Below are 54,957 nucleotides of genomic sequence, written 5' to 3' on the forward strand. Positions count from 1 at the left end.
GCGCGAACTGCTGGGCGATCCGGCGCGCCGGGCGTCGCTCGCGGCCGCGGCGGGCGAGCGCGTGACGGCGTACGACTGGGCGGTCGTGGTCACCCAGGTGCTGCGGGTGTACGAGACCGCCATCGCGGCGGATCCCCGGCTGGTCGCGGCGGGGGAGCGGGAGCTCGCGTGACGGTCCTGGTGTGGCTGCTCGTGGCGGCGGCCGCGGTCGTGGTGCTCGGCGGGCTGTTCCTGGTCGCGACCGCGAACCGGCTCGACCGCCTGCACGTCCGGACCGACGCCGGCTGGGCCGCTTTGGAAGCTGCTCTCGCGCGCCGGGCCGTGGTGGCGCGGGCGGTCGCCGCCGTACTGCACGACGGTGCCGATCTGCACGCCGCGGCCGCGCGGGCGGAAGATGCCCCGCGGCCCGACCGTGAGGCAGCGGAGAACGAACTGACGCTGGTCCTGGCGCGAATCGACCGGTCCCGGCTGCCGTTGGTGCTCGCCGAGGAACTGACCGACGCCGAACACCGGGTCGTCATCGCGCGCCGCGTGCACAACGACGCGGTGCGGGACACGCTGGCGCTGCGGCGTCGCCGGAAGGTGCGGTATTTCAAGCTGGCCGGGACCGCGCCGTTGCCGGAGTACTTCGAATTCGCCGAACCGGACCTCTGAGGCAGACTGAGGCGCATGACGACCGAACCCGATGCCTGCGCCGTCGCACACGGCGAGGTCGAAGAGCCGCCCGCCGAACGGACCCTGGTGGCCGTGTTCTCCTCGCCGGTGGCCCAGTACCTGCTGCGCTACGCGGCCGATCTGGGTTACCGCGCCGTGCTGTTCGAGCCGGACGAGGCGCGGGCCAGCGACGCACCCGAGGGCGTCGAGGTCCGCACGACCGCACCCTCGCCGGGGCCGGACGCGGACGTCGTGGTGACCGACCACCACCGGCCGGAACTCGGGACGGTCCTGCAGGCCGCGCTGGCGGTGCCGACGCGGTGGGTGGGCGTGCTGGGCAACCCGCGGCATCCGGGCCCGCACGTGGAAGCGCTGCGGGCGCTGGGGGTGGCGGAACCGGACATCGCGCGGGTGCACCGGCCGGTCGGGCTGAACATCGGCTCGCGGACTCCGGCGGAGATCGCGGTGGCGACACTGGCCGGTCTGGTGGCGGACCGGAACGGGCGACCGGGCGGCTTCGAGTTCTGACCCGGTGGGGTCAGGGCTGCGCGTTCAGGACTCCGAAGGGGAAGTGCACGCTCGGTACTCGGGTGGTCGTGTCGAGGTGGCGTATCTGATCGTCGAAGAAGATGTGCGGCTTCAGCACGTCGATGACGGTGCCTTTCTCGATCCCGCCGAGGAAGAACGCTTCGTTCACGGTGGCGCCCCAGTCTTTGAGACTGGTGACCGCGCGCTCATGAGACGGCGCGCTTCGTGCTGTGACAAGGGAAATACGAAGACGCCTTTGGTATTCGGGGTCGTCCTGGAGGCGTTTCCGCTCGAGTTCCTGCAGCCGGTTGAGACCGGCGAGGAAATCGTTCAACGGTCCGGGCGAATGCGGTGTCACGGCATTGGCGGTTTCATAACTGTGGAACTCCTGGAGCGAGCCGTTCTGCATGACCTTCTCCGCCTTGTCGTCGGCCAGCACGCCGTCGAAGTCGCGACCCGCAGTTCGTCGTCCTCGTCGTCCACGAACGACGATTCCATCACCCGCCCTGCCGGGAGACCCTGGCCAAGAGCCTGTCGGACATCGTTCTCGTTGGCGGAGAGGAAAAGCGACATGTTGAGTGCCCGCATGTAGGCATGCGGAGACCGGCCCTGCGTGAAAATCGCCCGGGTGATCGGCAATCCGCGGTGCTGGATCGACCGCATCACCCGGAGCCCGGTGTCCGGGCTGTTGCGGGAGAGAACCATGACCTCGACCGGGGGATCATTCTCTTCCGCAAGGTTGTTCAGCGACAGCAGGCGCCTGATGAAGGGGAAGGCGAAACCCGGTCTCAACGGATTTTCGAGGTTGTCTTCCTGGTAGGCCCGGTACGCGTCTTCCCCTTGCGATTTGAAGACCGTATCGGATTCCTGAAGGTCGAACAGCGCGCTGGACGCAACACCCAGGACAAGTCGCTCGGTCAATTCATACGACATTTCCGTCCGCCCTTCTCCGCGGCTCGACATCGCCGTCGAGCATTCATCGAGAAGGTCGCGGACCATCCGGCAAGTGTTGCTCTCTGTAACCGATGAAGAGCCGATCCGCCGCCGAGCCGTGACCCGGAACCGGGGGAGGCGAACCACCGCCCGCCTCCCGTCCGGGTCAGGTCGGCACCACCGCTCCCTCCGGCATCGGTTCGAACCGGGCGTGCCGACGCGTGAACGTAGCCGTCCCCGACGTCAGCGACCGGAGGTCCACCGCGTACCGCAGCAGTTCCGCCGCGGGCACCTCCGCGTGCACCACGGTGTGCCCGCCCTCCCCGGATTCCGTGCCCAGCACCCGGCCGCGGCGGGACGACAGGTCGCCCAGGACAGTGCCGAGGTGTTCGTCCGGCAGGCTCACTTCGACGGCGTCCAGCGGTTCCAGCAGCGAGATCCGGCTGGCCGCCGCGGCTTCCCGCAGGGCCAGCGCGCCCGCGGTCTGGAACGCCGCGTCCGACGAGTCCACGCTGTGCGCCTTCCCGTCCGTCAGCGTCACGCGCACGTCCACCACCGGGTAGCCGTCCTGGACGCCACGCTGCAGTTGTGCCCGCACGCCCTTCTCGACGCTCGGGATGAACTGGTGCGGCACCGCACCGCCGACCACCTTGTCCACGAACTCGAATCCGCCACCGCGCGGCAGCGGTTCGACCTCGATGTCGCACACCGCGAACTGCCCGTGCCCGCCGGACTGCTTCACATGCCTTCCGTGTCCGCGGGCGGGTTTCGCGAATGTGGAACGCAGGCTGATCCGCACCGGTTCGGTGCCGACGTCCGCGCCGCCCGCGCGCAAGCGCGACAGAACGACGTCCGCGTGTGCCTCGCCCATGCACCACAGCACGAGCTGCCCGGTCTCCGCGTTGCGTTCCAAGCGCAGGGTCGGATCGCCCGCGACGAGGCGGGAAAGGTTGCGGGACAACGTGTCCTCGTCGCTGCGGGACTTCGCGACGACGGCGACCGGCAGCAGCGGTTCGGGCATCCGCCACGGTTTCATCAGCAGCGGATCCTCCGGCGACGACACGGTGTCGCCGGTTTCGGCGGACCCGACCTTGGTCAGCGCGCACAGATCGCCCGCGACGCAGTACGGCACCTCGCGCAGGTTCGCGCCGAGCGGTGAATACAGGTGGGCGACGCGTTCGTCGGCGTCGTGGTCTTCGTGGCCGCGTTCGGTGAGGCCGTGGCCCGAGACGTGCACAGCGTTCTCCGGCCGCAGCGTCCCGGAAAACACCCGGACGAGCGAAACTCGTCCCACGTACGAGTCAACCGCGGTGCGCACGACCTCGGCGGCGAGGGGGCCGGCCGGGTCGGCGGACAGCGCGTCGTGCGCGGCGCCGTCGGGGCTGGTCACGCCGGGCGGCTGGTGTTCCAGCGGCGAGGGGAAGGCCCGCACGATGCCGTCGAGCACCTCGGCGAGGCCGACCCCGCTGGTCGCGCAGACCGGGATGACCGGGTGGAACGAACCGCGCGCGACGGCCGTCTCGAGGTCGGCGATCAGCACGTCCTCGGCGATCTCCTCGCCGCCGAGGTAGCGGTCCATGAGGGTCTCGTCCTCGCTCTCGGCGATGATGCCCTCGATCAGTTCGTTGCGGGCGTCGGCGAGCCCGTCCAGCGCGGCCGGGTCCGGGTCGCTCACGCGCGGCGGGTAGCCGGCGGAATAGTCGTACCGGCGCCGCGTGACGAGGCCGACCAGACCGTCCGGCGCGGGGAGGTACAGCGGCAGCACGCCCGCGCCGAAAGCGGCTTGGCAGGCGGCGATCTCGGCGAGCGCGTCGGCGCGGTGGTGGTCGAGCCGCGACACCACGACGGCGCGCGGCATGCCCACCGACGCGCATTCCTCCCACACGGCGATCGTGGCGGCGTCCACTCCCTCGGCGGCGCACACCACGAACAGCGCGGCGTCCGCGGCTCGCAGCCCGGCGCGCAGCTCGCCGACGAAATCGGCGTATCCCGGGGTGTCGATGAGATTGATTTTGTGCCCGGCGTGCAGCACCGGGGCGACGGAGAGCCCGACTGAGCGCTGCTGGCGCACGGCCGCCGGGTCGTGGTCGCACACGGTGGTGCCCTCCACGACCGAACCGGCGCGCGGCACGGTGCCGGACGCGGCGAGCAGTGCCTCGGTGAGCGTGGTCTTCCCGGAACCGGAGGGCCCGACGAGGACGACGTTGCGCACCTTGGCGGGGTCGTCCACAGCGACGGCGGCCCCGGGGTCGGTACTCCTGTTCTGCTTGTCGGCCATGACGGCCTCCTCAGCGACGGCGGGTGGAAGAACTGTGTCCTCGATCACACACCCGCGACCCGCCGGGAAGCAAGGCGGACGGCCCGGGACCAGCCGTTCGCTGAGCGAGGGCTGCCCGCGTCCCGGGGCGCTCGATTCCCTTGTGGACGGCTCGGCTTGACGTGTCCACAAAGGACTGTCCGGGAATTGATGCCGGATTTATCCTGAACGCCGGTCTGCTGCCGAGGTGGGCGAGTGGCGATTCTTGGGCGGAAAGAGGAATTCCCGGAAAACGGGAACCGGAAATCAGGACCGATGCGGCGAAGTTGATAAATTAACGACCTTCGTCGGTTGTCCCAAGTTGGGAAAAACCCGACTCTTGGCGGGGTTCGATCCCATTCCACTTCCGAATCCGGCCCCCACCCCCGGGTCTGATCCGGCCTGTCCGGAGGAGAACACCGCCGATGAAATCGCGCCGACCGCTCGTGCTGCTCGCAGCCGGGGTCTTGGCCGGGGCCGTCACCACGGCCACCGCCGCCCACGCACAGCCTCTCGAACCGCAGAGTCCGCAGGCCGCCGAGGCGATGGCCGCCGGCGCCGCGCAGACCCTGGTCGCCTCCCGGCCCGCCGCGCTGCACGCCAGCAAGGACGACGTTTTCCAGCAGCACAAGGTGATCTCGTCGACCAACGGGCTGAAGTACGTGCCGTACGACCGCACCTACAAGGGCCTTCCGGTCGTCGGCGGCGACTTCGTCGTGGCCACGAACTCCTCCGGGCAGGTGCTCGCCACCTCGGTCGCGCAGACCGCCGCGATCGACCTGCCGAGCACGTCGCCGAAACTGACCGCGAAGCAAGCCGAAGCGATCGCCCGTACCCAAGTGCCCACTGTGGACAGTGTGCAGCCCGCGACGCTCGCCGCTTACGCGCTCGGAAGCCCGAAACTCGCCTGGACGACCAGGGTGACCGGGCGGAACGCGGAAGGGCCGAGCAAGCTGGACGTCGTCGTCGACGCGACGACCGGGAAGGTCCTGCACACGCAGGAGCACGTGGCCTACGGCGACGCGCAGGGCGTGTGGAACGGCCCGGAGCCGCTGCATCTCGACACGTCCTCGGACGGCGCCGGCGGTTTCTCGATGACCGATCCGACCATCGCGAACCTCAGCTGCCAGGACGCCTCCACCCAGCAGACCTTCACCAAGTCGACGGACAGCTGGGGCAACGGCGACGAGACCGACAAGGAAACCGGCTGCGCCGACGCCCTGTACGGCATCCAGCAAGAGAACAAGATGCTGACGCAGTGGCTGGGCCGCAACAGCTTCGACGGCAACGGCGGCGGCTGGCCGATCCGCGTCGGCCTCAACGAGCAGAACGCCTACTACGACGGCACCCAGGTCCAGGTCGGCAACAACACCGCGGGCCAGTGGATCGGCTCGCTCGACGTGATCGGGCACGAGTTCGGCCACGGCATCGACGACCACACCCCGGGCAGCATGTCCGGCAGCGGCACCCAGGAATTCGTCGCGGACGTCTACGGCGCCTCGTCCGAGTGGTTCGCCAACGAGCCCTCGCCGTACGCGGTCCCGGACTTCCTCGTCGGCAACCAGGTGAACCTCGTCGGCAGCGGGCCGATCCGCAACATGTACGACCCGTCGCAGCTGGGCCACGCGAACTGCTACGACGACTCGATCCCGGGCACCGAGGTGCACGCCGCGGCCGGCCCCGGCAACCACTGGTTCTATCTCCTCGCCGAGGGATCGAGCCCGACCAACGGCCAGCCGGCCAGCCCGACGTGCAACAACTCCAGCGTGACCGGGGTCGGCGTGCAGACCGCCGTGAAGATCTTCTACAACGCGATGCTGCTCAAGACCTCCGGCAGCTCCTACCAGAGCTACCGCACTTGGACGCTGACCGCGGCGAAGAGCCTGTTCCCCAACGGCTGCACCGAGTTCAACACGGTGAAGGCGGCTTGGGACGCGGTGAGCGTGTCCGCGCAGCCGGACGAGCCGACGTGCGGCGCTGCCGGCGTGACGGGTTCGCGGGCGATTTCCGCTCGATGAACCGAAACTGATTTCCCCACCGGCGGGAGGGGGAGACGAGCACTCGTCTCCCCCTCCCGATCGTTATTGCGTGCCGAGTGAAAAACTGGTCTTTCTTCGCTTGCCGAGAATTCTTTGCCGAAGGGTGCCGCGCAATTTCGCCGGGAGCGGTTACGGCACTCCGGCTAGCCGGAGCAACGCCGCGGTCGCCGCGGCGGCGATCACTACCAGCACAAATGGCGCTTTCCGCCACGCGAGCACCCCGCCCGCCAGCACTCCGGCAGGCCGGGCGATCCCGGCGAATTCCTGCCCCTGGGTCAACGCGCTGGTCGCGACCAGCGCGGCGAGCAGGACTACCGCCGAGAGCGTCATCAGCCGCTCGGCGCGCGGGGACAGCCGCACTTTCGTGCGCAACAGCGGTCCGGCGAGGCGGAACGCGAACGTCCCCGCCGCCAGTACGAGCGTCGCGATGATCAGTTCCGCGCCGTCCATCAGTGCGCTCCTTCCAAGGACTTCGGCTCTTTCGCCGCGGCTCCGGCCACCACCCCGACCAGCGCCAGCAGCACTGGCAGGCCCGCCGGGAGCAGGGGAGTGGCCGCGAGCGCGACCACCACGCCGATCAGCACCGGCAACCGCGCGGCCCGGTCCTTCAGCGACGGCAGCACCAGCGCGAGCAGCACCGCCGGGAAGGCGGCGTCCAGGCCGAACGCGTCGGTGTCGCTGATCGCGGACCCGGCGAACGCGCCGAGCACGACCCCGAGGTTCCAGCACACGAACAGCCCGGCGCCGCACGCCCAGTACGCCGCGCGCCGCCGGTCGGCGTCGCGCTGGGCCAGCGCGAACGCCACGGATTCGTCGATCATCAGATGGCTTCCGGCCAGCCGCCCGAGCAGGCCGCGGCCGAGCGCGTCGCCGATCGCGAACCCGAACGGCACGTGCCGCGCGTTCACCAGCAGCCCGGCGGCGACCGCGGCGAGCGGATTGCCGCCCGAGGCGACGATGCCGACGAACATGAACTGCGACGCGCCGGCGAAGACCAGCAGGGACAGGAGCATCGGCGCCCACAGCGGGAAGCCGGAGCCCACCGCGATGGTGCCGTAGGAAACGGCCACGAGGGCGTCGGCCAGGCACACGAGACCGATGTCGCGGGCGAGGCCGCGATCGAGTGTTCGCCAAATCGAACGCATAGTGTCCTATGCTGAACACGTCGGGGCCTGTTCGTCAAGGCGAACGAGAAGACTGATGGAGCGAACACACATGCCGAACGAGAGCACGGGCGCGCCGCTGGACATCATCGCGGCGTCCCTGCGCCGCGAACGGGCCCGCGCCGGCCTCTCGCTGACCGAGGTCGCGCGCCGGGCGGGCCTGGCGAAATCCACGTTGTCCCAGCTGGAATCGGGGTCCGGCAACCCGAGCGTGGAGACGCTGTGGGCCCTCGGCGTCGCGCTGGACGTGCCGTTCTCCCGGCTGGTCGAGCCGGAACGGCAGGAGGTGAAGGTGATCCGCGCGGGCAAGGGCCCGACGGTGTTCGCCGAACACGCCGACTACGCGTGCACGCTGCTGTCCGCGTGCCCGTCCGCGGCGCGCCGGGACATCTACCTGGTGAGCGCGGAGCCGGGCATCCCGCGGCGGTCGGATCCGCACATGAGCGGCGTGGTCGAGCACACCGTGCTGTGCGCGGGACGGGCCCGGATCGGGATCATGGACGATCCGGTGGAGCTGCTGCCGGGGGATTACATCTGCTATCCCGGGGACGTTCCGCATATCTTCGAGGCGCTGGAGCCGGGGACGTTCGGGGTGGAGATTTCCGAGTACAACTGAGCGGTCATTCGCCGGTGCAGCTTCAAGTCCGTGAGGGGAACCCTGAGGGAATCAGATTCCCTCAGGGTTCCCCTCACGGACCGCGTTACGCCGGTGTCACGTCGACAAGGACCTTTCCCAGGGCCCCGCGTTCGACCGCGCGGTGGGCGTCCGCGACGCGGTCGAGTCCGTACCGGTGGATCGGAAGCCCGTGCTCGGCACCGACCTCCAGTGCGCCTGCGGCCGCGGCGGCGTGCACGTCGGCCAGCGCGTTCGCTTTGCTTTCCGGATCGGTCGTGTAGGTGAAGGTGAAATCCAGCTGCACGTTTTTGACCAGCATTTCCCGCGACGGGATCGGGAGGCGGTCGGCGTCGCCGTAGCTGTAGACGTTGATGTTGCCGCCGTGGGCGAGCGCGGCCAGGTCGGCAGTCAGGTTGGCGCCGAGGTCGAGCTCGACGATGTGGTGTGCCCCGGCGGGCGCCAGCCGCGAGACGCGCGCGGCGACGTCCTCGGTGCGGTAGTCGATGACGTGATCGGCACCGGCGTTGCGGGCGAGTTCCGCCTTTTCCGGGCTGCTGACGGTCGCCAGGACGGTCGCGCCCGACCAGGCCGCAAGCTGGATCGCGGCGTGGCCGACCGACCCGGCGCCGCCCTGGACCAGTACGGTGCGGCCGGCCATCGTGCCGGGGCCGAGGCGGCGCGGTCCTCGGGCCGAAGTGGTCAGGGTGCGGTGCGCGGTCAGGGCCGGGATGCCGAGGCTGGCTCCGACGTCGAAGCTCGTGCCGTCCGGCAGCGGCATAACGTGGCGGGCGGGAACCGAGACGAACTCCTGCGCGGTGCCCGCCGGGCTTTCGAATGCGACGTCCCACAGCCAGACCCGTTGGCCTGGCGAGAAATCCCGCACGCCCTCGCCGACCGCGTCGACGATTCCGGCGCCGTCCTGATGCGGGACTTGTTCCTCGAACCGCAGTCCTGACGACTGGCCGGAACGGCTGCGCCAGTCGGTCGGATTCACGCCGGACACGACGACGCGGACCCGGACCTGTCCCGGTGCCGCGGCGGGAACGTCCCGCTCGACGAGACGGAGCACCTCGGGGCCGCCGGTGCTGCGGTAGACCACTGCCTTCACGAATAAACCCTTCCGAGCATTGTCTTTCAATCGCGCGCGGACCTCAGCGCGCGAGTGTGATTCCCGCGGCTTCGCGATCCCAGGTGTCGGCGGTCACGGCCGATTCCCTCAGGACTGTTTTCTGGATTTTGGCGGTCGGCGTCTTGGGCAATTCCGGGACGAACCGGAGATACCTGGGCACCATATAGTACGCCATCCGCGGTTCGAGAAAGCGGATCAGCTCGACCGGGTCGAGGCGTGCTCCGGGAACGGTCGCGATCACCGCCAGCACCTCGTCCTCGGAAATCTCGCTCGGCACCGGGACGACGGCCACCTCGCGCACGCTCGGATGCGCCATGATTTCCGCTTCGACCTCCATCGACGAGATGTTTTCGCCTCGCCTGCGGATCGAATCCTTGAGGCGGTCGGCGAAGTAATAGTTGCCGTCCGCGTCTTTGCGCGCGGTGTCCCCGGTGTGGAACCATCCGTTGCGCCACGCCTTCGCGGTCGCCTCCGGCATCCGGAAATACCCGTGGGACAACGCCCACGGCGCGTCGGTGCGCAGCGCGATCTCGCCGACCGAACCGACCGGGACCTCGCGATCGGACTCGTCGACCAGCCGGATCTCGACGCCGGGCCGGGCCTTTCCGCACGTGCCCTTCTCGGCCGGATTCGGCCCGGACACGATCGGCGCGGACAATTCCGTCATGTTGTAGATCGTGTAGACGTCGACGCCGAACCGTTTCGAGAACGCCGCGATGTCGTCGAGAAGCGGGACGACGAAAACCTTGGTCAGCGGATTGCCTGCGTCGCCGGGATCCGGCGGGAGGCGGTTCACGAAATTGGCCATCACGCCGAGCAGGAAAACCATGGTGGCGCCGGTCCGCCGGATCTGCCGCCAGAACTTCTCGCCGCTGAACCGCTCCACCACCGCGACCGAGCCGCCGTTCAGGAGCATCGCGTAGAGCAGGGTCGAGCCGCCGGCGTGGAAAGCGGGCATGTTGATGAGAAACCGGTCGTCCGCGGTCATGATCGGCATCGACACCGGGCCGAAGGCGGACCAGGCCTGCATGTACGACGTCAGCACGCCTTTGGACGGGCCGGTCGTGCCGGAGGTGTAGAGGATCGCCTGCGTGTGCCAGGGCTCGATCGGGGTGGCCGGTTCGGCTGTTTCGCCGTCGAGGTTCGGCAGGTCCGCGGCCCGGACTACCGAGACGCCGTCGAGATCGGGTTCGCCGTCGCCGACCTGGACTGCGAGACGGAGGCCTTCGCGCGGGCCGATCTCGGCCAGGCGGGGCAGCAGTTCCGCGTCCGCGATGATGATCTCGGCCTCGGAGTTGTCCAGCACGTGCGCGAGGAGGCCGCCGCGATACGCCGTGTTGATCGGCACGAACACCGCGCCGAGATAGTTGATCGCGAACCAGAACCGCAGCACGTCCGGTCCGTTGGGCAGCCAGCACACGACGTTGTCGAACTGCCGCACGCCGAGCGCCTCCAGCGCCGCGGCGGTTCGCCGCACCTCGCGCAGCAGGTCTGCCCGCGTCCAGGCCGGCCCTCCGTCGAAGACCGCGAAGACCTTGTCCGGGTCTTCGGCCGCGCGGCGCTCGAGGAGGTACCTGAGCACCAGCTCCTCGCGGGGCGGGACTCTCGGATCCACAGGCACGGCGGGCTCCCTTCGGATCACTTCTCGAACGGTCGGTACAGTTCCATGCCTACCGTACCGCGTCAAGTGCGCGAACGCGCCGCGAGGTCTCGACTAAATACCGGATGACCGGTACAGTTCTGGCCGCTGCCCGGTCGGGCCGGCCACAATGACGTGCGAACCCGGAGGTTGCCCCATGCCCGAAGTCCTGACGTTCGAGATGCCGCGGGTCGAGACTGTCGTCCAAGGCACCGGGGCGGTGCGCGAGATCGGTGCGGAACTCCACCGCCGGGGGCTGCGGCGGGTGTTCCTCGTGACCGGCCGGTCGGTCGGCGGGAGCGAGGCCTTCGCGAAACTGGCCGCTGGCCTCGGCGACCGGGTCGCCGGGACGTTCGACCGGGTCAAGGCGCACAACCCGGTCGAGCTGATCGTGGAGCTGATCGAGCAGGCGCGCGCCGCGCAAGCCGACGCGTTCGTCGCCGTGGGCGGCGGTTCGCCGTGCGACGCGGCGAAACTGGCCGCGATCGGTCTCTGCGAGGGTTCGGGCTCGGTCGAGGACCTCGCCCGCAACTACCTGGAGTTCGAGTATCCGAGCACGATCCGCCGTCGTCCGCTGACCGGCACGCCGATGCCCGTCTTCGCGGTTCCGACGACGCTGTCGGCGGCCGAGTGGGACGGGTTCGCCGGGTCGGTCGACGAATCGCGCGACACCAAGGACCTGACGGTCTATCTCGAGGCGACGCCCCGCGTGGTCTTCCTCGATCCGGAGTTCTGCGCGAACACCCCGCGCGACCTGTGGGCCACCACCGGCGTGCGGGCGCTGGACCACGCGGTCGAAACCGCCTACGCCAAGAACGCCCACCCCTTCACGACGGCGCTGGCCGAGGGCGCGCTGACCATCCTCGCCGAGTACCTCCCGCGTTCCGTCCGCGATCCGCACGACCACGAGGCCGCGCTCAAGTGCCTGCAGGCCGCGTGGATGTCGATCGTCGGGGTGCACAACGTCTCGCTCGGCCTTTCCCACGCGATCGGCCATCAGCTCGGCGCGGTCGGGATCCCGCACGGGGTCACCTCGTGCATCATGCTTCCGCACGTGATGCGCTTCCTGGAGCCGGTGACGTCGGCGGAGCAGGCGCGGATGGCGCGGTCGCTGCAGCGGGTGCAGGGCGACGCCGAGGAGCTTTCCGCGGCGGACCGCCTGGAGCGGATCCTCGACCAGCTCGCGGTGCCGCGCCGGGTGTCCGAGTTCGGCGTCGGGCGCGAGAAGCTGAACGGCGTCGCGCGGGCCGCGCTGGGCGACATCGTGGTCCGCGAATCGCCGCGGACGGTCGACGAGACGGTGATCCGGGAGCTGCTGGAGGCGGTCTGGTAAGCGCCGGGCGCGAAAAAGCGGGGCCGGGATCATTCCGGCCCCGCTTTTCTTCGCGGGCTAGCGCGGGTCCTGCCGGATCCCGTTGAGCAGCGTGTCGGTGAAGAGGTCGGCGATCTCCTCCGGGGTGCGCTCGCCGTCCGGCCGGATCCACGCGTACGAGTAGTTGTAGTGCCCGAGAATGCCCTTGACCACCAAGGGATCCAGCTCGCGGAACTCGCCCGCCTCGGCGCCGCCGCGGAGGATCCCGGCCACCATCGTCTCGTACCGGTCGCGCGCGTCCTGGATGACCGCGCGCCGTTGCCCGGTGAGGGCCTTGAACTCCTGGAACGCGACGGTCCACTCCAGCGCGTGCTCCGCGAGATTGCGCATGGTGGACCGCATCAGCTGCCGGAACCGCTCCCGGTAGGTCGTCTCGGTCGCGACGATCCAGCCCGACTGCTCGAGCAGGTCCGACAGCCGCGTGTGGCAGATTTCGAACAGCAGCGTCTCTTTGCTGCCGATGTGGTGGTACAGCGCGCCCCGGCCGATCCCCGTGTCGTGGGAGATCATCTCGATCCCGGTGGCGTGGTAGCCGTTCTCGGCGAACAGCCGGACAGCGGACGTCATGATGCGCTGCCTGGCTTCCGTCCCCGCCCGGTTCGAGCGTCGTGCGGTGCCGCCGGGCTTCACAGGCATAGAACGCTTCCTTCGCTGGTCGAGGAGAGGAGACGAGGCTAGCCGATCGGCGCGGCGTCGAGAACGACCTTCCCGGACGTGGCGCGGTCTTCGATGGCCTGCAGCGCCTTCGCGGCGTCGGCGAGCGGGAAGACGTGGCCGACCACCGGCCGCACGAACCCCTCGCGGGCGAGCCGGGTGAGCTCCGCGGCGGAGGCGGCCGCGACGGTGTCGTCCCGTTCCACGAAACCGCCCCAGTAGACGCCGACGACCTCGATGTTCTTGAGCAGCAACCGGTTCACCGCGATCTCCGGGATCCCGCCCGCCGCGAACCCGATCACCAGGTGCCGTCCCTCCGGGCGCAGCAGCCGGATGGAATCGGCGAAATACTCGCCCCCGACCGGGTCCACCGTGACGTCGATTCCCTGCGGGGCGACGGCGCGCACCGCGGCGGCCCAGCCTTCTTCGGCGACCACGACGTGGTCCGCGCCCGCGGTTTCGGCGACAGCGACCGTGCCCGCCGAGTCGACCACTGCGGTGACGATCGCGCCGAGGCCCTTGGCCACCTGGATCGCCGCCGTGCCGACCCCGCCCGCCGCTCCGTGCACCAGCACGTGCTCGCCCGCGCGCAGCCGGCCGCGCCGGACCAGGGCGAAGTGGACGGTCTGGAAGTTCATCGCGAAGGCCGCGCCCTGCTGGAACGAGAGTTCGTCGGGCAGTGGGAACGTCACCGCGGGCTTGGCGGCGACCACCTCGGCATACCCGCCGCGCGGGACGTAGGCGGCGCACCGGTCGCCGGCTTTGACCGCCGCGCCCGCGGGAGCCGACCGGACCGTCCCGGCCACCTCGACGCCGGGAACGAACGGGAGTTCGGGCCGCACCTGGTACTGGCCGCGGGTCATCAGGGCGTCGACGAAGCTGACGCCGGCGGCTTTCACGTCGATGACGATGTCGCCGGCGGCGGCCTCGGGCTCGGCCACCTCGACCAGCTCCACCGCGGCGGGTCCGTCGAGCGAGGAAATCTGGATCGCGCGCACTGTGCTCCCTCAAATCGGATTGCGGGCCGGCCGGTCCGGAAAAGGGCGGACCAGGCTCGGCGAGGTTCTGTTACTGTACCGACTGTTCAGTTTTTAGCAAGCGAGGGCGGACGGCCGATGGCGACCGAGCACGTGATCCGAGTACTGCCGACCGACAGCCCCGGGCTGGTCCGGACGGCCGAGAGCCGCGTCGACGACCGCTGGCTGCGCGCCTTCGCGGCCGCCGTCGGCGACACCCGCGACGAGTTCTTCGATCTCGACCGCGGCATCGTCGGCCACCCGGTGTTCCCGGTCTGCGTCGAATGGCCGCTCATCGAACAGGGGGCTCCGGGGATCGAGCTGTCCGAGGAAACGCTGAGGCTGGGCCTGCACGTCGCGCACCGGATCCGGACGCGGGCGCCGTTGCGTCCCGGCGAGCAGGTGCGGACCGAGGCACGGCTGCACCGTGCTGAGGCGCGGACCGGCGCGGCGCTCATCGTCACGGAGTTCCGCACCACCGCGCCCGACGGAACGCTCCTCGTCACTTCGCAGGTGAGCACGCTGTACCGCGCTGTTCGGCTCGAAGGCGTCGAACTTGCCGCCCCAGCGCCAAAATCCCGAGTCTCGGCTGCTGATCTCACCTGTATTGAGACGTTCGAGGCCGACGCGACCAACGCGGTCGTCTACAGCGAATGCGCGAGGATCTGGAACCCCATCCACACCGACATCCGGGTCGCGCGCGCCGCAGGACTGGCCGACACGGTCCTGCACGGTACGGAAACACTCGCGCGAGCAGTCTCCGCCGTGACCCGCGCTTGGCCGGGCCGCGCCGAGGTCGCCGGAGTCGAATGCCGTTTCGCCAACCCGGTTTTCCCCGGGATGACGTTGTCCGTCCACGCAGGCCAGCCGCTTCCCGACACCATCGCCTTCGACGTGCGCGCGTCCGACGGGAGACCGGTTCTCGCGGACGGTCTCCTCACGTTCGCGGCCCGGTGACCGGGAAACGCATCGGACTGGCGGCTGTACACCGGCGACCGGATGGCGCAGAGTCCCTGTCGGACGGAAACCATCGGCCAGGAGGTGTGATGACCGGCGAGGAAATCGTGCTCGGTCCCCTGCCCAAGGGGATCACCCCCGCCCGGGAGGGCATGCGGGGCAAGGTGTGGAACGTGCTCGGCCACACCTACTCGATGAAGGCGGCCAGCGAGTCGAGCTTCGCGTTCGAGACCCTCGACCCGCCCGGGACCGGGGTGCCGCCGCACGTCCATCCGACCCAGGACGAGCACATCTACATCCTGGAAGGCGTGTTCACGCTCTACCTCGACGGCAAGTGGGAGACCGCGGGCCCCGGCGACACCGTGCGGATGCCGAAGGGGCTCCCGCACGCGTATTACAACCGCGGCGAGGGCATGACCCGCGGGCTGTTCTGGGTGAGCCCGGCCGGGCAGCTGGCGACGCTGTTCGACAAGCTGCACAACCTGACCGACCCGGCCGAGGTGGTCCGGGTGTCGGCGCTGCACGACGTCGATTTCCTGCCGCCCGGTTCGGTGGAGGGCGCCTGACCCGGCTCAGGCGCGGTTCACCTGCTGCTGGGACGCTCCGGAAGCCTGCGCGTAGCCGGCGACGATCGCCTCGAGCGTCGCCGCGTCGATCACGTCTTCGAGACGGGTGAAGCCGTCCGGCGCGCGGCGTTCGACCTCGTCGATGACGTTCTCCGGCCCGCCCCGGCGGTTGCGCAGCACGATGTCGCTGGTGGCCGGGAGGCGGTCGGCTTCGTAGGCGCGCAGCGCCTCGACGGGATCGGAGCGCCGCGTCAGGTGCCAGGCGAGGCTGGACGCGTCGAGGATCGCCTGGCCGGCGCCGTTGGAGCCCATCGGGTACATCGGATGGGCGGCGTCGCCCAGCAGCGTCACGCGTCCGTGCGACCACACGGGCAGCGGATCCCGGTCGCACATCGGGAATTCGAAGATCTCTTCGGTGGCCCCGGCCAGCGCGACGTGGTCGACCGCCGGGCACCGGAACCGCCCGAGGTGGCGGGCCAGCTCCGCCCGGTCGCCGGGTTTGGCCCAGTCCTGCCGGTCCGGGGGAGGGGAGCCGGGCTGTCCGGTCCGGACGCAGACCGCCCAGTTCGTGAGCCGGGCGCCCGCGCTCTTGCCCGGCCCGATCGGATAGACCACCAGCTTGGCCTCGGTGCCGCCGGAGACGATCATCGAGGCGCCGCCGCCGAATTCCGGCCAGTCGGTGGCTCCGCGCCACATCAGGACGCCGCTCCAGCGAGGCGATCCCTCTTCGGGGAACAACAGGGACCGTGCGGCCGAGTGGATTCCGTCGGCCGCCACCAGGACGTCGCCGGTCGCGGTGACCGGGGCGCCGCTGTTCCGCTCGGCGAAGTGCGCCCGGACGCCCTGCGCGTGCTGGTCGAACCCGGTCAGCCGGTAGCCGGTCCGCACCGCGTCCGGGCCGAGCCGCGTCCGGACCGCTCGCAGCAGCATTTCCCGCAGCCTGCCCCGGTGCAGGCAGTACTGGGGCAGGGTGAACCCGGCGTCGAGTCCGCACGGTTTGCGCAGGATCACCTGCCCGAGGCGGTGGGTGTAGAACAGCTCGCGGGTGCGGATTCCGATCTCGTCCAACTGGTCGAGCAGTCCGAGCGCGGCCAGTTCCTTGACCGCGTGCGGAAGGGCGTTGATGCCGACGCCGAGTTCGCCGATCCGCGCGCTCTGCTCGTACACCGCGCATTCGACGCCTTCGCGGTGCAGCCGCAGGGCCGCGGTCAGCCCGCCGATCCCCGCTCCGACGATGACGACCTTCACCCGCGACCTCCCGTCCTCGACTGCCCCAGCCTGGCGGAGACCGGCTGGCCGCGCTACCGCCGAGTGGAGGGGCGGATCATCGGACGCGGGTTCGAGCGGTGGGAGCGAGTGTCTGGACCGCTGTGCGCGGCTGGGGGTCCGGTCCGATGTGGACAGCTTTTCTCCGGCTGCTCCGGGAATGGCGACTGGTCCGCCGTTCGCGGAGGTACGCCGCGCCGGATGCGTTGGGCAGCAACGAAATCGAACGCCCGCCGCGCCGGGTTCGCGGCCCCGCCCGTCGCGAGCGGGGCCGGTCTCGGAACGATCAGGCGTTGATCTGCTTGGCTTCGCTGGTGCCGCCGATGGAGATCTTGCGGGGCTTGGCCTGCTCGGCGATCGGCACCCGCAGGGTGAGCACGCCCGCGTCGTAGTCGGCTTTGACGCGGTCCGCGTCCAGGGTGTCGCCCAGGAACAGCTGCCGGGAGAACACCCCGCGCGGCCGTTCGGAGACCTGGACCTCCGCGTCCTCGCCGTACTCGGGCCTGCGTTCGGCCTTCACGGTCAGCACGTTGCGCTCGACGTCCAGGTCGATCGACTCCGGCGCGACCCCGGGCAGGTCGAACTGCACCACGTAGTCGTTGCCGGACCGGTAGGCGTCCATCGGCATCACCGCGGGGCGGGTCGTGGTGCCGTTGCCGCCGAAGAACTGCTGGGTCAGCCGATCGAGCTCCCGGAACGGGTCAGTTCGCATCAACATGACCATGCGCCTCCATTCTCCTTCCCTGATCCCGCTGTCCGGCGCGCTCGGCCGGAGGCGGGCTGTCGCGTGGGTTTCTTGACCGCCGGCTGCCGGATCGAGGGCCGCCGCGGAGATCCGGCCCCGTCGCCGGACAGGGCGGCGGGGCCGGAACCAGTTCGGGCGAAAAGCAATCGTGCTGATCTGTGCGTGTCGCGGCGCTGCCGCGCAGCGTCGCTTTATCACCTCCCGCGCGAGGTCGCCGCTGTCGTGCTTCCGCTCAGCAGCGGAGGGGATCGTTGCCGGTGTTCCGGCGGCCAGGCCCGCCAAACGCTCGTCGTGCCCTGCCGCTCGGTGCGTTCGGTGTTCCGCGGCCGGGGCTGGTCGCCGCGCAGCGGCACCTCGCCGAAGCCCGCGGCCACGATCGCCTCGAACTCAGCGCGCAGCCAGGCCGGATCGGCGCAGATCAGCTCGGCGAATTCGCCGGCGGTCGCGTCCCGGCGGCTGATGGTGTCCGACATCGTCGATCACTCCCCGGTTACGTCGTCTCAGCACCCAGGTCAGCTGTCGCGTCTAGCAATTTCTATAGCGTGGACTGCAGATTGTGTCAAGCAGCGGGTAGAGATAATCTCGAGCGATCTCGGAGAGGAGGTGCGCATGGCCGGACTCGACAGCCTCGACGATCAGGACTATCCGGCGTACACGACAGGGCAGGCCGCTGAGATGCTGGGCGTGCAGCAGGCATTCCTGCGCAGCCTGGACTCCGCGGCCGTGGCGCGGCCCGAGCGTTCCGGCGGCGGGCACCGCCGTTACTCCCGGCGTCAGCTGACCCTGGTGGGGCGGCTGCGCGAACAACTGGACGAGGGGCATTCCCTCGCCTCGGCCGCCCGGATCGTCGGCCTGCAGGACGAACTCGCCGACGCCCGCGACATCATCACCGGTCTCCGCGCCCGGCTCGGCGACCGCTGACCGCCGCTGCGATTCGCGAAAAGTTCCCTTGTGCCGCACCGGGATCGCCTGCCGGGCGGAGGCGGACGCGGTCGCCCCGGTACTGTCGCTTCCCATGACCGGCGCCGAGATCGCGATCACCGCGGACCTGGTCCGCGACCTGCTGCGGGAGCAGCATCCCGACCTCGCCGGGCTGGCGATCCGCGAGGTGCCGGGCGGCTGGGGCAACCAGATGTGGCGTCTCGGGGACGAATTGGCCGTGCGCGTGCAGCGCATGGACCCCACCCCGGAACTCCAGCTCAAGGAGCGGCGGTGGCTTCCCGTGCTGGCCCCGCGCCTGCCGCTCCCGGTGCCCACGCCGGTGCGGTTCGGCGAACCGTCCGGGCGTTTCCCCAAGCACTGGACCGTGATGACGTGGGTTCCCGGCGAACCTCTGGACCACGGCACGATCAGTCGCGGCGCCCACGCGGCCGACACGCTGGCGGACTTCCTCCGGGCGCTTCACGTGGCCGCCCCCGTTGAGGCTCCGGCCGCCACGGATCGCGGAGCCCATCCCCGGGACTGCACCGACGGTTTCGAGAAGTTCCTCCAGTCTGTTGTCCTCGGCGAGCTCGCGGCGGACGTCCGGGCCGTCTGGGACGACGCCGTCGCGGCGGGTGCGTGGGAGGGCCCGCCGGTGTGGGTGCACGGCGATCTCCATCCCGCGAATGTCGTTGTCTCGGACGGAACGCTGTCGGGCATCGTCGATTTCGGGGACCTGTTCGCGGGCGATCCGGCGTGGGACCTCGCCGCTGCCTGGGTGCTGCTGCCGGACGGCATGGCCGCACGGTTCTTCGACAGTTACGCCCAAGCGGACGAGGCGGCGATCCGACGTGCTCGCGGGTTGGCCGCGGTGAAGAGTCTTTTCCTGATGCTCATGGGGCAGAACGGGGATCGCGGCCTTCCCGGCGGCAAGCCGCACTGGGGGCCCGCGGGACGGGCGGCGCTCGACCGGGTGCTGAAGGGTTTCTGACGGATCAGTCCCACCACAGTATGACGGCCAGCTGCCTCTTCGGAGAAGTCGCGCAAGATGATGTGCTGCTCGGCCGGATCACCGATCACCTCGCGCGCGGTCGGGCCCAGTTTCGCCTCGATCCGGTCCGGGTCCGACGGTGCAGACCGCCTCGGGCGTAATGGACCGCAACGCTGTCGGCGACAGCTCTGACCTCCAGTGCGGTCAAAGAGTGGTCCCGTAGGGATTGTCCCGGTAGGCCGGATTCACTTCTTCGTCTCCGTCGAACCCTCGCCGCAGCAAGGAGAACGTCCGCTCCTCGGACCCGGCCAGCCTCCAAGCGGATTTCAGGGTCACGGCCATGCGGCCGAGTATGTCAGAGTTGTGTCCACTGTGGATCAGTCGCCGACGCCGGACGCGTCGAGAGCTTCGGCCGCGACGCGCAGCGCGGCTTTGCTGGCCTCCGGGTCGGGATGGGTGGGGGAGAGCGCGAGAGTGGTGACTCCGGCTTGGGCGAGGGCTTGCATCCGGTCCGCGATGCGGTCTTTCGGACCGAGCAGCGACGTCGCGTCGAGGAATTCGGCCGGGATAGCGGCCATGGCCCCGTCGTAGTCCATGGTGAGATACCGGTCGCGGATTTCGTCGGCGGCGGCTTCGTAGCCCATCCTGGCCATGAGGTCGCGGTAGAAGTTCTTCTCGCGGCTGCCCGCTCCGCCGACGAACCCGGCGACGTAGGGGCGGGCGTGGTCGGCGGCCTGGCGCCAGTCGTCGCCGACGGCGAGCGGGACGGTGGTCGCCACGTCGAATCCGTCGAGCGTCGCGCCGGTTTTCTCGCGTCCGGCCCGGATCCGGTCGAGGGATTCGGCGCCGTGTTCGGGGGAGAAGAACAGGCCGAGCCAGCCGTCGGCGATCTCGCCGGCGAGTTCGAGGTTGCGCGGGCCGAGGGCGGCGAGATAGAGCGGGATGTGCTCGCGGACCGGCGGCACGGCCAGCGGCAGCGCTTTGCCGGGACCGCCGGGCAACGGGAGCCGGAAATGCGCGCCGTCGTAGCGGACCCGTTCGTAGCGCAGCGCTTTGCGGACGATGTCGACGTATTCGCGGGTGCGCTCCACCGGTTGCCCGAACGGGACGCCGTACCAGCCTTCGGACACCTGCGGGCCGGAAACGCCGAGCCCGAGCCGGAATCTGCCGCCGGAGAGGTTGTCCAGGGTCGCGGCGGTCATCGCGGTCATCGTCGGGCGGCGGGCTGGGATCTGCAGGATGGCGCTGCCGAGGTCGATGCGTTCGGTGCGCGCGGCGAGCCAGCCCAGCACTGTCGCGGCGTCCGAACCGTAGGCCTCGGCCACCCACACGACGGAAAACCCGAGCCGGTCGGCCTCCCGGGCCAGTTCGAGGTTCGCCGAGTCGTTGCCCGCGCCCCAGTAACCGATGTTGAGTCCGATTTTCACCCGGCCGACGCTACCGTTGGTAATTGACTCGACACCGGTGGTTCCCGGCTTTCAGGGGGCGCGGTAGGGGGTTGCCGTCAGTCCACAGTGGACTTTCCGGAGCGCGCGCCAAGCGATGGAGTGCTATCGGGAAGTCCTCGGCGGCTCCCAGCGGCAGCCCTGACCGACGGCTCCCTCAGTCCGGGATTTCGCCCATCGAACGGCACAAACGGCGCAGCAGGTCGGCCAGTTCGCGACGGTCCTCGCCGCTCAAGCCGCTCACCAGGTTCTCCTGCTCGGCCAGCTCCACGGCGACCGCCTCGTCGACGAGGGCCAGCCCGGCGGGGGTGAGCCGGATCAGCGCGGTGCGGCGGTTCGCCGGGTTTTGCTTGCGGTCGACCAGACCCGCGGCGACCAGCCGGTCCAGCCTGCTGGTCATGGTGCTGTTGCCGGCGAGCATCCAGCGCGCGATCTCGGACAGGCTCAGCTCGTACGGCGCCCCCGCGCGCCGCAGGGTGGCGAGGATGTCCAGGTCCGCGTGGAGCACGCCGTAGTCCTTCAGCGTCTCGTCGAGGCGGCGGGTCACCCGGCGCGCGATCCGCGTCAAACGGGCCAGCACCGACAGCGGGGCCGGGTCGAGGTCCGGCCGCTGCGCGCGCCATTGGTCCAGGACGTCGTCGACGAAGTCACGCTCCATCCTCGTACTCTACAATGACGGATATTACGACCTCGTACCTTTCGGCTCCGCAGCGAAGGAGAGGGAAGATGTCCGGAGTGATCGTCGTCGGCGGCGGGCCGGTCGGCATGCTGCTGGCCACCGAACTCGGCAGGCACGGCATACCCACGACAGTCGTCGAGAAACTCACTGCCACCCACGACGAACCGCGCGCGGGGACTCTGCACGCGCGCACCGCGCAGTCGTTGCTGCGCCGCGGATATCTCCCCGTGCCGCACCCGCCGCGCGACCCGCGTGCCATCGTCGAGACCCCGTTCCATTTCGGCGGCCGTCCGGTGCTGACGCTGGAATCGCCTGCGCTCGAAGGCGCGCCCATGGTGGGCCAGGCGCAATCCGACATCGAGCGCTTTTTCGAGGCGCAGGCCCGTTCGCTCGGCGTCACGATCCTGCGCGGCCGCCGGGTCACCGGGATCCGGGACGACGGCGGGCAGGTCAGCGTCTCCACCGACCACGGCGAACTCACCGCCGACTACGTCGTGGGCTGCGACGGCGCCCGCGGCATCGTCCGTGAAGAGGCGGGGTTCACCGGGACGACCCACCCGGCCACGTTCGCCGGGCTCCTCGGCCTGGCCAGGCTGGGCGACCCCGCGCGGGTGCCCGGCGGCTGGACGCAGGGGCCGGCCGGCTGGACGCTGATCAACGTCAACCCGTCCGGCCACAGCCGGATCCTCACCCACGAGTTCACCGAGCCGTTGCCGGAACGCGGCGCCCCGGCGGGGCTTGCGGACCTGCGGGCCGCCGCCTCGCGCGTCCTCGGCCACGACGTGCCGATGTCCGACGCGACGTTCGTCGGCCGGTTCAGCGACTTCACGCGGCTGGCCGACTCCTACCGCCGCGGCCGGCTCCTGCTCGCCGGCGACGCTGCCCACGTGCACGCCCCGCTCGGCGGGCAGGGGCTCAACCTCGGCCTGCAGGACGCGTTCAACCTCGGCTGGAAGCTCGCGATGGTCGTCGCGGGCACGGCGCCGGACGCACTGCTGGACACCTACCACGCGGAACGGCATCCGGTCGCCGAAGCCGTCATCGAGAACACCCGGGCCCAGGCCGCGCTGATGCGGCCGGGGCCGGAGTTCGAACCGCTGCGCGCGCTGGTCGCCGACCTTCTGTCCACTTCGGACGGCAACCGGCTGCTCAGCGACCGGATCAGCGCGCAGGGCGTGCGCTACGGCGACGGCCGCGGCATGGCGGGGGAGTTCCTGCCGAACTTCCCGCTCGGCGAGCGGACTGTCGCCGAACTGCTGCATCCGGGCCGCCCGGTGCTGCTGCTCGGCCCGGATGCGACTGGGGCTGAAGACACGGCGGCGAGGTGGAAAGACGGCGTCGACGTCGTCGCGCACGGCGAGGACCTCGGCGAACCGGCGATCCTGCTGCGACCGGACGGATATGTCGCGTGGGCCGGGCAGGACCCGGAGCGGCTCGCCGCGGCCCTCGCCGGGTGGTTCGGCCCGCGCTAGGCGGGTCGGACCGACTGGCGGTGCCGGAACACGTCCGCCGGATCCCACTGCGCCTTCGCCCGGCGCAGCCGCGCGTAGTTGTCCTTGAAGTACAAGTCGTGCCAGGGAATTCCGGAGGTGTTCCAGTCCGGATCGGACAGGTCGGCGTCCGGGTAGTTGATGTAGCACCCGTCGGCGACCTCGCCCGGCACCGGCACTCCGCCGGTGTCCGCGTACATCGCGCGGTAGAAGTCCCGCACCCACGCGATGTTCGCCGCGTCCGCGTCCACTGTGGACCAGAAAGACTGGTACAGCAGCTTGAACGTGCTGTCGCGCTGCGCCACCGCGGTCGCGGCCGGGTCGACCGCCGAAATCGCGCCGCCGTAGGAAAACGCGACGAGCATCGTCTCCGGGTTCGTCACGTCCGGCCGGGTCAGGTACTCGTAGGCGGTGCGCAGCTGCGACTCCGGGAGGATGCTCCGGACATAGGCCGACTTGTGCTCGGCGCGCAGCGTCGGGTCGGTGAGCACCGGGGTGTTCGTGCCGAGGAGCCGCGTCGCCCGCAGCCAAGGGAGCCGTCGCGGGCGGGCGAGCCCGGGCATCGGGCCGAACTCGCCCGCTCGCGCGAACCCGGTCGTCGCGAGATCGCCGAGGACCTGCGAAAGGTACTCGTTGAGCACCCGGTCCGCGTCCGGTTTGTCGGCGTCGATCTGTGCCACCAGGCCGACCGTCCCGTTGCGGCGGTGGTTGAGCATCAGCAGGCTCGACAGCGCGGTGCCCGGCGAATCCGGCGCGCGGTGCTCGTGGTGCCAGCGGGCGTAGCCGCCGAGCAGCCGGGCGAACCGCCGCTCGTCGAGATCGGCCCACGGCACCGACAACGCCGCGACGAGCACTTCCGACGGCGGTCGCATCAGCGGCGCGCGGAACAGGAACCGCGTCACCACGCCGAACGAGCCGCCGCCACCCCCAGTGTGCGCCCAGAAAAGATCGGCCTCCGGCCCGGACGAATCGCGGGTGACCACGATGGTCCGGCCGTCGGCCAGCACGACTTCAACGCCGTGCAGGTGATCGACGGTGAGGCCGTCCCGCCGCGACAGCAGGCCGTAGCCGCCGCCGGTGACGTGCCCGCCCGCACCCACCGAATAGCAGATGCCGCCCGGGATCGTCACGCCCCAGCCGCGGTACAGCCGCTCGTAGACGTCCTGCAGCCGCGCCCCGGCCCCGACGGAGTAGAGGCCGTCCGCGTAGTCCACTTCGGACAGTCCGCTCAGGTCGAGGAGTTCGTCGACCCCCTCGTGGTGGACGAACTCCTCGAAACAGTGGCCGCCGCTGCGGATCGCGAGCCGTCCGCTCGCGCCGGAGACCGCTGAGGCGACCTCCTCGGCGTTCTGCGGCAGGTGCACCGACGAGGGTTTGGCGGTATAGCGCTGATTGACCCCGGCGGCGAAGTCCGCGTAGCGCGGGTCTTCCGGCCCGATCACGCGTCCGGTCATGGCTCCTCCCGGAAGGGGAGGCCGGGACGGCAGCCGTCCCGGCCTCCGCTCAGAGGTCTCCGGCTAGCTTCCCGCCGAGGCCCCAATGGTCCTTTTCGACGTCGGTGATGATGACCGTGACCGCGGCTTCGGGGCACTTCGCGAGCCGCGAAACGGTGCCCGTCACCTCTTCGACGAGCTCGCGGCGTTCGGCCTCACCGGCTCCCTTCCACCAGTTCACGTGCACGACCGGCATCGTCAGTCACCTCCTTTCCGGTCCGGCGGTCCAAGCCCACCGCGCCGAGCGCGACGAGCAGCGAGGCCACGGCAAGCCCGGCCCCGATCCAGCTCGGCGATAGCAGCCCCGCTCCCGCGCCGATGCCGACGCCGCCGAGCCACGGGCCGAGCGCGTTGCCGACGTTGAACGCCGAGATGTTGCTCGTGCTCGCCAGCCTCGGCGCGCCCTCGGTCTCGTTCATCACGCGGGTCTGCAGCGCCGGGTTGATCAGGAAGCTGCCGATCCCGAACAGGAACAGCGTCACGACCATGGCCGGTTTGCTGTGCGCGGCAAGGGAAAACGCGCCGAGCATCACCGCGAGCAGCAGCAGGCCCGTGCACAGCGTGCCCATCAGCGAGCGGTCGGCGAGCTTGCCGCCGAGCACGCTGCCGAGGAACGTGCCGACGCCGAACAGCGCCAGCAGCAGAGGCACCATTCCGGCGGAGAACCCGGTGAGATCGGTCAGCAACGGAGCGATGTAGGTGTAGGCGGTGTAGAGCGCGGCCTGGCTGAGCGTGGTCGTGCCCAGCGCCAGCCACACCTTGGGGTTGCGGAACGCGGCCAGTTCGTGGCGCAGGCCGAGATGGCCCGCCCGCGGCTGGTGCGGCACCAGCGCCAGGACGCCGATCAGATCGACCACGCCGAGGATCGCGACCGCGAGGAACGTCGCGCGCCAGCCGAAATGCTGGCCGACGAACGTGCCGAGCGGGACGCCGGCGATGGTGGCGATGGTCAGTCCGCCGAACATGATCGCGATGGCCCGGGCGCGCTTGCCCGGCTCGACCAGGTTCGAGGCCACCACCGCGCCGATGCCGAAGAACGAGCCGTGCGCGACGGCGGTGACCACGCGGGCGGCCATCAGCACGCCGAACGACGGCGCGGCGGCGGCGAGCACCTCGCCCGCGATGAACACCACGAGCAGCGCGACGAGCGCTGTCTTCCGCGGCACCTTGGTGGTCGCGGCGGTGATCAGCGGGGCGCCGATGACGACGCCGACGGCGAACAGCGAGATGAGCAGCCCGGCCTGCGGCAGGGTGACGCCGAACGCGCCGGACAGTTCCGGCAGCAGGCCGGCGATCATGAACTCGGTCGTGCCCAGGCTGAACACCGTCAGCCCGAGCACGAACAGGGCGATGGGCATCGTTACTCCCGGAGGGTTCGGGCGATGATCAGGACTCGAGCGCCGACAGCCCGGCCTCGGCGATCTTGACGTCGTCGGTCCAATGGGCTCCGGAGACGCCGATCGCGCCGACCAGTTCGCCGCCGACCACGATGGGCAGGCCGCCGCCCATGCCGACCAGGCGGTCGATCGCGGTGGGCGCGGCGGTCCGCAGCACCGGGTCGGCGTCGAGCACCTCGGACCACTTCTGCGTCGGCATCGCCGAGGACGCCGCGGTGTAGGCCTTGTCCTGCGCGACTTGAACGGCGTTGAGCTTCGCGCCGTCCTGGCGCAGGAACGCCTTGAGATTGCCGCTTTCGTCCACCACCGCGAGAGCGAACCGTTTGTCGGTCGCCTTCGCGGCCTCGTCGGCGGCGCGGACGATCTGCCAGGCCAGTTCGTCGCTGACGGACGACCGGCGCTGCACGTGAGGCATGAGATGTCTCCTTGTCTGGCGAGTGCGGGTTTTCTGTTCGTGCCGCCGGCCACAGGAGGGTGCGCACCGGGACCGGTCGCACACGGACCGCATCCGGCGGTCGCATCCGACCGTACCAAATCTGGAACGATCGGAAAATTATCTGCTGGCGATCCTGCTGCGCTGTGGCAATAGAACCCTGATATAGCACCAAAAATCGAAAAACTGAGATTCTTATTGTTGACCGAACAGTACAGATTAAGCGCCTATTGTTGACCTCTCGTTCCAGCATCCTTAGGCTGGGGGCATGCCCCGAGTTCGCGAGTTCGACACCGACGAGGTGATCCAGAAGGCCATGGAGGTCTTCTGGCGCAAGGGCTACGAAGCCACCTCGATCCAGGACCTCGCCGAGGCGACCGGACTCGGCCGCGGTTCGCTCTACGCCGCGTTCGACAGCAAGCACGGCCTCTACGAACGCGCGCTGCGGCGGTACGTCCGGCAGACCACCGACGCCACCCGGGAATCGCTGATGCAGCGGGTGCCGATCCGGCAGGTGATGCGCGACCTGCTGCTCGGCCGGATCGACGACGCGCTGGAGGAGCCGGGCCGGCCGGGGTGCCTGCTCGTCATGGCGATCACCGAGCGGGTGCCGCACGACGAGGCGGCCAACCGGATCGTGTGCGACGCGATCGCGGCGTTGCAGGACTCCTTCTACGGCACGCTGCACCTGGCCCGCAGCATGGGCGAGCTGCCGCCGGGGGCCGACATCCCGGCGTTGTCGAATTTCCTGGTGACGATGATTCAGGGGCTGCGCGTGATGAGTGCGGTCTGCCAGGACAAGACACTGCTGGGCCAGGTCGTCGACACCGCCCTGAACGCTATTCCCGAATAATTCCATTCGGAGCCAGGCGGCGATCATCGGAAAGATGGTCGCCGTTTTTTCGTGCCGGAAAACCCGGCTCGCCAGCACTCCGCCGGTTCCCTTGCCGATCATGCTCGGCCATGTCGGAAAGTGTTGTCTCGGGGTTCACCGGCGCGTCGGTTTCAGCGGAGACTCCGACTGTCGCATGTGGACGATAGTTGCGTTCTTCGCTTATTCTGCAACGGGTTTCGCGAATGCTCTTCGGTGAGGTCATTGTTTCGCCGCTTCAAACTGTGGCGACGCTCACAGGAAGATTCCGCAGTGGATTTCCGGCGCCTGCTGGGCACTGGTGGACGCTCCGGTTGAGACATTCGGCGTAGCGGGAAATTTACTGGATCGATACAGTCAATGACCGCCGCGTCATTTGCGCCAATTTTCCGGCCCGTCGCGGGCTTTGCGGCCCGTCGCGGTCGGCTAGTACGGTCGCCACCGGAAGCGAAACGCGGAATGGAATCGCGTTGATCGATTCGGCTTCCGGCAATGGGGAATTACCGGCAACCTGATGGGACATAGGATGCTTGTCGACCAGATTCAGGGAACGATCGTCCGCGCGGCGGACTTCGCCTTCTCGCCGTTCGACTGGGGCCGCGTCGCCGAGCCCGTAGGCCCGGCCATGGGGGCACGCCAGGTCACCTTGCTCGTCGTGGAGGTCGCGCCCGGGAAGGCGTGGCGCCTCGGCTGGGCGCTGGAGGAAGAGAACGTCGCGGTCGTCTTCGCGGGCTCCGGCCACGGCGACGTCACCGGCCACCGCACGGAGCTCGCCCGCGGCTCCGCCGTGCATTCGCCGACCGGGCGGACGCTCGAACTCGAAGCGGGCGACGACGGCTTGACCGCTTACGTGTGGCGAACCCGCTTGGCGGGCAACGAACCCGCCGGCTCCGCGTCGCGGCTGGAAAACGAACTGTGGAACACCGAAACGCAGCTGCACGGCTTCAGCGGCACCGGCGAGATCGCCGCCGACGAGAAGACCGCCGTCATGAATTTCCTTTTCTGGCCCGGAACCGGCAGCGCGCGGCTTTGCCTTCACTGCGGGATCCAGGACCCGGGCCAGACCTTCAACGTCCACCAGCACCCGGAAAGCGAAGAGGCGTTCATCGCTTTCGAGGGCGACGGCCAGATGTACCTGATCGACCGCTGGCACGACGTCTCTCCCGGCGACGTCCTGTTCGCCGCTCCCGGCGTGCCGCACGGCACGCGCAATCCGGAGTCGGCCGCGCAGCGGTTCGCCACGTGCGGCGGCCCGACGCCGTTCGACCCTGTCCTCTACGCCCGTGCGGGCGTTTCCGCGGAGGTGAAGTAGTCGTCATGTGCCGGATATACGGACACTTGGGCGGGAGCCTCGCGCACCACCATCTGCGCGCGGTTTCGGCGCTGCAGCGGCACGGCGGCCCGGATGCCCGGTTCAGCGCGGCAGGCGAGGGCTGGGCGCTGGGCAACAACCGGCTGGCCATTGTGGACCTCGACGGCGGCGAGCAGCCCTACCGGCTCGGCCGCGAGATCCAGGTCGTCTTCAACGGCGAGATCTACAACCACGACGTGCTGCGCCGCGATCTGCACGCGGCGGGCTACGTCTTCCACGACCGCTGCGACGGCAACGTGCTCCCGGCGCTGTACCACAAGTACGGCCTGGACTTCGTCGACCACCTCGACGGGATGTACGCCATCGCGGTGCTGGACTCCCGCGCCGAGCCGAAGCTCGTGCTCGTGACCGACGACTCGGGCATGAAACCGCTGTACCACCACGAAAACCCGGAACGCGGGGAGCTGTATTTCTCCTCGGAGCTGCCGGCTCTGCTGAGCGTTCCCGGTGTCGGATGGGAGCAGCGCGACGAGGGGCTCGACAGCTACCTCACCACCAAAACGCCCTTCGGGGAGCGGACGATGTTCGACCGCGTCCGGGTGCTGCCGCGGGCGGCCACCGCCGTCTACACGCGCTCGGGCGGGCTGAAGATCTCGCGGCGCACGGAAAGCGCGTTCCCGGTCGAGGAGGGCGACCTCGCCGCGGCGGGCGGCCGTGTGCGCGACACTCTGCGCGCCGAAACCCACCGGCTCGCGCTGGCCGACGTGCCGATCTCGACGATCACCAGCGGCGGGCTGGACTCCAGCCTGGTGACGGCGTTGCTGGCGGAGAAGGTCCCGCACGTGCACGCGTTCAACATCGCCTACACCGGGGACTGGCCGTTCGACGAGAAGGCCTACGCCCGCGAGGTCGCCGCCCGCAGCGGCGCGACGTATCACCAGATCGAGGCGGATCCGGCGACGTTCCCGGACCTGCTCGGCGAAGTCGTGTGGCACCTCGGCCAGCCGAACGCCGACCCGATCACGCTGAGCACCTACCTGCTGTTCCAGGGCGTGCACGACGCCGGGTTCAAGGTGACGCTCTCCGGCGACGCCGCGGACGAGATCTTCGGCGGCTACCGCCGGATCAGCGACGCGGTGGGCGGCGCCGAGGACTGGCCGAACGGATACGTCGAAGCGCTCGCGGCAGTGCCCGCCGCGCTGCGGGACCGGCTGTACACCGACGAATACCGGGACCTGTTGCGGCGCAACGGAACCGAAGCCGACCGGATCACGCGGCGGCTGCGCGGCGCCGGGCCGGACCGGCTGTCCGCGATCACCGAGTTCGAAGTGGACGAACGACTGCCCGCGTATCACTTGCGCCGCGTCGACCATCTCAGCATGGCGCACTCGGTCGAGGTGCGGCTGCCGTTCTGCCAGCGCTCGGTCACCCGGCTGGCCCGGCGGCTGCCCGCCGAGCAGCGGGTGCGCGGCCGCGAGGTGAAGCGCGCGCTCTACGCGGCCGGCCGGGGTCTCGTGCCGGATTCGGTGCTCGAGCGGCCGAAACAGCCGTTCACGCTGCCGATCACCTCGATGCTCGCGGCCGGGCAGCCGTTGCACGGCTACGCCCGCGACATGCTTTCCGGGCCGTCGCTCGCCGACCGCGGGCAGCTCGATCCGAAGGCCGTCGCCGGGCTGTTCGACGCGCAGGCCGCCCGGCCGAACGACGAATCGGCGCTGGCCATCTGGTCGCTGCTGATCCACCGGATCTGGAGCGAACAGCTGGTCGCGGGCAGCGCCGGGGAAAGGAGCGCGGCCTGATGCTCGCCCACATCGCCCATGCCCACGGCAGCCCGAGTTCCACGCTGGTGCTGCCCGCCGAGCGGCTGCCCGCGTCCGAGGAAGCGCTCTCCGGCGCGCTGTCCGACGGCGTCGCCTGGCTCGCCGGGCACGGCCTCGCCGCGGTCACGAAGATCGCGCTCGTGTCGGTCTCCGAGCATCCGCTGTTCGACCTCGACTACCGGTTCGTGCAGGTCATTCCCGGCGATCCGGCGCGGTTCGACTTCCGCGGCAGCTGCGGGCACTCGGTGCTCTCGTCGGTGGTGGTGGCCAGCAGGCTCGGCTGGATCGGCAGGCTCGCGCCGGGGCACCGCGTCCGGGTGCGCGTGCTCAACAACGACGACCACGTGGTGTGCGAGGTCGACGAATGCGTCCGCGACCGGACGACGTTCACCGCGCACTTCCTCAACCACCCGGCGGTCCCGCTCGGCCAGTTGCTGCCGTTCGGCGAGACCACCACGGACCTGCCCTTCGACGACGGCGCGATCCGGGTCTCCGCGGTCTCGGTCGGGAACCCGTACCTGTTCCTGTCCGGCCACGACCTCGGCGTGGACACCCCGGAGGAGCTTTTCGCCGCGGGGCAGCCGTTGTTCCGCACGATGAGCGCGATCCGCCGCTCGGCCGCGCGGCAGTACGGCTATCCCGTCGACGGCGCGTTCCCGAAGGTGGCCGCGGTCCTGCCGGACGGCGAGAACGGGCTGGCCGCGCGCGCGGTTTCCGTGCCGTCGTGGCATCCGACGCTCGCGCTGACCGGTGCCGTCTGCCTCGGCGCGGCCCGCCGGATCCGCGGCACCATCCCGTTCCAGCTCGCCGGCGGCGAGACCCGGCGCACCGCGTCGCTGCGCATCCGCACCGCCGGCGGTTGCACCACTTCGGACGCCGCGGTGTCCGGCCACGACCAGGACAGCGAGCTGTCCTGGGTCAGCGTCCCGGAGAAGGCGGTGTCGTTCACCGGCGCGGTGACCATCGATTCGTTCGATCCCCATGCCCTGAAGGAGGATTCGTGTCTGCTGTCGACCTGACCACCCCCGTGCGCCTCGGTGCCGACGAACTGGTCGACGTCCTCGCGGAGCACGCCGCGGCGGCCGACGAAGCCGGCCGCCCGGCGCCCGAGGTGCTGGCCGCGCTGCGCGACTCGCCGTTGCCCGGCCTCGTCGTCCCGCGCCGGTACGGCGGAGCCGGGGAGGACGCCTTGGCGGGCAACCGGATGATCGCGCGGATCGCGCGGCACGACCCGTCCACCGCGATCATCGCCTTCCAGCACATGGCCGTGTGCAGCCGGATCGCCGAATGGGGCAGCGACGCCCAGCGCGAGGAGCTGCTGCCGAAACTCGCCTCCGGCGAATGGCTGGCCGCCTCCGCGTGGAGCGAGTCCGGTGCAGGTGCGGCGAAGAAGAACCTCGCCACCGTCGCCGACGAGCTTCCCGACGGCAGCTGGACAGTCAGCGGCGGCAAGGCTTTCACCACCGGCGCCGGGATCACCGACGTCTACCTGGTGCTCGCGCAGAGCACGCCGGCGGGGGAGTCCGACGACGCCGCGTACGGATCCGGCGGGCAGAGCTTTTTCCTGGTGCCCGCCGACAATCCGGGCATCGGGCCGGACCTGAGCCTGGACCTGGTCGGCATGCGCGCGTCGGCGACCGGGTTCGTGGAGCTCAAGGACTGCCGCCTCGGACCGGAAGCGCTGCTCGGGCCGCGCGACACCGCGAGCACGATCATCGCCGGCGTCCGGCAGTCCGGGGCGACCCTCGGCGCGGTGTCGGCCGGGATCGCCGAGGCCGCGTGGGACCTCGGTTTCCAGGCCGTACAACGGAAATCGCTGCTCGGCCTGCAGGCTGTCCGGCACCGGCTGGTGGACCTGCGCGGGCAGGTGGAGTCCGCCCGCGCGCTGGTCGAACGGGCCGGCCGCCGCGACGGCGCCGACCCGGGCGAGGTGACGCTGCACAGCAAGATCCATGCCTCGCAGACGGCGGAGGAGGTCGTCGCCGCGATCGCGCGGCTGCTCGGCAGCGCCGGGTACGTGGTGACGAACCCGATCAACCGGATGGCCCGCGACGCCCGCGCCGTCGCGCTGATGGGCCCGACCAACGACCTGAGCCGAGAGCTGGTGAGCCTGCCATGGGCCGCGTGAAGAACTACGACCTCGTCGTCCGGGGAGGCCGGGTGACCGGCCCCGGCGGCGTCCGCCTCGCCGACGTCGCCGTCGAGAACGGGAAGATCGCCGACGTGCTCCCCGCCGGGAGCACCGTGTCCGGAGAGGAGGAGATCGACGCCGCCGGGCGGCACGTCCTGCCCGGGCTGATCGATTCCCACGTGCACTTCCGCACGCCGGGACTGACCGGGAAGGAGGACTGGGCGCACGCGTCGCGCGCCGCCGTGGCGGGCGGCGTCACCACGGTGTTCGACATGCCCAACACCCGCCCGGCGACGTTCGCTCCGGCCGACGCCCGCGCCAAGGACGCGGAAATCCGCGGCACCAGCCTGGTCGACTACCGCTTCCACGCCGGTGTCGACCCGGAGGCCGTCGAAACGCTGGAGGCGTTCGAACCGGCCGAAGCGCTGACCGCGAAGGCGTTCCTCACCGGGCACCACACCGCACCGCACGTGCTGCGCGACCCCGGCCGGCTCGACGAGCTGTTCGCCGTCGCGAAACGGCAGGGCCTGCGGTTGCTCTTCCACGCCGAGGACGACGACGTCTTCGCGCTGCTGGACCAGTGGCAGGGCGCCCCGGCGACCTACCGCGACTACGAGCGGTTCCGGCCGCGTTCGGGCGGGATCGTCGCCGTGGCCAAGCTGATCGAACTCGCGCGGCGGCACGGCACCGCGGCGCACGTGCTGCACGTGTCCAGCCGCGAGGAGGCCGACCTGCTCACCGCGGCGGGCGCGGCCGGGCTGCCGGTCACCTGGGAGGCCACCGGGCACCACCTGTCCTTCACCGCGGCCGACACCGCCCGCTTCGGCTCCCGCATCCGGCTCAGTCCCGCCATCCGGGAGCAGGCCGACCAGGACCGGTTGTGGGACGCGGTTTTCCGCGGCGAAGTGTCCACTGTGGGCAGTGACCACGCGCCGCACGCGTTCGCGGACAAGACGGTCGCGGCCCCGGACGCCCCGCCCGGGCTGCCCGGCGTGCAGGAGCTTTTCCCCGCCCTGTACACCGGCCTGCGCCGCCGGGCCCCGGACGCCACGCCGGACGACCTGCTGCCGATCGTCACCCGCGTGCTGGCCGCCGAACCCGCCCGGCTGTTCGGGGTCGCCGACCGCAAGGGCGCCATCGCTCCCGGCCTCGACGCCGATCTCGTGCTGTTCGACCCGGCGGAGAACTGGTCGTTCGGCCCCGGCGACGTCCAGGCGAAATGCGGCTGGACGGCCTACGCCGGCTGGATGTTCACCGGCCGCGTCGCGCGCACGATCCGCAGGGGCCGCACGGTTTTCCGCCTGGAACACGGCTTCGGCGCCCCCGACGGCGAATGGCTCAAGCCCGCCGTCGTCCCCGCTCCGGCAGGTGAGGCCCGATGACCGCCGCGCTGCTCGACGAGTTCAAGGACGCGATGTCGGCACTGGCGGGAGGAGTGTGCGTGGTGACCGCGCTCGACGACGACGGCACCCCGCGCGGATACGCCGCGACCTCGGTGACCTCGGTGTCGATGCGCCCGCCGTTGCTGCTCGTCTGCCAGGCGAAGACGTCGAGCTCCTACGAGGTTTTCTCGCGCTGCTCGCGATTCGGCGTCAACGTCCTGGCCGCCGAGCAAGCCGAACTGGCCGCGTTGTTCGCTACGCCCGGCGCCGACCGATTCGGCGGCACCGGCTTCGAGCCGGGGGAGCAGGGCACCCTCCTGCACCCGGACGCACTGGCCGCCATCGAATGCCGCCGCCGGGACACCGTCGACGCCGGAGACCACGGCCTCCTGCTCGGCGAGGTCTGCGCGGCCACCACCCGGCCCGGCGACCCCCTCGTCTACCACGGCAGGCGCTACCAGCGCACCCGACCGGTCTGAACCACCACTCCGGAGGACTCATGTTCGACATCCCCGACCGCGACGGCCCGGCCCCCCGCACCCGCGGCCCGGTCCCGCACGGCCAGCTCAACCAGATCGCGCCGACGACGCTGCAGGAGGAACTGTGGCAACGGATGCGCTCGCTGGCGGGCGTCTACCTGGCGCCGACGCACGTGCCCTACCCGGAGGCGAGGGCGATCCACCTGGCCCCGGAGTTCGGCACCGGTCCGGACGACGCGTTCATCAAGCACAGCCGCGAATTCGCCCACCTGCACCCGCAGCAGGACGGCAGCCTGCACCTGACGCTCCCGCCGATCGCGAAGAAACTGGTGACCGAAGCGGGCTGGGGCGTGCCGCACCCGATCCAGAACACGCAGCTGGTGTACGGGCCTCGGGACCGAGACGAGATCGAGGTGGTGTGGCGGGTGGTGCTGGAGTCTTACAGCTATGCCAGGGGGCGCCACCGCGAGTGATTCGCGCCGCAGACCGGTTTCGCGCAGACGGCGAGGGGGACGACGCCCTCGCCGTCTGCGCAGGTAGATTGACGTGACCGACTGGACTCCAGTGGTGCATCGCGGAGACGGGGGCATGGATTGGAATCATGCCCGGCGGCCAGATCGGCGTAGGCGTTGAACTGGAGGGCCGCGCGGCCCTCGAAGCACCTGGGTTCGTGCCCCGGTGGCCCCTCATGGAGCGCGACCTGTCGGCCTGCCTCGGCGAATTCCCGGGCCCGGCAATCCCTCGGCGGGGGAGGCGTGTCCACTCCGGAGAGGCTGGACGCGGATCCGCGGGATCGAGTTCAGCGCGCTAATTCGCCGATGAACGCCAGTCACCGCGACGGTGGCTGATTTCCCGCCGACCAGCCGACGCGAATGGCGAGGGACCATGCCCTCGCCGTTCGCGTCGGAAGCTGAATCAGAGTGACCGCCGAGCGATCACCAACCGCGCTCAGCCAGCCGGTGCGGCTCCGGCACGTCCTCGACGTTGATCCCCACCATCGCCTCGCCGAGCCCGCGCGACACCTTCGCCAGCACGTCCGGGTCGTCGTAGAACGTGGTCGCCTTCACGATCGCCTCCGCGCGCTGCGCCGGGTTCCCGGACTTGAAGATGCCGGAACCGACGAACACGCCCTCCGCGCCCAGCTGCATCATCATCGCGGCGTCGGCCGGGGTCGCGATGCCGCCCGCGGTGAACAGCACCACCGGCAGCTTGCCCGCTTCGGCCACTTCGCGGACCAGCTCGTACGGCGCCTGCAGCTCCTTGGCCGCGACGAACAGCTCGTCCTCCGGCAGGTTCTGCAGGCGGCGGATCTCGCCGCGGATCTTGCGCATGTGCGTGGTCGCGTTGGAGACGTCGCCGGTGCCGGCCTCGCCCTTCGAGCGGATCATCGCCGCGCCCTCGGTGATCCGGCGCAGCGCCTCGCCGAGATTGGTCGCGCCGCACACGAACGGCACGGTGAACGCCCACTTGTCGATGTGGTTCGCGTAGTCGGCGGGGGTGAGCACCTCGGACTCGTCGATGTAGTCGACGCCGAGCGACTGCAGCACCTGCGCCTCGACGAAGTGCCCGATCCGCGCCTTCGCCATCACCGGGATCGACACCGCTTCGATGATCCCGTCGATCAGGTCCGGGTCGCTCATCCGGGCGACGCCGCCCTGCGCGCGGATGTCCGCGGGGACGCGCTCGAGCGCCATGACGGCGACCGCGCCCGCGTCCTCGGCGATCTTGGCCTGGTCGGCGGTCACGACGTCCATGATGACGCCGCCCTTGAGCATCTCCGCCATGCCGCGCTTCACCTTGGCGGTGCCGGTGACGGTCTGGGGTTCGGCGTTCTGCTGCTGCGACACCTTCGGGCCTTTCTCGGGGGAGCGGAAGCTTCTTCTCCTCCAGCGTAAGACGGCGGTGGACCGCTGAGGCATGCCATTGCGCGGGTATCTCGGAAGGCCACTTACCGCGCGGAAAGATCCACTGAAGATCAGTCGCTTTTCCGCCGGGAGGCGTTGACCTGGGGCTTCCGGATCGGCCTACCATGGAAGACGGTGCCGGCCCGAAGCACAAGGGCCGGACCAGTTGGAGTGGAGACCCCCTTCGAGGTGTCCACTGGCGACAGATTTCAGCAGTCCACTTCACGTCGGCGCGGGACCGGCCTCCGGGGCGCTTCCCGGGTGGGCGGCGGCCCCGGTGCTGCCCGCCTGACCTGCCCGGTTGCGTTCCGGGCGGCCCCCCTAAGCTGATGTGAACGTCTCACGGGAGGTTTGGTGGCGACAGCTACGGGAGCACGGCCGGCGGTCGGCGTGCTCGCCCTGCAAGGCGCCGTGCGCGAGCACGTCGCGATGCTGGAAAGCGCGGGCGCCCGCGCGGTTCCGGTGCGCCGCCCCGCCGAGCTGGCACAAGTGGACGGCCTGGTGCTTCCCGGCGGGGAGTCCACCACGATGTCGCGCCTGCTCGAGACCTTCGAGCTGCTCGAACCGCTGCGCGAGGCGATCGCGGGCGGCCTGCCCGCGTTCGGCTCGTGCGCCGGGATGATCCTGCTGGCCCGCCAGGTGCTCGACGGGCGCCCGGACCAGCGGCAGCTCGGCGGTCTCGACGTGGTCGTGCGGCGCAACGCGTTCGGCAGGCAGGTCGACTCCTTCGAGGCCGACCTCCCGTTCGCCGGCCTGCCCGGCGGGCCGCTGCACGCGGTGTTCATCCGGGCCCCGTGGGTGGAGAAGGCGGGAGACGGCGTCGAGGTGCTGGCCACCGTGCCCGACCCGGAGGACCCGCCGGACGGGCCGAGGGCGGATAGGATCGTCGCCGTCCGGCAGGGGGCGGTGGTGGCCACGGCGTTCCACCCGGAGATCACCCGGGACGAGCGCGTGCACCGGCTGTTCGTCGAGCTCGTGCGGAAAGCCTGAGCAAGGATTGCGGCGGCCGCGCCGGGAGGCACGCGGCCGCGGGAACAGATGGAGGAAAGATGAGCGGCCACTCCAAGTGGGCCACGACGAAGCACAAGAAGGCGAACCTCGACGCCAAGCGGGGCAAGCTCTTCGCGCGGCTGATCAAGAACATCGAGGTCGCCGCCCGCACCGGGACCGGGGGAGGGGACCCGGACGGCAACCCCACGCTGTACGACGCGATCCAGAAGGCGAAGAAGAACTCCGTCCCGCAGGACAACATCGAGCGCGCGCGCAAGCGCGGGGCCGGCGAGGAAGCGGGCGGCGCCGACTGGCAGAACATCACGTACGAGGGCTACGGCCCGAACGGCGTGGCGGTGCTGATCGAGTGCCTGACCGACAACAAGAACCGCGCCGCGATGGAGGTCCGGACCGCGCTCACGCGCAACAACGGCTCGCTCGCCGACCCGGGCTCGGTCGCCTACATGTTCAACCGCAAGGGCGTCGTGATCATGCCCAAGGCGGACGCGACCGAGGACGACGTCCTCATGGCGGTCCTCGACGCGGGCGCGGAGGAGGTCAACGACCTCGACGAGAGCTTCGAGATCGTCTCCGAGGGCGGCGACCTGGTGCCGGTGCGCAAGGCGCTGCAGGAGGCCGGGTTCGAGTACGAATCGGCCGAGCTGACCTTCCTGCCGTCGGTGAGCGTGCCGCTCGACGTCGACGGCGCGAAGAAGGTCTTCAAGCTGATCGACGCGCTCGAGGACTGCGACGACGTGCAGAACGTCTACGCGAACTTCGATGTGTCCGATGAGGTCATGGCCGCGGTGGACTGATCCAATCCTCGCGACACGGCCGCGCCCCCGGCTCTCCGGGGGCGCGGCCGTTTTCGTTTCGATTCCCGTTGGCGCACAAGGGAAAACGCGAAAATCCTTGGAGCGGCGGGAAAATGACCGGCGCGGGGACTGGGCTCGGGCGCGCGGGTGGGGCAGAATGTCCGCCGTGACGACCTCCGCCCTCACCGAGCAAGAGCAGAGCCTCATCGCCTGGATCGAAACCCAGGCGAGGGAACGAGGGAACGCGGTCATCGCCGTGCCCGCCGACGACCAGGGGGCCGGCTACTGCTTCACCGCGTGCGCGTGGGCGTTGCACAACGTGCCCGAGGCGGTCGTGATCGGCCTGCCCGACCACATGGCCCCGGTGCTGCTCGACGCGTACGTCGACCGTTCCGCCAACGGCGAGATCTTCGAGGTCGGCAAACGCTACGACGATTTCTTCGACGGCGCGCCGGTGATCTTCGAACGCGTCGCGAAAGGCCACTACCCGGAGTACTTCGGGTCCGCGTTCCTGGTCTACCCGGACGGCGACTTCCCGGCGCTGCAGATGATCGTCGCGACGCCGGACGGGTACTTCCCGTGGCACGCCGACGCGCCCGAGGGCTTCGCCGAATGGCAGCCGGTGCTCACCGAGAGCGGGGACCCGGAAAGCTGGACGCCCGGGGTCGACGGCCCCTGACCGCGGCTCCCGGCTAGCGCAGCGCGGCCAACTCGTCGGCCGCGTCCGGAAACCGCGCGGCCAGCGTCGCCGGATCCGCGAACTCCACGCAGTCGTCGGCATAAGGCGGCATCACCACGGTGCCGAGCAGGCTCCACGCGCCCAGCGGCACCGTCGCCTGCCACGTCCCGGCGGGCACGACCACCTGCGGACGTTCCCCGGCGGCCACGTCGCCGCCCAGCACCGGACGGGTCACCTCGCCGTCGGGATGCAGCAGGAGCATCCGCGCGGGGGCGCCAGCGTGATGCACGAACACTTCGACGCGGTCGAGCCGGTGCGGCGCGGAGATCTCGGGCGCGGTGAGCAGGTAATAAATCGCCGAACCCTCGGTCGCGCGCCAGCTCTGCGCGAACCGGCCGCCCTCCACCGGCAGCGGCTCCAGCCCCAGGTGCGCGACGTAGTCCTCCGGTCCCGGCATGCCCCCATCGTGCTCACGGACGGGTCCGGCGTCCACGTCGGCCGTCGTTTTCGCGTGTCCGTCCGCCGGGCCGCGCGTCGCGACCGTTAGCCTGCATCTCGAACTGATGTTCGCGCGGGCGAAGGAGAAACGGTGCGGGTGCTCGGGGTCGACCCCGGTCTGACCAGGTGCGGCCTCGGCGTGGTCGACGGCGGCAAGGGCCGGTCGGTGCGCCCGGTCGCGGTCGGGGTCGTGCGCACGCCCGCCGACCAGGATCTCGCGCAGCGGCTGCTCGGCGTCGCCGACGAGGTGGAGCGCTGGCTCGACCGCTACCGGCCCGAAGCGGTCGCCGTGGAGCGGGTTTTCGCGCAGCACAACGTCCGCACCGCGATGGGCACCGCGCAGGCGGGCGGGGTCGTGGCGCTGTCGGCGGCGCGGCGCGGGCTGCCGGTCGTCTTCCACACGCCCAGCGAGGTCAAGGCCGCCGTCACCGGGTCCGGGCGCGCGGACAAAGCGCAGGTCACCACCATGGTGATGCGGCTGCTCGGGCTCGAGGTCAAACCGCATCCGGCGGACGCGGCCGACGCGCTCGCGCTCGCCATCTGCCACCTCTGGCGCGAGCCGATGCGGGTCCGGCTCGCCGAGGCCGAGGCCCGCGCGGCCGAGCTGGTCCGCGCCCACAAGGCCCGGCTGGCGGCCGCGGCCAAAGCGGCCGGAACCACCACGAAGCAGAACGAAACAGGAGCACGACGATGATCTCCTCGGTACGCGGCGAAGTGCTGTCCGTCGGGCTCGACCACGTGGTGGTCGAGGTCGGCGGCGTCGGCCTCGCCGTGCAGGCCACCCCGGCGACGCTGGCCACGCTGCGCCGCGGCGAGCAGACGCGGCTGCACACCGCGCTGGTCGTGCGCGAGGACTCGCTGACCCTCTTCGGGTTCGCCGAGGAGGACGCGCGCGAGCTGTTCGGCCTGCTCCAGACGGTGTCCGGGATCGGGCCGCGGCTCGCGCTGGCGACGCTGGCCGTGCTGGAGCCGGACAAGCTGCGCGCGGCGCTCGTCGAAGGCAACATCACCGTGCTCACCCAGGTGCCCGGCATCGGCCGCAAGGGGGCCGAGCGGCTCAGCCTCGAACTGCGGGACAAGGTCACCGCGCTCGGCGGGACCGCCGACGCCCCGGTCGTCACCGCGCCCGGCGCGCTGCGCGGCGAGGTGGTGGAAGCGCTGGCCGGGCTGGGCTTCCCGGCCAAACAAGCCGAGCAGGCGGTGGACCGGGTGCTGTCCGAAGGCGACGGGCACACCACGTCCTCGGTGCTGCGCGCGGCGCTGGCCGCGCTGGGCCGCAAGCGGTAGCCGTCGATGAATCACGAAGTGACCGAGTTCGACACCGGCGGGTACGAGGCGGACGACGAGACGCTGTCCGCGCTCGCGCAGACCGGCGAACGCGATCTGGAGACGTCGCTGCGGCCGCGGAAGCTGGACGAGTTCGTCGGCCAGGAACGTGTCCGCGAGCAGTTGGAGCTGGTGCTGGAGAGCGCGCGGCGACGCGAGGTGCCGCCGGATCACGTGCTGCTGTCCGGGCCGCCCGGGCTGGGCAAGACGAGCATGGCGATGATCGTCGCGGCCGAGCTGGGGGCGGCCATCCGGATCACCTCCGGGCCCGCTCTGGAGCGCGCGGGCGACCTGGCCGCGATGCTGTCCAACCTGGCGCCTGGCGATGTCCTGTTCATCGACGAGATCCACCGGATCGCCCGGCCCGCCGAGGAGATGCTGTATCTCGCGATGGAGGACTTCCGGGTCGACGTGGTGGTCGGCAAGGGGCCGGGGGCGACGAGCATCCCGCTGGAGATCGCGCCGTTCACGCTGGTCGGGGCGACTACCCGGTCCGGTTCGCTGACCGGTCCGCTGCGCGACCGGTTCGGTTTCACCGGTCAGATGGAGTTCTATTCCGCGGCCGAGCTGGAGCTGGTGGTGCGCCGCGCGGCGAAGATCCTCGGCATCGAGATCGACCGGGACGGCTGTGCCGAGATCGCCGGGCGTTCGCGCGGCACGCCGCGGATCGCGAACCGGCTGCTGCGCCGGGTCCGCGACTACGCCGAGGTGCGCGCGGACGGCAAGGTGACGCTGGAGGTCGCGCAGGCCGCGTTGAAGGTCTACGACGTGGACGAGCTGGGTCTGGACCGGCTGGACCGGGCTGTGCTCGGTGCGCTGACCCGTTCGTTCGGCGGGGGGCCGGTGGGCATTTCGACGCTCGCGGTCGCGGTCGGCGAGGAGTCGACCACGGTCGAGGAGGTGTGCGAGCCGTACCTGGTCCGGGCCGGTATGCTCGCCCGCACTCCGCGCGGCCGGGTCGCGACCGCGGCCGCGTGGCTGCACCTCGGCCTGGTGCCGCCGGCCGACGCCGGACGGCCCGACGCGGGCGGTCCGACGCTGTTCGACCAGGCCTGACAAGGCCCGACAGCGGCCCGGGTGGTGGCGTTTCCGCCGGTACCTGGCACACTCGAACACAGCACATCCGTCGAAACCGGACGCGGGCAGCCGAGAAAGGCGTCCGTCGAGGAGAGTCATGAACCAGTTACTGCTGCCGTTGCTGCTGCTGCTCGTAGTGGCCGTGCCGCTCGTGATGGGCACCCGCAAGCAGAAGAAGCAGCAGGCGGCTCAGCAGGAGATGCAGAACAGCATCGCCGCCGGCGACCGCGTGATGACCACGTCGGGCATGTACGGCACGGTGGCCGACACCAGCAGCGACACCACGATCGACATCGAGATCGCGCCGGGCGTCGTCACCACCTGGCTGCGGCTCGCGGTGCGCGAGAAGGTCGACCCGGTCGTCGAGTCCGAGGAGAACGAGGACTCGGCCGAGACCGCGGGCATCGAGTCGGCCCCGGCGGCGTCTTCGGAGGCCCCGGCGCAGGAGTCGATCTCCGCCGAGGAGAGCCAGACCTCCGGTGCGCAGGTGGCGCCCCCGCTGGAGCACGGGAAGAAGTAGCCTTCGCGCTTCACCGGGCAGTGATCCGCCCACAGCCTACGAAAGTCGGTACGGGCGAACGCCGGGCTCACGCAGCACCGAGTACTGTCTCGGTGCTGCGTGCGTGTCCGCCGTCATAGTTCACGCCCAGCCGCGTCCGGGGGACCCCCTTCCGGCTCGCGCACCCGAACCACTTGGGGTCCATCCAGTCCGTGCCAGTTCGAGGAGACCGAAGCACCGTGGCACCATCGGCCGGGCATCTCCGCCCGGGACGCTATCTCGCCTTCTTCGCCCTGATCGTGGTCGTGCTGTACGCCTTGGTGTTCTTCACCGGCAGCGGCAAAGCGACGCCGAAACTCGGCATCGACCTCCAGGGCGGCACCCGGGTCACGCTCACCGCGCGCACGCCCGACGGCGGCCAGCCCACCCGCGATTCGCTGAACCAGGCGCGCCAGATCATCGAGACCCGGGTCAACGGGATCGGCGTCGGCGGCACCGAGGTGGTGCTCGACGGCAACAACATCGTGATCACCGTGCCGGGCGAGCAGGGCGACGAGGCGAAGAACCTGGGCCGGACCGCCAAGCTCGGGATCCGCGAGGTGATCACCTCGGTCCCGAACACGCCGGGCGCGCCGCCGTCGGCTCCGCCCGCCTCCGGAGCCCCGAGCGCTCCGCCGACCGCGCCGAGCAAGCCGGCCAGCGGCGGCGGGGGAGCGGAAGGGGCCCCGGCGCAGCAGCCGCCGGGTTCGACCCCCTCGGCGGGCAACGGCCAGGACTCGGGCAAGAACCCGATCGAGGAAGCCCGCGCCGTGCGCCAGGCTCCCGCGCTGATGCCGAAGGACCCGAAGAACCAGCAGGAGGCCGCCGCCGCGCAGGCCGCGCAGCAGAAGGCGCTCGCCGCCCTGACCTGCGCGCCGAACGCCGCCGACCCGCTCGAGGGCAACGACCTGCCGAAGCAGCCGCTGGTCACGTGCGGCGACAAGGACGCCACCAAGTACGTGCTCGGTCCGGAGTTCATCCCCGGCACCGAGATCTCCAGCGCGAACTCCGGCTACGACCAGCAGCGCGGCCAGTGGATCGTCGACCTGAGCTTCAAGGGCGCGGGCGGCAAGACCTGGGGCGACTTCACGTCGGCCAACATCGGCAAGCAGGCGGCGTTCGTGCTCGACACGGACGTGGTGTCCGCGCCGACCGTGCAGAACGCCATCCTCGGCGGCAACACGCAGATCACCGGCAAGTTCACCCAGACCGACGCGAAGAACCTGGCGGACATCCTCAAGTACGGTTCGCTGCCGCTGTCGTTCGACTCGTCCGACGCGACCACGGTGTCCGCGACGCTGGGCTACGCCTCGCTGCAGGCCGGCCTGATCGCCGGAGCCATCGGCCTCGCGGTCGTGTTCGTCTACTGCCTGTTCTACTACCGGCTGCTCGGCATCCTCACGATCTGGTCGCTGGTGCTGTCCGGGCTGCTCGTGTACGCGGTGCTGGTGCTGCTCGGGCGGTGGATCGGGTACACGCTCGACCTCGCGGGCGTCGCCGGCCTGATCATCGCGATCGGCATCACGGCGGACTCGTTCGTCATCTACTTCGAACGGCTGAAAGACGAGATCCGGGAGGGCCGGACCTTCCGGTCCGCGGTGCCGCGCGGCTGGACCAGGGCGCGGCGCACGATTCTGGCCTCGGACGCGGTCAGCTTCCTCGCCGCCGCGATCCTGTACATCATCGCGGTCGGCGACGTGCAGGGCTTCGCGTTCACCCTCGGCATGTCGACGGTGCTCGACCTGGTGGTCGTCTACCTGGTCACGCATCCGCTCGTGGCGATGGTGTCGACCTCGAAGTCGAAGTTCCTGTCCAACCCCCGGAATCTCGGCCTCGGCGCCGTCCAGAAGCTCGGCGCGCAGCGCAAGGCCACGCGCCCCGCTCCCGGCCGCCGCGCGAACGTGAAGGAGGCCTGACGTGAGCGACGAAACCGCAGGCGTCACCTCGGAAAGCCCGGACGGCCCGGACAACGGCGCCACCGCGGCCAAGCCCGGCAAGAAGGAAAGCTTCTTCCACCGGCTCTACGTCGGCACCGGCGCGGTCGACATCGTCGGCTCGCGCAAGCGCTGGTACCTGTTCTTCGCGCTGCTGCTGCTGGTCTGCATCGGCTCGATGGTCTTCCGCGGCTTCAACGTCGGCATCGAGTTCGAGGGCGGCACGCAGATCCAGCTGCCCGCGCACGGTTCGCACGGCCAGATCACCCAGGACCAGGTGATCAAGTCGTTCAACACCGCGCTCGGCGAGGCTCCCGCGGAGACCCAGACGGTCGGCACCGGCAACGCGGCGACCATCCAGACCCGCTCCGAGACCCTCACCGCCGACCAGGTGGCGAAGGTCAAGAAGCAGATCTTCGAGGACCTGGGCCCGGTCGGCAGCAACGGCAAGTCGAGCGAGCAGGCGATCAGCGACAGCGCGGTCAGCGCTTCGTGGGGCGACGAGATCTCGCGCCAGGCCCTGATCGCGCTCGGCGTGTTCCTGGTCGCCGTCGTGATCTTCCTGGCGATCTACTTCGACACCCGGATGGCGCTCGCGGCGCTCGTCTCGCTGCTGCACGACATCGTGGTCACCGCGGGCGTGTACTCGCTCGTCGGCTTCGAGGTCACGCCCGCGACGGTGATCGGCCTGCTGACGATTCTCGGCTTCTCGCTGTACGACACCGTGGTGGTGTTCGACAAGGTCCGGGAGAACACCCGCGGCCTGCTCGGACTCTCGCGGCGGACGTACGCCGAAGCGGCGAACCTGGCGCTGAACCAGACCCTGATGCGGTCGTTCAACACGGCGTTCATCGCCCTGCTGCCGATCCTGGGCCTGCTGATCGTCGGCTACATCCTGCTCGGCTCGGGCACGCTGCAGGACCTGGCGCTGGTGCAGCTGACCGGTACCCTGGTCGGCGTCCTGTCGTCGGTCGCGCTGGCGACGCCGCTGCTGGTCGACTTCAAGATGCGCGACCCGCAGTACCGGCAGCAGGCCGACCGGGTCGCCGCCCGCCGGGCGAAGGCCGCGAAGCGCGAAGCGGCGGCGGACGAGGACTTCGACGCGGGCGACGAAGACCAGCTGGCCGCCGAACTCCGCAAGGAGAAGGCAATGGCCGCCGCGGCCGGGGTTCCCGCGCGGCACCCGAAGCAGCGTCCGTCGGGGAAGAAGAAGCGCTGAGGAAATGAAGCTCGACGAGGCACTGGACCTGATCGCCGAAGTCCCGGACTTCCCGGAACCAGGCGTCCTGTTCCGCGATCTCAGCCCGCTGTTCGCCGACGGCCCCGGCTTCGCCGCGGTCGCCGACGCCCTGGCGGAAACCCTCGACCCGGCGGCGGACGCCGTCGCCGGTGTCGAGGCCCGCGGCTTCCTTTTGGCCGCGGCAGTCGGCTACTCCCGCGGCATGGGCGTGGTGCTGGTCCGGAAACCGGGCAAGCTCCCGGCCGTAGCCGGGCGAGTGGACTACTCCCTGGAGTACGGCACCGCGAGCGTCGAACTGCCCGCAGGAGTCGTAAAACCCGGGCAACGAATCGCAGTCCTGGACGACGTCCTCGCCACCGGCGGCACCGTCGCAGCGACCGCGAAACTACTGGAAGACGCAGGCGCAACAGTCACCGGCGTCTCAGTAGTCCTGGAACTGGCAGCACTCAACGGCCGCTCCGCCCTGGACGGCCGCTCGATCCACGCACTCCGCACCGTCTGACGACGGCCACCCACGAAACCGCCACAACGCACCCACCCAGCCAGGCACCCAGACCCACCCCCGCACCCCGATACGAAGCCTCTCTGCGGTCGGTGGGTGCTTGTCAAGGCATCTTTCCCGCCTTGACAAGCACCCACCGACCGTCAGCACAATCAGCTTCGGGGTGCCCGCCCCACACACCCCGGCGCAACGTCGCCGCCAGGCGACGAGCCCCCGGCAACAGAGCGCAACGGCACGTCACCACCCCCGCCAAAAGACCAACCGGTTACCCTGATGGTTCGAGGCCGCACGAAGCAGCTGGAGGTGCGGGTGAGCCAAGAGCTCGACGCCAATGTCCCCGCCAAAGGCGGTGCGACCCCCGCCAAGAGCGGCGCCACCGCCGCGGACGCCGGGACCCGGGCCAACGGAGCCGCGCCCAATCCCTCCGCGACCCGCCGCGTCCGCGCCCGCCTGGCCCGGCGGATCACCGCCCAGCGCGCGGCCCCGGTCAAACAGGTCCTCGAACCCCTGGCGGTCATCCACCGCGAGCTGCATCCCAACTCCGACCTGGGCCAGCTGCAACGCGCCTACGACGTCGCCGAGGAACTCCACCGCGAACAACGCCGCAAATCAGGCGACCCGTACATCACCCACCCCCTCGCGGTAGCCACGATCCTCGCCGAACTCGGCATGGACACCACCACGCTCGTCGCGGCGCTGCTGCACGACACGGTGGAGGACACCGGCTATTCGCTGGAGCAGCTGAAGGCCGATTTCGGCGACAAGGTCGGCGAGCTGGTCGACGGCGTCACGAAGCTGGACAAGGTCAAGCTCGGCACGTCGGCCGAGGCGGAGACCATCCGCAAAATGGTGATCGCGATGGCGAAGGACCCGCGGGTCCTGGTCATCAAGCTCGCCGACCGGCTGCACAACATGCGCACGATGCGCTTCCTGCCGCCGGAGAAGCAGGCCCGCAAGGCGCGCGAGACGCTCGAGGTGCTCGCCCCGCTGGCGCACCGGCTCGGCATGGCCACGGTGAAGTGGGAGCTGGAAGACCTCGCGTTCGCGATCCTGCAGCCGAAGAAGTACGACGAGATCGTGCGGCTGGTCGCCGACCGCGCGCCCTCGCGCGACACCTATCTGCGCAAGGTGATCGCGGACCTGACGAACAACCTGGTGTCGTCGCGGATCACCGCGAAGGTCGAGGGCCGGCCGAAGCACTACTACTCGATCCACCAGAAGATGATCGTCCGCGGCCGGGACCTGGACGACATCCACGACCTGGTCGGAGTGCGGATCCTGGTCGAGGACGTGCGCGACTGCTACGCCGCGATGGGCGTGGTGCACGCGCTGTGGCAGCCGGTCCCGGGGCGGTTCAAGGACTACATCGCGCAGCCGCGGTTCGGCGTGTACCAGTCGCTGCACACCACGGTGATCGGGCCGGACGGCAAGCCGCTCGAGGTGCAGATCCGCACCTACGACATGCACCGCACCGCGGAATACGGCATCGCCGCGCACTGGCGGTACAAGGAAACCAAGGGCACCCACGCCAGCAACAACGGCATGGAGCTGGACGAGATCGCGTGGATGCGGCAGCTGCTCGACTGGCAGCGCGAGGCCGCGGACCCGGGCGACTTCCTCGAATCGCTGCGGTACGAACTGGCCGCGCGCGAGATCTTCGTGTTCACGCCGAAGGGCGACGTGATCACGCTGCCTGCGGATTCGACGCCGGTGGACTTCGCGTACGCGGTGCACACCGAGGTCGGCCACCGCTGCATCGGCGCGCGCGTGAACGGCCGCCTGGTCGCGCTCGAGCGGAAGCTCGAGAACGGCGAGGTCGTCGAGATCTTCACGTCCAAGGCGGAAAGCGCCGGGCCGAGCCGCGACTGGCTGCAGTTCGCCGGTTCGCCGAAGGCGCGCGCGAAGATCCGGCAGTGGTTCGCGAAGGAGCGCCGCGACGAGGCGATCGACGCGGGCAAGGAAGCGATCACCAAGGAGATCCGCAAGGTCGGGCTGCCGATCCAGCGGCTCGTCTCGGCGGAATCGATGGGCTCGGTCGCCACCGAGTTGCGGCATGGCGACATTTCGTCGCTGTACGCGGCTGTCGGCGAGGGCCACACCAGCGCGAAGCATGTGGTGCAGCGGCTGGTCGCGCTCATCGGCGGGGTCGAGGAGGCCGAGGAGGAGCTGGCCGAACGGGCCACGCCGTCCACGGTCACGCGCCGCCGCGGTTCGAACGACGTCGGCGTCATCGTCAAGGGCGCGAGCGACGTCTGGGCGAAGCTGGCGCGCTGCTGCACGCCGGTGCCGGGCGACGAGATCCTCGGCTTCGTGACGCGCGGCGGCGGCGTGAGCGTGCACCGGACGGACTGCACGAACGCCGAGGACCTGCGGACGCAGCCGGAGCGGCTGGTCGAGGTGGAGTGGGCGCCGTCGTCGTCCTCGGTGTTCCTGGTGGCGATCCAGGTCGAGGCGCTCGACCGGCACCGGCTGCTGTCGGACGTCACGAAGGTGCTGGCGGACGAGAAGGTGAACATCCTGTCGGCCTCGGTGACGACGTCGCGGGACCGGGTGGCGGTGAGCCGGTTCTCGTTCGAGATGGGCGACCCGAAGCACCTCGGGCACGTGCTCAAGGTCGTTCGCGGGGTCGAGGGCGTGTACGACGTGTACCGGGTGACCTCGGCTTCATAGCCGATCCGGCGGCGCCAGCTCCCCGAACGTGACCCGTGCCGGGCCGCGACGTCGCCGAGCAGCGGCACCGCGGCCGGCCACAGGGCGTTGGGCGGGACGGTGCGGTCGATTTCGCGGAAGAACTCGCCCATCGCGTCGTCCGGGGTGAGCACGAGGAACTTCGCGTGCGGCGTGTGCACCGCGAACGTGTTGGGCGTGCCTGCCGGGATGTGCACGAAGGAACCGGGGCCGAGGTCGTGGAGTTCGCCGTCGAGGCAGACGGTGATCCGGCCGTGCAGGACGTAGAACCCTTTCGCCCACGGGTCGGAGTGCGGCGGGACGGCGGGGCCGCGCGGGGCGTCGACCTCGAACAGTTCGTAGCCGCCGGTGTCCGCGGCGGACGCTTTCACCGTCACGATCGCATCTTTGTGTCTAGCTCGGGGCCTTCGCCCGCGGTGCTGAGGTGAATGGTCATGCCACCGAAAGGTAGAAACGCCGCGGCGGCGGGACCATCCCGGAGATCAGGGATACCGGCGAGGGGAAGGGCGCGCGCATACTTCGTCGGGTGTGGGAAGGCCGGGCGCAGAGCGTACGGCGGGAGCTGGCGGCTCTCGCCACGGCTGGTTGCGGTGTCGCCGAGCTGCACACGGCGGCCATCGAACTGGTCGACCGGATCGTGCCCGCGGAGCTGACCTGCTGGGCGTCGCTGGATCCGGACACCGCCGTGATCAGCTCGATGACCAGCGGCCGCGCTCGCGTCCCGGGGGAGTACGAGCCGCTGCTGGCGACGTACGAGTACGACGGCGCGGAGCCGCATACTTTCGCGCAGCTCGCCCGGCGTCCGGTGCCAGTAGCGCGGCTTTCCGATCTGCCGCGCCGGGAACGCGAGCGCAGCGGCCGGTGGGCGCGGGTGTGGCGGCCGTTGGGGCTGGAGAGCGAGCTGCGCGTCGGGTTTCGCGCGGACGGCGTCTGCTGGGCCGCGGCCGGGCTGGTGCGCCGGGGCGAGTTCAGCGACCGCGAGGTCGAGTTCCTGACCTCGATCGGGCCGACGCTCGCCGCTGCCACCCGGGTGGCGGCGCTGGCGCGAGGTGCGGCTTCGGCGGCGGAACCGGCGATCGTCGTGCTCGGCTCGGACGGCCGCCGTCGCGGGGCGACTGAGGGGGCCGGCGCGTGGGAGTCCGAATTGGACGCGATCGCCGACGGCCGGTTCGCGGTGCTGCTGCGAGCGGTCGCGGTCGGCGCCCAGTTCGCGGCGAGCGGGACGTTCCGCGCCCGGGTCCGCGACGCGCGCGGCGGCTGGATTGTGTTGCAGGCCAGCAAGTTGGTCTCAGCCGACGACGCGCGCGACATCGTCGTGACGATCCGCCGCGCCTCCGCCGGGGAGCTGTTGGACGTGCTGCTCGCGGCCTGCCGGCTGACCGCGCGCGAACGCGACGTGTGCCGGGAGGTCCTGTCTGGACTGTCCACTTCGGACATCGCGGCGCGGCTGGGGATCTCGGCGAACACGGTGCAGGACCACCTGAAGCCGGTGTTCGGCAAGGTCGGGGTGCGCAGCCGGGGCGAGCTGACCGCGCGGCTGTCCGGTTAGGCCGGTGACCTGTCCCACAGCGGGATCGGCGTACGGGCGCATTAGGGTGCTGGCATGACGGACGGACTCGAGTTCACCCGCGAAGGCGCCGTGGCCCGGCTGACGTTCTCCCGCCCGGAGAAGATGAACGCGATCACCCACGGCATGTGGGCGGCGATCCCGGGCGTGGCGGCCGAGGTCGAGGCCGATCCCGAGCTGAAGGCGCTCGTGCTGACCGGGGCCGGACGGCATTTCTCCGCGGGCGCGGACATCGGCGAGTTCCGCGAGCTGCGCTCGACCGCCGACGCCGCCGCGAAGTACGACGAGGCCGTGGACAGCGCGGTGGCGGCGCTGACCGCGATGCGCAAGCCGACCGTCGCGATGGTCGGCGGCAACTGCATCGGCGGCGGCTGCCAGATCTCGGTCGCCTGCGACTTCCGCTTCGCCGCGGACGACGCGCGCTTCGGCATCACCCCGGCCAAACTCGGCATCGTCTACCACTTCGCCTCGACGCGGCAGCTGGTGTCGCTGGTCGGCCCGGCGAACGCCAAGTACTTCCTGCTGTCCGGCGAACTCGTCGACGCGAGCCGGGCCCGCGAGATCGGACTGGTCAACGACGTTTTCCCGGCCGCGGACCTGGAATCCGCGACGGCGCGGTTCACCGAGACGCTGTGCGGGCGTTCGCAGGCGTCGATCCGCGGGATGAACCGGATCATCGAGAAGATCGTCGCGGGCCAGGAGAAGACCGACGACGAGGTGGAGGAGATCCGGCTCGCCGCGCTGCACGGGGAGGACTACGCGGAGGGCGTGGACGCGTTCCTGAACCGGCGCGCGCCGGAGTTCACTTATCGCTGACCGCCGGATAAGCGGTTGACTGGCCGGTGAGACTGGGGCCTGTGGCTCTGACAATTCACCATCGCGGCCAGAACCCGGAGATCTTCCGGACGGTCGACCACGCCGACTTCGACCGGTCATGGCCGGTCTTCATGCAGCATAACCCGACCGGGCACCTCTACTACGGCGAACTCGACACCGTCGCCGACTACGTGCTGCTCGCGACGGACGGAGACGAGCCGGTCGCCAAGGCCTACTCGACGCCCTTCGCACTCGGCGGCCCCGGGCGCGAGGAGCTGCCCGACGGTGGGTGGGACGAGGTGGTCAGGTGGCAGCACAGCGACCGGCTGGCCGGGCGGGAACGCAACGCGGCGACCGCGCTGGAGGTCGTCGTCCGCAAGGAACGGCAGGGCACCGGGCTCGCCTTGGTGATGGTGAAAGCCCTGCGGGACAACGCTTTCCGCCTCGGGCACGAGGTGCTCTACGCTCCGGTGCGGCCGTCGCGGAAGGCGGACGAACCCGAGACTCCGATGAGCGAATACGCCTTCCGGACGCGCGACGACGGCTTGCCCTACGACCCGTGGCTGCGGGTGCACGTGCGCGCGGGCGGGCGGATCCTGAAGGTCTGCCCGGTGTCGATGACCATCTCCGGCACGCTCGCGCAATGGCGGGAATGGACCGGACTGCCGTTCGACACCGACGGCCCGGTGGTCGTGGAAGGCGCGCTGAGCCCGGTCCTCGTGTCGGTGGCGCAGGACTCGGCCGTCTACGTCGAGCCCAATGTCTGGGTGGAGCACCGCAAGCCCTGACGCTGCGTCAGATCTCGTCCCACGGCGCGGCTTCGTAAGCCGTCGTCAGCAGTTCGGTCGCGGCAGGCGAGGTGCGAAGCGGCACGTCGTCCACGGAAGCGACGGGGCGGCCGACGGTCGAGGAGTTCGTCACGAACATCGCGTCGAATTCCGGCAGCTCCGCCGGGTACACCGGGCGTGTCTCCTGCGGAACCCCGGCCGCGCGCAGCTGTTCCTCGAGGACCAGGTAGGTGATCCCCGGCAGCACCGGGGCTTCCGGCCACACGATCGTCCCGCCGCGGAGGAAGCCGACGTTCCAGATCGTCGCCTCGCTGATCCGGCCGTCGGCGGCGAGGAACACGGCATCGTCGTAACCGGCGAGAGCGGCGGCGCGCGAATGCTGCGTGAGACCGAAGCCGCCGAGATGCTTCACGTGCGGCAGATCCCGTTGGTAGGCAACGGATCGCAGCCGCATCGGCGTGGCGACGGAGGAGGCGGGCGGCGCGGTGCGCACCAGAATCTCGGGCGTCATCGCGGCGTCGTGCGGCGACGACCGGGAGAAAATGATCACCCGCACCGACAGCGCGCCCTGACCGGCGACCAGCCGCCGCACGTAGCCGCGGACCAGGTCGGTGTCCAGTTCGCTGCCGAACACTTCCCGGGTGTTCGCCGCGAGGCGGTCGAGGTGATAGCGGAGGCCGCGCACCCGCCCGTCGCGGACCTGCATCGCGGTGAAGTGGCCGTAGCTGGTCGCCGCGGCGACGAGATCGGCGGTACCGGGAGCGGTACCGCCGATCTCGGCTCGCACAGTCAACTCAGGAAACCGTGACCGCGGTGAACTTCACCGGCTGCTTGGGCTCGCCGGTCGAACCGTCCTGGCCGATCGCGCCGATGCCGTTCTTCGCGATCTTGTCGAGCACCTTCAGGCCCTCGTCGGAGATGCTGCCGAAGATCGTGTACTGCGGCTGCAGCGGAGCGGCGCCGTAGACCATGAAGAACTGGCTGCCGCCGCTGTTCGGCTGGCCGGTGTTGGCCATCGCGAGGACGCCGCGGCCGTACTTCGAGGTGTCGACGACCTCGTCCGGCACCGTGAAGCCCGGTCCGCCGCGGCCGTCCTTCAGCACGTCGCCCTTCGCGTCCGGGTCGCCGCACTGCAGCATCTGCAGGTCGGTGACGCCGAGGCGGTGGCAGATCGTGTCGGTGAAGAAGCCCTGCTTCGCCAGGCTCTCGAACGCCTGCACGGTGCACGGCGCGAGCGCGCGGTCCAGCGTCAGCGGGATGTCGCCCTGGGTGGACTTCATCGTGATGTTCACCGTCCCGCTGGACGAGACGCTCTTGCCGTCCGGCACGGCCGGCTTCTTCGCCGACGGCGGCTTGCCGCTCGCGTCGGCCGGGTACGAGCACGTCGTCGGGTTCGGCAGCGCCTTGGGGCGCTTGGGGAGCGCGGTGCGCTCGGTGGGGATGTTCGTGACGCTCGGGACCGGCGGCGCGGAGCTCGACGGCGGGGGCGTGGCGGCCTGCTGGTCGCCGCTGCCGCCGCTGTTCACGATCCACACCACGAGACCGGCGACGATGAGGACCACACCGCCGACCACTCCAGCGCCCACGATCTTGCGTCGCTTCGCCTGTTCCGCCCGGCGCACGAGCTGCCGCTCGAGTTTGCGCTTTGCGGCTTCTCGGCGCTGCTGGTTGGTCGCCACCCGCCCTCCAGTTTCCGCTCGAAGTCACACGTCTGAGGTAGCGGCAGTGTATGGGCACAGCCTGTTAGGACTCCGTACAGGGGCGGCTAGTCTTCACCGGGTCGTGATCAAGGCCGCTTCCTGGGAGGAGGGTTCGGTGCTCGTCGCCGGGTTCGCCGCGGGTCCGCTGCGCTCGAACTGCTATCTGCTGGCCCCCGCCGCCGGGGGTCCGTGCCTCGTCGTCGACCCGGGCGAAGGCGCCGCCGAACCGCTGGCCGAGGCGCTGGCGGAGCACCGCCTGACGCCGGTCGCGCTGCTCGCCACGCACGGCCATCCGGACCACATCGGCGCCGCTGCCGAACTGTCGCGGGCGCACGACGTGCCGCTGCGGCTGCATCCGGGCGACGCCGAATGGCACGACGGGCCGTTCGAACCGCTCGCCCCGGGGGAGATCGAGGCGGCCGGGCTGGCCGTCGGGGTGCTCCCGCTGCCCGGGCACACGCCGGGTTCGGTGGCGTTCGCCCTCGAAACGGGAGAGGGTGGCAGGCTGGTGTTCACGGGAGACACGCTTTTCGCCGGATCGGTCGGGCGCACCGGCGGATCCGGCTCCGACCTGGAGAATTCGTTGCGCACACTGCTCACGCTCGCCGACGACACCGTCGTGCTGCCCGGCCACGGCCCTGCCACGACAATCGGGCGCGAGCGCGCCGGGAACCCCTTCATGCCAGGAGCCGCGCAGTGACCGAGAAGCCGGCGGAGCGGCTGCCGTTGTTCGCTGACGAGCCGAAACTGCGCCGCCGCCGGGCGTGGTCGGGGATCTTCGGGGTGCTGATCCTGGCCGCGGCGTTCGGCGGGATCGTGGGGCTGATCGCCGGGCAGCTGTCGGGGCTGATCGTGGCGGCGGTCGTGGCGGTGCCGCTGGTTTACGTGGTGCTGTACGCGTATCGGCGGCGGATTTGGCTGGAGGGGACGACGCTCGTCGTGCGCACTTGGGGCGTTCGGCGGGTGGATCTTCTGGTGGCGCCTCGGCTGGACGTGGTGATTAGTGATGTCCGGGGGAATCGGACGGTCGCGTTGCTGGTGAATGCGGGACAGCGGCGGCGGGCGGTCAAGCTTGATCTGGCGGTGTTTTCCGGGACTGGGGGGCGGGAGCTGGGGGCGCTCCAGTTGCGGCGGCTGGCGGATGCTGTTTTGAACAACACCGAGGCCAATGGGCTGGTGTTTTCGGAGTTGCTGGTGGCGGAATTGCGGGCCGAGGCCCGGGGGGACGCGGTGGCGGAGAGGCCGTTGTACCGGCTGGCTTCGGCGGCTCCGGCGGGGAAGTATTTGCAGCGGTTTCCTATGGAGGCGGTTAGCCGGTTTGTGGCGACGCTGTGATTTGGCGTCGGCTTCGCCGTCGCGGGCGGGATCGCCTTTATGTCGGCGCGAGAGGAGCAGATGACCGGCCCCCAGGCCGGTCATCTGCTCCTCTCGCGCCGACGCGATCCCGCGTTGTGTGGGGGGGTCAGGGGGCTTGGGGG

56 protein-coding genes and 2 pseudogenes (1 of these 58 running past the window's edge) are annotated in these 54,957 nt (G+C 70.4%); 35 read left to right on the forward strand and 23 right to left on the reverse strand.

Going from position 1 to position 54,957, the window contains the following annotated elements:
* The 3 genes in view from ACZ7SW_RS26240 to ACZ7SW_RS26250 are tightly spaced (at most 15 nt apart) and all read left to right on the forward strand, a layout consistent with a single transcriptional unit that may run on beyond the window.
* A protein-coding gene (locus ACZ7SW_RS26240) for a glycosyltransferase family 4 protein (RefSeq protein WP_470233136.1) crosses the window boundary here: on the forward strand, positions 1-172 show its end. The gene continues 971 nt to the left of window position 1, outside the view; the window shows 172 of its 1,143 coding nt (coding positions 972-1,143); its start codon lies beyond the left edge, outside the window; it ends in the stop codon at positions 170-172.
* Complete coding sequence (locus tag ACZ7SW_RS26245) at positions 169-654, forward strand: NUDIX hydrolase (RefSeq protein ID WP_470233003.1); 486 nt, start codon at positions 169-171, stop codon at positions 652-654. The genes ACZ7SW_RS26240 and ACZ7SW_RS26245 overlap by 4 nt, the downstream gene beginning before the upstream one ends.
* A 15-nt stretch (positions 655-669) precedes the next feature.
* Positions 670-1,182, forward strand: coding sequence for an XdhC family protein (locus ACZ7SW_RS26250; RefSeq protein ID WP_470233004.1), 513 nt, complete (start codon positions 670-672; stop codon positions 1,180-1,182).
* Between the two features lie 10 nt (positions 1,183-1,192).
* Here ACZ7SW_RS26250 and ACZ7SW_RS26255 read toward each other — a convergent pair.
* Both ACZ7SW_RS26255 and ACZ7SW_RS26260 read right to left on the reverse strand, forming a co-directional pair.
* A pseudogene (locus tag ACZ7SW_RS26255) lies at positions 1,193-2,181 on the reverse strand (5'-nucleotidase).
* 100 nt (positions 2,182-2,281) lie between these two features.
* Positions 2,282-4,393: an elongation factor G-like protein EF-G2 gene (locus tag ACZ7SW_RS26260; RefSeq protein WP_470233005.1), complete on the reverse strand. Its 2,112-nt coding sequence runs from the start codon at positions 4,391-4,393 to the stop codon at positions 2,282-2,284.
* A 443-nt stretch (positions 4,394-4,836) separates the two neighbouring features.
* On the opposite strand from ACZ7SW_RS26260, the gene ACZ7SW_RS26265 reads away from it, so the two are divergent.
* On the forward strand, positions 4,837-6,429 hold the full coding sequence (locus tag ACZ7SW_RS26265) for a M4 family metallopeptidase (RefSeq protein ID WP_470233006.1): 1,593 nt from the start codon (positions 4,837-4,839) through the stop codon (positions 6,427-6,429).
* Between the two features lie 150 nt (positions 6,430-6,579).
* Here ACZ7SW_RS26265 and ACZ7SW_RS26270 read toward each other — a convergent pair whose 3' ends face one another.
* Together ACZ7SW_RS26270 and ACZ7SW_RS26275 are read right to left on the reverse strand one after the other, a co-directional pair.
* Positions 6,580-6,900, reverse strand: coding sequence for an AzlD domain-containing protein (locus ACZ7SW_RS26270; protein ID WP_470233007.1), 321 nt, complete (start codon positions 6,898-6,900; stop codon positions 6,580-6,582).
* Positions 6,900-7,595, reverse strand: coding sequence for an AzlC family ABC transporter permease (locus ACZ7SW_RS26275; RefSeq protein ID WP_470233008.1), 696 nt, complete (start codon positions 7,593-7,595; stop codon positions 6,900-6,902). Before ACZ7SW_RS26275 ends, ACZ7SW_RS26270 begins: the two co-directional genes overlap by 1 nt.
* A gap of 70 nt (positions 7,596-7,665) precedes the next feature.
* On the opposite strand from ACZ7SW_RS26275, the gene ACZ7SW_RS26280 reads away from it, so the two are divergent.
* Positions 7,666-8,229, forward strand: coding sequence for a helix-turn-helix domain-containing protein (locus tag ACZ7SW_RS26280; protein WP_067580008.1), 564 nt, complete (start codon positions 7,666-7,668; stop codon positions 8,227-8,229).
* Between the two features lie 85 nt (positions 8,230-8,314).
* Here ACZ7SW_RS26280 and ACZ7SW_RS26285 read toward each other — a convergent pair whose 3' ends face one another.
* Both ACZ7SW_RS26285 and ACZ7SW_RS26290 read right to left on the reverse strand, forming a co-directional pair.
* Entirely contained in the window at positions 8,315-9,337 is a 1,023-nt protein-coding gene (locus tag ACZ7SW_RS26285; RefSeq protein WP_470233009.1) for an NADPH:quinone reductase, read from the reverse strand.
* Positions 9,338-9,380: 43 nt separating this feature from the next.
* Positions 9,381-10,979 (reverse strand): AMP-binding protein, encoded by a 1,599-nt coding sequence (locus ACZ7SW_RS26290; protein WP_470233010.1) that lies wholly within the window; start codon positions 10,977-10,979, stop codon positions 9,381-9,383.
* Between the two features lie 175 nt (positions 10,980-11,154).
* Here ACZ7SW_RS26290 and ACZ7SW_RS26295 point away from each other — a divergent pair, with 175 nt between their 5' ends.
* Positions 11,155-12,330, forward strand: a complete 1,176-nt coding sequence (locus ACZ7SW_RS26295; protein WP_470233011.1) for an iron-containing alcohol dehydrogenase — start codon at positions 11,155-11,157, stop codon at positions 12,328-12,330.
* Positions 12,331-12,387: 57 nt separating this feature from the next.
* On the opposite strand, the gene ACZ7SW_RS26300 is transcribed toward ACZ7SW_RS26295, so the two are convergent.
* Positions 12,388-13,005, reverse strand: a complete 618-nt coding sequence (locus ACZ7SW_RS26300) for a TetR-type transcription factor C-terminal domain-containing protein (RefSeq protein WP_470233012.1) — start codon at positions 13,003-13,005, stop codon at positions 12,388-12,390.
* Positions 13,006-13,043: 38 nt separating this feature from the next.
* Entirely contained in the window at positions 13,044-14,021 is a 978-nt protein-coding gene (locus ACZ7SW_RS26305; RefSeq protein WP_470233013.1) for an NADPH:quinone oxidoreductase family protein, read from the reverse strand.
* 117 nt (positions 14,022-14,138) lie between these two features.
* Between ACZ7SW_RS26305 and ACZ7SW_RS26310 the strand changes: the two genes are divergently transcribed.
* Entirely contained in the window at positions 14,139-14,996 is an 858-nt protein-coding gene (locus tag ACZ7SW_RS26310) for a MaoC/PaaZ C-terminal domain-containing protein (protein WP_470233014.1), read from the forward strand.
* An 89-nt stretch (positions 14,997-15,085) separates the two neighbouring features.
* Positions 15,086-15,562: a cupin domain-containing protein gene (locus ACZ7SW_RS26315; protein ID WP_470233015.1), complete on the forward strand. Its 477-nt coding sequence runs from the start codon at positions 15,086-15,088 to the stop codon at positions 15,560-15,562.
* Positions 15,563-15,568: 6 nt separating this feature from the next.
* Here ACZ7SW_RS26315 and ACZ7SW_RS26320 read toward each other — a convergent pair whose 3' ends face one another.
* From ACZ7SW_RS26320 to ACZ7SW_RS26330, 3 genes are all read right to left on the reverse strand, one after another.
* On the reverse strand, positions 15,569-16,810 hold the full coding sequence (locus tag ACZ7SW_RS26320; RefSeq protein WP_470233016.1) for a flavin-dependent oxidoreductase: 1,242 nt from the start codon (positions 16,808-16,810) through the stop codon (positions 15,569-15,571).
* A 304-nt stretch (positions 16,811-17,114) separates the two neighbouring features.
* Complete coding sequence (locus ACZ7SW_RS26325; protein ID WP_470233017.1) at positions 17,115-17,546, reverse strand: Hsp20/alpha crystallin family protein; 432 nt, start codon at positions 17,544-17,546, stop codon at positions 17,115-17,117.
* Between the two features lie 221 nt (positions 17,547-17,767).
* Positions 17,768-18,046, reverse strand: coding sequence for a hypothetical protein (locus ACZ7SW_RS26330; protein WP_470233018.1), 279 nt, complete (start codon positions 18,044-18,046; stop codon positions 17,768-17,770).
* A 136-nt stretch (positions 18,047-18,182) separates the two neighbouring features.
* Between ACZ7SW_RS26330 and ACZ7SW_RS26335 the strand changes: the two genes are divergently transcribed.
* Positions 18,183-18,494 carry a helix-turn-helix domain-containing protein gene (locus tag ACZ7SW_RS26335; protein WP_470233019.1) on the forward strand — a complete coding sequence of 104 codons (312 nt, stop codon included), beginning with the start codon at positions 18,183-18,185 and terminating at the stop codon, positions 18,492-18,494.
* Between the two features lie 94 nt (positions 18,495-18,588).
* On the forward strand, positions 18,589-19,485 hold the full coding sequence (locus ACZ7SW_RS26340; RefSeq protein ID WP_470233020.1) for an aminoglycoside phosphotransferase family protein: 897 nt from the start codon (positions 18,589-18,591) through the stop codon (positions 19,483-19,485).
* 204 nt (positions 19,486-19,689) lie between these two features.
* On the opposite strand, the gene ACZ7SW_RS26345 is transcribed toward ACZ7SW_RS26340, so the two are convergent.
* The 3 genes from ACZ7SW_RS26345 to ACZ7SW_RS26355 form a co-directional block, all read right to left on the reverse strand.
* Entirely contained in the window at positions 19,690-19,827 is a 138-nt protein-coding gene (locus ACZ7SW_RS26345; RefSeq protein WP_470233021.1) for a hypothetical protein, read from the reverse strand.
* Between the two features lie 35 nt (positions 19,828-19,862).
* Positions 19,863-20,912 carry an LLM class F420-dependent oxidoreductase gene (locus tag ACZ7SW_RS26350; protein WP_470233022.1) on the reverse strand — a complete coding sequence of 350 codons (1,050 nt, stop codon included), beginning with the start codon at positions 20,910-20,912 and terminating at the stop codon, positions 19,863-19,865.
* A gap of 175 nt (positions 20,913-21,087) precedes the next feature.
* On the reverse strand, positions 21,088-21,588 hold the full coding sequence (locus tag ACZ7SW_RS26355; protein ID WP_470233023.1) for a MarR family winged helix-turn-helix transcriptional regulator: 501 nt from the start codon (positions 21,586-21,588) through the stop codon (positions 21,088-21,090).
* 68 nt (positions 21,589-21,656) lie between these two features.
* On the opposite strand from ACZ7SW_RS26355, the gene ACZ7SW_RS26360 reads away from it, so the two are divergent.
* Positions 21,657-23,081, forward strand: coding sequence for an FAD-dependent monooxygenase (locus tag ACZ7SW_RS26360; RefSeq protein WP_470233024.1), 1,425 nt, complete (start codon positions 21,657-21,659; stop codon positions 23,079-23,081).
* Here the strand turns inward: ACZ7SW_RS26360 and ACZ7SW_RS26365 are convergent.
* From ACZ7SW_RS26365 to ACZ7SW_RS26380, 4 genes are read right to left on the reverse strand one after another with little or no spacing between them, the layout of a single operon-like run.
* On the reverse strand, positions 23,078-24,553 hold the full coding sequence (locus ACZ7SW_RS26365) for an FAD-binding oxidoreductase (RefSeq protein ID WP_470233025.1): 1,476 nt from the start codon (positions 24,551-24,553) through the stop codon (positions 23,078-23,080). The two genes, ACZ7SW_RS26360 and ACZ7SW_RS26365, sit on opposite strands and share 4 nt — an antisense overlap.
* 49 nt (positions 24,554-24,602) lie before the next feature.
* The gene (locus ACZ7SW_RS26370; RefSeq protein WP_344276987.1) at positions 24,603-24,788 is read right to left on the reverse strand and encodes a tautomerase family protein; all 186 of its coding nucleotides are present in this window, start codon (positions 24,786-24,788) and stop codon (positions 24,603-24,605) included.
* Positions 24,748-25,950, reverse strand: a complete 1,203-nt coding sequence (locus tag ACZ7SW_RS26375) for a Cmx/CmrA family chloramphenicol efflux MFS transporter (RefSeq protein WP_470233026.1) — start codon at positions 25,948-25,950, stop codon at positions 24,748-24,750. Before ACZ7SW_RS26375 ends, ACZ7SW_RS26370 begins: the two co-directional genes overlap by 41 nt.
* Positions 25,951-25,978: 28 nt before the next feature.
* Positions 25,979-26,404 (reverse strand): GlcG/HbpS family heme-binding protein, encoded by a 426-nt coding sequence (locus ACZ7SW_RS26380; RefSeq protein WP_470233027.1) that lies wholly within the window; start codon positions 26,402-26,404, stop codon positions 25,979-25,981.
* Between the two features lie 286 nt (positions 26,405-26,690).
* On the opposite strand from ACZ7SW_RS26380, the gene ACZ7SW_RS26385 reads away from it, so the two are divergent.
* The 8 genes from ACZ7SW_RS26385 to ACZ7SW_RS26420 all read left to right on the forward strand — a co-directional run bounded on the left by ACZ7SW_RS26385 (position 26,691) and on the right by ACZ7SW_RS26420 (position 34,890).
* Positions 26,691-27,275 carry a TetR/AcrR family transcriptional regulator gene (locus tag ACZ7SW_RS26385; protein WP_470233028.1) on the forward strand — a complete coding sequence of 195 codons (585 nt, stop codon included), beginning with the start codon at positions 26,691-26,693 and terminating at the stop codon, positions 27,273-27,275.
* 544 nt (positions 27,276-27,819) lie between these two features.
* Entirely contained in the window at positions 27,820-28,605 is a 786-nt protein-coding gene (locus ACZ7SW_RS26390) for a cupin domain-containing protein (protein WP_470233029.1), read from the forward strand.
* A 5-nt stretch (positions 28,606-28,610) separates the two neighbouring features.
* The gene (asnB, locus tag ACZ7SW_RS26395; RefSeq protein WP_470233030.1) at positions 28,611-30,404 is read left to right on the forward strand and encodes an asparagine synthase (glutamine-hydrolyzing); all 1,794 of its coding nucleotides are present in this window, start codon (positions 28,611-28,613) and stop codon (positions 30,402-30,404) included.
* The gene (locus tag ACZ7SW_RS26400) at positions 30,404-31,444 is read left to right on the forward strand and encodes a PrpF domain-containing protein (RefSeq protein WP_470233031.1); all 1,041 of its coding nucleotides are present in this window, start codon (positions 30,404-30,406) and stop codon (positions 31,442-31,444) included. The genes asnB and ACZ7SW_RS26400 overlap by 1 nt, the downstream gene beginning before the upstream one ends.
* Positions 31,426-32,553, forward strand: coding sequence for an acyl-CoA dehydrogenase family protein (locus ACZ7SW_RS26405; RefSeq protein WP_470233032.1), 1,128 nt, complete (start codon positions 31,426-31,428; stop codon positions 32,551-32,553). Before ACZ7SW_RS26400 ends, ACZ7SW_RS26405 begins: the two co-directional genes overlap by 19 nt.
* A complete protein-coding gene (locus ACZ7SW_RS26410) occupies positions 32,550-33,938 on the forward strand; it encodes a dihydroorotase (RefSeq protein ID WP_470233033.1) in 1,389 nt (462 codons plus the stop codon). Before ACZ7SW_RS26405 ends, ACZ7SW_RS26410 begins: the two co-directional genes overlap by 4 nt.
* Positions 33,935-34,417, forward strand: a complete 483-nt coding sequence (locus ACZ7SW_RS26415; RefSeq protein WP_470233034.1) for a flavin reductase family protein — start codon at positions 33,935-33,937, stop codon at positions 34,415-34,417. Before ACZ7SW_RS26410 ends, ACZ7SW_RS26415 begins: the two co-directional genes overlap by 4 nt.
* Before the next feature lie 20 nt (positions 34,418-34,437).
* A complete protein-coding gene (locus ACZ7SW_RS26420) occupies positions 34,438-34,890 on the forward strand; it encodes a luciferase domain-containing protein (protein ID WP_470233035.1) in 453 nt (150 codons plus the stop codon).
* Positions 34,891-35,352: 462 nt separating this feature from the next.
* Here ACZ7SW_RS26420 and pdxS read toward each other — a convergent pair whose 3' ends face one another.
* Entirely contained in the window at positions 35,353-36,264 is a 912-nt protein-coding gene (gene pdxS / locus ACZ7SW_RS26425; RefSeq protein WP_370936504.1) for a pyridoxal 5'-phosphate synthase lyase subunit PdxS, read from the reverse strand.
* Positions 36,265-36,675: 411 nt separating this feature from the next.
* Between pdxS and pdxT the strand changes: the two genes are divergently transcribed.
* The 3 genes from pdxT (at position 36,676) to ACZ7SW_RS26440 (ending at position 38,805) form a co-directional block, all read left to right on the forward strand.
* Entirely contained in the window at positions 36,676-37,311 is a 636-nt protein-coding gene (gene pdxT / locus ACZ7SW_RS26430; RefSeq protein ID WP_470233036.1) for a pyridoxal 5'-phosphate synthase glutaminase subunit PdxT, read from the forward strand.
* 59 nt (positions 37,312-37,370) lie between these two features.
* On the forward strand, positions 37,371-38,126 hold the full coding sequence (locus ACZ7SW_RS26435; RefSeq protein WP_116204315.1) for a YebC/PmpR family DNA-binding transcriptional regulator: 756 nt from the start codon (positions 37,371-37,373) through the stop codon (positions 38,124-38,126).
* A gap of 157 nt (positions 38,127-38,283) precedes the next feature.
* Complete coding sequence (locus tag ACZ7SW_RS26440; RefSeq protein WP_470233037.1) at positions 38,284-38,805, forward strand: DUF4262 domain-containing protein; 522 nt, start codon at positions 38,284-38,286, stop codon at positions 38,803-38,805.
* Between the two features lie 13 nt (positions 38,806-38,818).
* Here ACZ7SW_RS26440 and ACZ7SW_RS26445 read toward each other — a convergent pair whose 3' ends face one another.
* Positions 38,819-39,262: a cupin domain-containing protein gene (locus tag ACZ7SW_RS26445; protein ID WP_470233038.1), complete on the reverse strand. Its 444-nt coding sequence runs from the start codon at positions 39,260-39,262 to the stop codon at positions 38,819-38,821.
* Positions 39,263-39,394: 132 nt separating this feature from the next.
* Between ACZ7SW_RS26445 and ruvC the strand changes: the two genes are divergently transcribed.
* From ruvC to ACZ7SW_RS26485, 8 genes are all read left to right on the forward strand, one after another.
* Entirely contained in the window at positions 39,395-39,997 is a 603-nt protein-coding gene (gene ruvC / locus ACZ7SW_RS26450; RefSeq protein WP_470233039.1) for a crossover junction endodeoxyribonuclease RuvC, read from the forward strand.
* The gene (gene ruvA / locus ACZ7SW_RS26455) at positions 39,994-40,590 is read left to right on the forward strand and encodes a Holliday junction branch migration protein RuvA (protein WP_470233040.1); all 597 of its coding nucleotides are present in this window, start codon (positions 39,994-39,996) and stop codon (positions 40,588-40,590) included. The genes ruvC and ruvA overlap by 4 nt, the downstream gene beginning before the upstream one ends.
* Before the next feature lie 6 nt (positions 40,591-40,596).
* Positions 40,597-41,685 carry a Holliday junction branch migration DNA helicase RuvB gene (gene ruvB / locus ACZ7SW_RS26460; RefSeq protein WP_470233041.1) on the forward strand — a complete coding sequence of 363 codons (1,089 nt, stop codon included), beginning with the start codon at positions 40,597-40,599 and terminating at the stop codon, positions 41,683-41,685.
* A gap of 118 nt (positions 41,686-41,803) precedes the next feature.
* On the forward strand, positions 41,804-42,226 hold the full coding sequence (yajC, locus tag ACZ7SW_RS26465) for a preprotein translocase subunit YajC (RefSeq protein ID WP_470233042.1): 423 nt from the start codon (positions 41,804-41,806) through the stop codon (positions 42,224-42,226).
* 218 nt (positions 42,227-42,444) lie between these two features.
* Positions 42,445-44,160 (forward strand): protein translocase subunit SecD, encoded by a 1,716-nt coding sequence (secD, locus tag ACZ7SW_RS26470; RefSeq protein WP_470233043.1) that lies wholly within the window; start codon positions 42,445-42,447, stop codon positions 44,158-44,160.
* Between the two features lies 1 nt (position 44,161).
* Positions 44,162-45,397: a protein translocase subunit SecF gene (gene secF / locus ACZ7SW_RS26475; protein WP_470233044.1), complete on the forward strand. Its 1,236-nt coding sequence runs from the start codon at positions 44,162-44,164 to the stop codon at positions 45,395-45,397.
* Between the two features lie 4 nt (positions 45,398-45,401).
* The gene (locus ACZ7SW_RS26480) at positions 45,402-45,920 is read left to right on the forward strand and encodes an adenine phosphoribosyltransferase (protein ID WP_470233045.1); all 519 of its coding nucleotides are present in this window, start codon (positions 45,402-45,404) and stop codon (positions 45,918-45,920) included.
* Positions 45,921-46,229: 309 nt separating this feature from the next.
* The gene (locus ACZ7SW_RS26485) at positions 46,230-48,590 is read left to right on the forward strand and encodes a RelA/SpoT family protein (protein ID WP_470233046.1); all 2,361 of its coding nucleotides are present in this window, start codon (positions 46,230-46,232) and stop codon (positions 48,588-48,590) included.
* 230 nt (positions 48,591-48,820) lie between these two features.
* Here ACZ7SW_RS26485 and ACZ7SW_RS26490 read toward each other — a convergent pair.
* A pseudogene (locus tag ACZ7SW_RS26490) lies at positions 48,821-48,985 on the reverse strand (cupin domain-containing protein); the annotation flags it as partial.
* A gap of 149 nt (positions 48,986-49,134) precedes the next feature.
* On the opposite strand from ACZ7SW_RS26490, the gene ACZ7SW_RS26495 reads away from it, so the two are divergent.
* The 3 genes from ACZ7SW_RS26495 to ACZ7SW_RS26505 are packed head-to-tail and all read left to right on the forward strand — an operon-like array spanning position 49,135 to position 51,779.
* On the forward strand, positions 49,135-50,157 hold the full coding sequence (locus ACZ7SW_RS26495; protein WP_470233047.1) for a helix-turn-helix transcriptional regulator: 1,023 nt from the start codon (positions 49,135-49,137) through the stop codon (positions 50,155-50,157).
* Positions 50,158-50,211: 54 nt separating this feature from the next.
* Positions 50,212-50,991 carry an enoyl-CoA hydratase/isomerase family protein gene (locus tag ACZ7SW_RS26500; RefSeq protein WP_470233048.1) on the forward strand — a complete coding sequence of 260 codons (780 nt, stop codon included), beginning with the start codon at positions 50,212-50,214 and terminating at the stop codon, positions 50,989-50,991.
* Between the two features lie 41 nt (positions 50,992-51,032).
* Entirely contained in the window at positions 51,033-51,779 is a 747-nt protein-coding gene (locus tag ACZ7SW_RS26505; RefSeq protein WP_470233049.1) for an N-acetyltransferase, read from the forward strand.
* Between the two features lie 7 nt (positions 51,780-51,786).
* Here the strand turns inward: ACZ7SW_RS26505 and ACZ7SW_RS26510 are convergent, their stop codons facing one another.
* Complete coding sequence (locus tag ACZ7SW_RS26510; protein ID WP_470233137.1) at positions 51,787-52,566, reverse strand: aminotransferase class IV family protein; 780 nt, start codon at positions 52,564-52,566, stop codon at positions 51,787-51,789.
* A gap of 7 nt (positions 52,567-52,573) precedes the next feature.
* The gene (locus tag ACZ7SW_RS26515) at positions 52,574-53,458 is read right to left on the reverse strand and encodes a peptidylprolyl isomerase (RefSeq protein ID WP_470233050.1); all 885 of its coding nucleotides are present in this window, start codon (positions 53,456-53,458) and stop codon (positions 52,574-52,576) included.
* 136 nt (positions 53,459-53,594) lie between these two features.
* Between ACZ7SW_RS26515 and ACZ7SW_RS26520 the strand changes: the two genes are divergently transcribed.
* Positions 53,595-54,179 carry an MBL fold metallo-hydrolase gene (locus ACZ7SW_RS26520; protein ID WP_470233138.1) on the forward strand — a complete coding sequence of 195 codons (585 nt, stop codon included), beginning with the start codon at positions 53,595-53,597 and terminating at the stop codon, positions 54,177-54,179.
* On the forward strand, positions 54,176-54,814 hold the full coding sequence (locus tag ACZ7SW_RS26525) for a hypothetical protein (protein ID WP_470233051.1): 639 nt from the start codon (positions 54,176-54,178) through the stop codon (positions 54,812-54,814). The genes ACZ7SW_RS26520 and ACZ7SW_RS26525 overlap by 4 nt, the downstream gene beginning before the upstream one ends.
* Positions 54,815-54,957 lie beyond the last annotated feature (143 nt).

The organism is Amycolatopsis sp. NPDC114484, assembly GCF_055633755.1.

What these genes read in the sequence shown, in the direction of transcription:
- ACZ7SW_RS26250 (WP_470233004.1), top strand. Translation starts at nt 670, where the DNA reads ATGACGACCGAACCCGATGCCTGCGCCGTCGCACACGGCGAGGTCGAA.
- ACZ7SW_RS26365 (WP_470233025.1), bottom strand. Translation starts at nt 24,553, where the DNA reads ATGACCGGACGCGTGATCGGGCCGGAAGACCCGCGCTACGCGGACTTC.
- ACZ7SW_RS26445 (WP_470233038.1), bottom strand. Translation starts at nt 39,262, where the DNA reads ATGCCGGGACCGGAGGACTACGTCGCGCACCTGGGGCTGGAGCCGCTG.
- ACZ7SW_RS26265 (WP_470233006.1), top strand. Translation starts at nt 4,837, where the DNA reads ATGAAATCGCGCCGACCGCTCGTGCTGCTCGCAGCCGGGGTCTTGGCC.
- ACZ7SW_RS26355 (WP_470233023.1), bottom strand. Translation starts at nt 21,588, where the DNA reads ATGGAGCGTGACTTCGTCGACGACGTCCTGGACCAATGGCGCGCGCAG.
- ACZ7SW_RS26420 (WP_470233035.1), top strand. Translation starts at nt 34,438, where the DNA reads ATGTTCGACATCCCCGACCGCGACGGCCCGGCCCCCCGCACCCGCGGC.
- yajC (WP_470233042.1), top strand. Translation starts at nt 41,804, where the DNA reads ATGAACCAGTTACTGCTGCCGTTGCTGCTGCTGCTCGTAGTGGCCGTG.
- ACZ7SW_RS26280 (WP_067580008.1), top strand. Translation starts at nt 7,666, where the DNA reads ATGCCGAACGAGAGCACGGGCGCGCCGCTGGACATCATCGCGGCGTCC.
- ACZ7SW_RS26335 (WP_470233019.1), top strand. Translation starts at nt 18,183, where the DNA reads ATGGCCGGACTCGACAGCCTCGACGATCAGGACTATCCGGCGTACACG.
- ACZ7SW_RS26300 (WP_470233012.1), bottom strand. Translation starts at nt 13,005, where the DNA reads ATGCCTGTGAAGCCCGGCGGCACCGCACGACGCTCGAACCGGGCGGGG.
- ACZ7SW_RS26385 (WP_470233028.1), top strand. Translation starts at nt 26,691, where the DNA reads ATGCCCCGAGTTCGCGAGTTCGACACCGACGAGGTGATCCAGAAGGCC.
- ACZ7SW_RS26330 (WP_470233018.1), bottom strand. Translation starts at nt 18,046, where the DNA reads ATGTCGGACACCATCAGCCGCCGGGACGCGACCGCCGGCGAATTCGCC.
- ACZ7SW_RS26340 (WP_470233020.1), top strand. Translation starts at nt 18,589, where the DNA reads ATGACCGGCGCCGAGATCGCGATCACCGCGGACCTGGTCCGCGACCTG.
- ACZ7SW_RS26375 (WP_470233026.1), bottom strand. Translation starts at nt 25,950, where the DNA reads ATGCCCATCGCCCTGTTCGTGCTCGGGCTGACGGTGTTCAGCCTGGGC.
- ruvB (WP_470233041.1), top strand. Translation starts at nt 40,597, where the DNA reads ATGAATCACGAAGTGACCGAGTTCGACACCGGCGGGTACGAGGCGGAC.
- ACZ7SW_RS26480 (WP_470233045.1), top strand. Translation starts at nt 45,402, where the DNA reads ATGAAGCTCGACGAGGCACTGGACCTGATCGCCGAAGTCCCGGACTTC.
- ACZ7SW_RS26415 (WP_470233034.1), top strand. Translation starts at nt 33,935, where the DNA reads ATGACCGCCGCGCTGCTCGACGAGTTCAAGGACGCGATGTCGGCACTG.
- ACZ7SW_RS26315 (WP_470233015.1), top strand. Translation starts at nt 15,086, where the DNA reads ATGACCGGCGAGGAAATCGTGCTCGGTCCCCTGCCCAAGGGGATCACC.
- ACZ7SW_RS26270 (WP_470233007.1), bottom strand. Translation starts at nt 6,900, where the DNA reads ATGGACGGCGCGGAACTGATCATCGCGACGCTCGTACTGGCGGCGGGG.
- ACZ7SW_RS26500 (WP_470233048.1), top strand. Translation starts at nt 50,212, where the DNA reads ATGACGGACGGACTCGAGTTCACCCGCGAAGGCGCCGTGGCCCGGCTG.
- ACZ7SW_RS26310 (WP_470233014.1), top strand. Translation starts at nt 14,139, where the DNA reads ATGGCGACCGAGCACGTGATCCGAGTACTGCCGACCGACAGCCCCGGG.
- ACZ7SW_RS26390 (WP_470233029.1), top strand. Translation starts at nt 27,820, where the DNA reads ATGCTTGTCGACCAGATTCAGGGAACGATCGTCCGCGCGGCGGACTTC.
- ACZ7SW_RS26295 (WP_470233011.1), top strand. Translation starts at nt 11,155, where the DNA reads ATGCCCGAAGTCCTGACGTTCGAGATGCCGCGGGTCGAGACTGTCGTC.
- ACZ7SW_RS26345 (WP_470233021.1), bottom strand. Translation starts at nt 19,827, where the DNA reads ATGGCCGTGACCCTGAAATCCGCTTGGAGGCTGGCCGGGTCCGAGGAG.
- ACZ7SW_RS26360 (WP_470233024.1), top strand. Translation starts at nt 21,657, where the DNA reads ATGTCCGGAGTGATCGTCGTCGGCGGCGGGCCGGTCGGCATGCTGCTG.
- ACZ7SW_RS26400 (WP_470233031.1), top strand. Translation starts at nt 30,404, where the DNA reads ATGCTCGCCCACATCGCCCATGCCCACGGCAGCCCGAGTTCCACGCTG.
- ACZ7SW_RS26325 (WP_470233017.1), bottom strand. Translation starts at nt 17,546, where the DNA reads ATGTTGATGCGAACTGACCCGTTCCGGGAGCTCGATCGGCTGACCCAG.
- ACZ7SW_RS26380 (WP_470233027.1), bottom strand. Translation starts at nt 26,404, where the DNA reads ATGCCTCACGTGCAGCGCCGGTCGTCCGTCAGCGACGAACTGGCCTGG.
- ACZ7SW_RS26275 (WP_470233008.1), bottom strand. Translation starts at nt 7,595, where the DNA reads ATGCGTTCGATTTGGCGAACACTCGATCGCGGCCTCGCCCGCGACATC.
- ACZ7SW_RS26260 (WP_470233005.1), bottom strand. Translation starts at nt 4,393, where the DNA reads ATGGCCGACAAGCAGAACAGGAGTACCGACCCCGGGGCCGCCGTCGCT.
- ACZ7SW_RS26440 (WP_470233037.1), top strand. Translation starts at nt 38,284, where the DNA reads ATGTCCGCCGTGACGACCTCCGCCCTCACCGAGCAAGAGCAGAGCCTC.
- asnB (WP_470233030.1), top strand. Translation starts at nt 28,611, where the DNA reads ATGTGCCGGATATACGGACACTTGGGCGGGAGCCTCGCGCACCACCAT.
- ACZ7SW_RS26370 (WP_344276987.1), bottom strand. Translation starts at nt 24,788, where the DNA reads ATGCCGGTCGTGCACGTGAACTGGTGGAAGGGAGCCGGTGAGGCCGAA.
- ACZ7SW_RS26435 (WP_116204315.1), top strand. Translation starts at nt 37,371, where the DNA reads ATGAGCGGCCACTCCAAGTGGGCCACGACGAAGCACAAGAAGGCGAAC.
- ruvA (WP_470233040.1), top strand. Translation starts at nt 39,994, where the DNA reads ATGATCTCCTCGGTACGCGGCGAAGTGCTGTCCGTCGGGCTCGACCAC.